We start from the raw sequence: 56,613 nt of genomic DNA on the forward strand, positions 1-56,613 counted from the left end.
TTCCAGCTTCCAGCTTCCAGCTTCCAGCTTCCAGCTTCCAGCTTCCAGCTTCCAGCTTCCAGCTTCCAGCTTCCAGCCTATGCTCATCGACGCCCATTGCCATCTGGATTTCCCCGATTTCGACGCCGATCGCGAGGCGGTGCTGTCGCGTGCGCGGACGTCGGGCGTCGGGCATGTCGTGGTGCCGGGCACCCAGCGTCGATACTGGGGTAGGGTGCTGGCGCTGAGCGAGCGAGGCGACCTCAGTGTCTGCCTGGGGCTGCATCCCTACTTCATGGACGATCACCAGGAAAGCGACGTCGAGGCTTTGGCGGCGGCGCTGGATCGACATTCCGGGGTGGTGGCGCTGGGCGAGTGCGGCATTGATGCGCGCTTCGCCGATACCCTCGAGGCGCAATGGCGGCTGTTCGATGCCCAGGTACGCCTGGCTCGACAGCGGCACCTGCCTCTGGTCATTCACTGCGTCCGTGCCAATGACCAGGTGGCCAAGCGTCTACGCCAGCTGGCGCCGCCGACCGGCGGGCTGATCCATGCCTTCGCCGGTTCTCCCGAGCAGGCCTCGGCCTTTCGCCGGTTGGGATTCGTGGTAGGCCTGGGCGGCGCCGTGACGCATGAGCGCGCCGGGCGGCTGCGTCGTGCCGTGGCGGCGTTGCCCGATGATGGCTATGTGCTGGAGACCGACAGCCCCGACATGCCGCTTGCCGGCCATCGGGGCGAACGCAACGAGCCGGCGCGAGTGGCCGAGGTGTGCCGGGTCGTGGCCGAGCTTCGTGGCCAGCCCTTCGAGCGGGTGGCGGCGGACAGCTCGGCGACGGCGAACCGGCTATTCGGTCTGGACCGAGGGGGGCCGTTCAGTGCTTCTCCGCCAGTTGCTCCGGGTCGAGGCGCTCGAGGGGGTAGGGAAGCTTGAGCAGCTTGAGCTTCTGGCCGGCGACGCTCAAGGGTTCGTTGGGCTCCCGGGTGCTCATCACCGCCAGGATCTCGGCTTGGCCATAGGCATCCAGTTCGGCGCTGAGTACTTCACCGAGGCGCTTGTCGGCGGCGTCCATGATGGCGCTGCCCGGTTCGGGCAGGTGCTCCCCGTCGAGCTGGGCGCGCATCAGGCGCTTCTTGACCTGGCCGCGGAAGTGCGCCCGTGCGACGACTTCCTGGCCGGTGTAGCAGCCCTTCTTGAAGCTGATGCCGCCAAGGGCTTCCCAGTTGATCATCTGCGGCAGGTAGCTGTCGCGCTGGCTGGCATCCAGCCAGACCAGCCCGGCCTGAATGTCGTGCAGGCGCCAGGCGGCGCTGTCGACCGGCGTGACCTGGGCGGCCAGTCGCGACCAGGTCGCTTCGACGCCTGACGTCGGCAGGCAGATCAGCAGGCGAGGAACCGGACCGGGATGTCCCACTACCTGGTACTCATCCCGATCGGCCTGACGCCAGGCACCAGGCGGCGTCACATCCAGCAGGGCTTCGGCGACGGCGGGCGCTTCGTGACCGAACAGCCCGATCAGGGCGAGATCGTCGCGGGTCGTCAGCTCGACTTGATAGAAGGGCGCGAACTTGGCGAGATGCTCGGCGAGGGAAGCGACCAGTTCGTGGTGCGTCAACAGGCGATAGTGGCCCGGGGCCACGTGCCACAGTTGCACGTTGGCCAGGACTCGCCCCTTGGGCGTGCAGAAGCACCCCAGCGGCGCGAACTCGCCGTCGACCAGCGAGAGCTGGGCGCTGGTCTGGCCCTGCAGGAAACGTTCGGCGCCGTCGCCCACGACATCGAGGATGCCGAGATGGATGAGGGGTGTCATTACCGGGCCATCCAGTGCCCGGCGAGCCGGCTTGGGGGTGTCGAAGACGACGCGCGCGCCGTCTTCGAGGCGACCGCCGGTTCGAGCGATCCAGTCGTTCATGTCGGGATCCTTGTCATCAGCCATGCGCGGGATTCGAGATAGAGATGCGGGCGAGACGGCGGGAATGCAAGTGTCGCGGGCCAGTCGAACGGGCGTCATGCTAGACTCGAAGGCCAATGTTCGAAGGTCAATGGAGCCGGATACATGGCGCAGCTGTCCCTGGGGTTCAAGGGCGTCGAGAACGCCGATCAGGTCAATCGCATCACCACCGCCCTGATGATGCTGGATGGGGTCGAGAGTGTCGAGGTGGGGCGCCATGGTGCCGACGTGGATGGCAATGTGCGTCGCCAGGCACTGATCGAGGCGATCCAGGCGCTCGGTCTGGGCATCGAGGTATCCTGAATGAGCATACGACTACGCAGCGAGCGAGACGGCCAATTGCGCGAGCGGGCCACCATCGACGGCTTCGAGGACCTGCTCGTCGATGTGCCCGAGGCATATGGCGGCGATGGCCTGGCGCCGGATCCCCATGACTATTTCGATCTCTCCCTGGGGGCCTGCAAGGCGATCACTGCCCGAATGTATGCACGACGCAAGGGCTGGCCCCTGGAGAGCGTCGAGGTGACGGTCAGCCGCGATGAACGTGACGAGGCCAGGGGGGTCTATCGCCTCGAGGTCATCATGAGCTTTCATGGTGACCTGGACGAGACGCAGCGAGAGCGGCTCGAGGAAATCAGCGACAAATGCCCGATCCATCGTCTGATGACGACGTCCGAGGTCGAGATCACGACGCGTCGCTCGTCATGACGGGATTCCTCGATCGTCATGGGGCCCGGTCATCATGGGGCGAAACGCCCGCCTGACCCGGGGTATTCGACATAGCAGGGAGAACCGATGAGCAAGCCGTTTCGTCTGGAATCGAAGTTCAAGCCCGCCGGGGACCAACCCGCGGCCATCGACGGCCTGGTCAATGGTCTCGAGGCCGGCCTGGCCCACCAGACGCTGCTGGGCGTGACCGGGTCGGGGAAGACCTTCACCATGGCCAACGTCGTCGAGCGCCTGCAGCGACCGACCATCGTCATGGCGCCGAACAAGACGCTGGCCGCCCAGCTCTACGGCGAGTTCAAATCGTTCTTTCCCGAAAACGCCGTCGAATACTTCGTTTCCTACTACGACTATTATCAGCCCGAGGCCTATGTGCCTTCCTCGGACACCTTCATCGAGAAGGATGCCTCGATCAACGACCATATCGAGCAGATGCGGCTGTCCGCCACCAAGGCGCTGCTCGAGCGTCGTGATGCGCTGATCGTGGTCTCGGTGTCGGCGATCTATGGCCTCGGTGATCCGGACCTCTATCTGAAGATGCGCCTGCACTTCAATCGTGGCGAACTGATCGACCAGCGTGCCTTCCTGCGGCGCCTGGCCGAACTCCAGTACACCCGCAACGATATGGACTTCAAGCGAGGGACCTATCGGGTACGCGGTGATGTCATCGATATCTTCCCGGCGGATGCCGAAGACGAGGCGGTGCGGGTCGAGCTGTTCGACGACGAGATCGACCAGATCAGCCTGTTCGATCCGTTGACCGGCGAAGTGCGGGGCAAGGTGCCGCGCATGACCATCTATCCCAAGACGCACTACGTGACCCCGCGGGAAACCATCATGGGGGCCATCGATTCGATCAAGGAGGAACTGGCCGAGCGCCTGGCCTGGATGCGGCAGCACGACAAGCTGGTCGAGGCTCAGCGACTCGAGCAGCGCTCGCTCTACGACATCGAGATGATGCTGGAGCTCGGTTACTGCAATGGCATCGAGAACTACTCCCGCTATCTGTCGGGGCGGGCGCCCGGCGAGCCGCCGCCCACTTTCTTCGATTACCTGCCGGCGGATGCCCTGCTGTTCATCGACGAGTCCCACGTCAGCGTCCCCCAGGTCGGGGGCATGTACAAAGGCGACCGCTCGCGCAAGGAAACGCTGGTGGAATATGGTTTCCGGCTGCCCTCGGCGCTGGACAACCGGCCCATGACCTTCCAGGAATGGGAGCGCATCTGTCCTCAGGCGGTCTTCGTCTCGGCCACGCCCGGCCCCTACGAGGCTGAACATGCCGGGCAGGTGGTGGAACAGGTGGTGCGTCCCACCGGGCTGCTCGATCCCGAGATCGAGGTGCGTCCGGCCTCGACCCAGGTCGACGACCTGCTGTCGGAGGTGCGAGCGCGCAGTGCGGTGGAAGAGCGCGTCCTGGTCACCACCCTGACCAAGCGCATGGCCGAGGACCTCACCGAATACCTGGATGAGCACGATGTCAGGGTGCGATACCTGCACTCGGACATCGATACCGTGGAGCGCGTGGAGATCATCCGCGACCTCAGGCTCGGCAAGTTCGATGTCCTGGTGGGGATCAACCTGTTGCGCGAGGGCCTGGACATTCCCGAGGTGTCGCTGGTGGCGATACTCGATGCCGACAAGGAAGGGTTCCTGCGCAACGAGCGTTCGCTGATTCAGACCATCGGCCGGGCAGCGCGCAATGCCCATGGCAAGGCAGTGCTCTACGGCGACCGGGTCACCGATTCCATGCGTCGTGCCATCGACGAGACCGAGCGTCGACGTACCAAGCAGCTTGCCCACAACGAGGAACATGGCATCACGCCCGAGACGGTGTCCCGTTCGGTGGCGGATATCCTCGAGTCGGCCGAGGCCCCGGGACGCAAGGGCAAGGGCCGCAAGAGCGAGCGCAAGGTGGCTGAGGGCTCGGCGATCTACGATCCCGATTCACTGTCGCCGGCGGAGATGCAGAAGGAACTGACACGCCTGGAAGACGCCATGGTCGAGGCGGCGCAGAACCTCGAGTTCGAGCAGGCGGCGCGGTTGCGGGATCGCCTGCATGAGCTCAAGGAACGCCAACTGGCAGTGGGTTGAGTCCGAGGCTGACGCGTTCTCTATGTTTTATACCGTTATCTTCGAGGCTCCAACCTGGGACGGCTGAGCCTCGAGAACACATTCAGCACCATGCCTCGGGCGCGAGCGGGGCGGAGCGTCCGGCCTCCCGGCTGGAGCCGATGATTCCGCCGGTGTCAAGCTGCCGGAAAGAAAGCGGTTGCGGTATGATGGGCGTTCCTTGAAGCCCGCCGCCGGCGTTTCGGGTCGGTAAAGAAGCGGGCGCGTCGACCCACAAAGGAGCGACTTGCTCATGACCGTGATTCGCCAGGACGACCTCATTCAGAGTGTCGCCGACGCCCTGCAGTATATCTCCTACTACCATCCCAAGGATTTCATCGACGCCATGGCGGAGGCCTACGAGCGGGAAGAGAATCCCGCAGCCCGGGATGCCATCGCCCAGATCCTGATCAATTCCCGGATGTGCGCCACCGGGCATCGCCCGATCTGTCAGGACACCGGCATCGTCACCGTCTTCGTCCATGTCGGCATGAACGTGCGCTTCGAGACGGACATGAGCCTCGACGACATGATCAACGAGGGCGTGCGCCGGGCCTACCTGCTGCCGGATAACATTCTGCGCGCCTCGGTGCTGGCCGATCCCGACGGCAAGCGTCAGAACACCCGTGACAACACCCCGGCTGTGATCCATCACAAGCTGGTGCCCGGCGACACTGTGGAAGTGCATGTGGCGGCCAAGGGCGGCGGGAGCGAGGCCAAGTCCAAGTTCGCCATGCTCAACCCCTCCGACAACGTGGTCGACTGGGTGCTCGAGCAGTTGCCGAAGATGGGCGCCGGCTGGTGCCCGCCGGGGATGCTGGGCATCGGCATCGGCGGAACCGCCGAGAAGGCCATGGAGCTGGCCAAGGAGTCGTTGCTGGATCCCATCGATATCCAGGATCTTCAGGCGCGCGGGGCATCGAACCGCGCCGAGGAGTTGCGTCTCGAGCTCTACGACAAGGTCAACCGGTCCGGTATCGGCGCCCAGGGACTGGGTGGCTTGACCACGGTGCTGGACATCAAGGTCAAGGACTATCCGACCCACGCCGCCAACAAGCCGGTGGCGATCATTCCCAACTGTGCGGCGACGCGTCACGCCCACTTCACCCTGGATGGCTCCGGTGCGGCGGCGCTGCCGGCGCCCAGGCTGGAAGATTGGCCGGAGATCGCCCGCGAGGCCGGCGACAACGTCAAGCGCGTTGACCTCGACGCGATTACCGCCGAAGAGATCCGCTCCTGGCAGCCCGGGGATACTCTGCTGCTCAACGGCAAGCTGCTGACCGGTCGCGATGCCGCGCACAAGCGCATGGTCGACATGATCGCCAAGGGCGAATCGCTGCCCGTGGACCTGAAGGGGCGCTTCATCTACTACGTGGGACCGGTGGATCCGATCGGCGATGAGGTCGTCGGCCCGGCGGGACCGACCACCGCGACCCGGATGGACAAGTTCACGCGGACCATGCTGGAGCAGACCGGCCTGCTGGGCATGGTCGGCAAGGCCGAGCGCGGCGAGGCGGCCATCGAGGCGATTCGCGATAACCAGGCCGTCTATCTGATGGCGGTCGGAGGGTCTGCCTACCTGGTGGCCCAGGCGATCAAGCAGGCACGTATCGTCGGCTTCGAGGACCTCGGCATGGAAGCGATCTATGAATTCGAGGTCGAGGACATGCCGGTCACCGTGGCAGTGGACAGTGCGGGGACGTCGGTACACCAGACCGGGCCGGCGAAGTGGAAGGAAATCATCGCCGAGCGTGCTTGATGCCATGGCCTGTGGTGACCATCGCCCCTGGTGATGGTCCAGGGCTATCTCCGTCAAGCGTTGTCGCTCGGGCTGATCCGTCGACCGGCCTGCGAGGGGGCGCTGTGCCCCCTTCCAGAGCGCTGCCGATGCCATGAATGGCATCGGACCCTCTCTTCGGCCTGTCCACGGCGCCCCTCGCCAGATCCAACTGCGGTAGCCTTGGGTGACGGCCCCGCCTGCTGGCGGGGTCGGCGTCGTGACGCGTATGCTATGGCCCGTCGATCTTCGACGACGCGCGTCTTATCCCACCGAGAAGGCAGTGATCCTATGGCCTCCTGGCTGTTCGGCATGTTGATTCTGGCGACCCATGTGCTCGGTATCCTCTCGGCGGTGCAGGCCTTGATGTCCAGTCGCACTTCACAGGGGGCCATCGCCTGGATCATTTCGCTGGTCACTGTGCCCTATCTGGCGGTGCCGGCCTACTGGGTATTCGGCAGGCCGAGGTTCTATGGTTATGTATCGGCGCGTGGGGAGCGGGATTCCGTATTGCGTCGGGTGCTGGCGCGTTATCGCGATCTGATGGAGCCCTACCTGGCCGGGGCCAAGGAAGCCGACGTGCTGGCCGTGGAAAAGCTGGCGATGATGCCGCTGACCAGCGGCAATCGCACCGAGCTGCTGGTGGATGGCGAGGCGACCTTCGAGAGCCTGTTTGCGGGAATCGACAGGGCCGAGTGCTATATCCTCGTGCAGTTCTTCATCGTGCGCGACGATGCCCTGGGGCTCAAGTTCAAGCATCGCCTGCAAGAGGCTGCCGAAAGGGATGTGCGCGTCTATTTTCTCTATGACGAGATCGGGTGCCACAAGCTGCCGGAGCGCTATCTGCGCGATCTGCACGAAGCCGGGGTGGCGGTCAGTGCCTTCCACTCGTCCCGGGGACTGCGCCATCGTTTTCAACTGAACTTCCGCAATCACCGCAAGATCCTGGTGGTCGACGGTCGCGAAGGTTGGGTCGGGGGATTCAACGTCGGTGTCGAGTACCTGGGTCAGCATCCGCGGCACGGCCATTGGCGCGATACCCATCTGCGCCTGGTGGGGCCCAGTGTGCTGGGGCTTCAGGAAGCCTTCTGGGAGGACTGGCACTGGGCGACGGGGGAAGTGATCGGCCTGGCCTGGACGCCGCAGGTCACCTGCGAGGAGAGTCAGAACGTGGTGATCGTGCCCTCGGGGCCGGCGGATCCGCAGGAAACCGCCAGCCTGCTGGTGCAGCATGCCATCCACAGCGCCCATGAGCGGCTCTGGGTGACGAGCCCCTATTTCGTGCCGGACCACAGCGTCCAGGATGCCCTGCGACTGGCCGCCATGCGCGGGGTGGATGTGCGTATCATGATACCGGAACGACCGGATCATCTACTGGTCTTCCTCTCGGCGTTCTCCTTCCTGCCGGACATGCTGCGTGCCGGGGTCAAGGTGTATCGCTACCAGCCGGGTTTCCTGCACCAGAAGGTCATCCTGATCGACGATGTCGCGGCCAGCGTCGGTACCGTGAATCTCGACAATCGCTCCTTCCGGCTCAATTTCGAGATCACCGCGGTGGTGCCGGATCGGCAATTCGCTGCCGAGGTGCACGACATGCTGGTACGCGACTTCGCTGTCTGTCGAGACGTCACGCTCGAGGAGATCGAGTCCCGGGCATTGTGGCGCAAGTTGCTGTCTCGGGCCGCTTATCTTCTCGCTCCCGTGCAGTGATTCGCTTGGGATGAGCGGGTAGCTGCGGTAAATTACGCTCACGCCGAACGTATCGATCGACTCCGGGAGTGAGTCGTCCATGCATCAATGACCAGGAGTCGTGGTGAACCTCGAGACCAAGTGGCTGGAAGACTTCGTTGCCCTGGCCAACACGCGAAGCTTTTCCGCCTCGGCGCGACAGCGTCATGTCACTCAGCCGGCCTTCAGTCGGCGCATTCGTTCCCTGGAACAGGCGGTGGGCGTCACCCTGGTCGATCGGTCCACCACGCCGGTGGATCTCACGCCGGAAGGACAGCTGTTCCTGGTCACGGCACGCAACATGGTCGAGCAGCTCAGCGAGAGTCTCGGGCATCTGCGGGGGCTTTCCATCGCCAACGAGGCATTGGATATCGTGGCCGCGCACTCCCTGGCGCTGAGCTTCTATCCGCAGTGGATCTCCCGGCTGCAGAAGGGCGTCGGCGAATTGCCGACCCGGCTGGTGGCCATGAACGTGGGCGATGCCATTCATGTGCTGCGCGAAGGCAACTGCGACCTGATGCTGGCGTATTATGACCCCTACGCCAGCATGCAACTCGATGCCGAGGTCTTTCCCTCCTTTTCCATCGGTCAGGTCAAGATGCTGCCGGTCTGTCTGCCGGACACCCGGGGACGTCCTCGCTTCTCGCTGGACAGCGGCGAGGCAATTCCCTACCTCTCCTATACCCAGGGCGCCTTTCTGGGGCGCAGCGTGCGCATGCTGTTGAAGAACGACCCCTTGCGCATGCGTCTGCGGACTGTCTACGAGACCGCCATGGCCGAAGGGCTCAAGGGGATGGTCATGCAGGGGGTCGGCATGGCCTGGATCCCGGACTTCTGTATTCGCCAGGAACTCAATGACGGGCGGCTGGTGCGGGCAGGCGACGAGAAGAACGACGTGCCCCTGGAAATCCGCCTGTATCGCTGCTCGCTGGTGCACAAGCCGGGGGTGGAGAAGCTCTGGCGGCAGATGATGAAGTTGCCGAGGGACTTCCTCCAGGCCTGAAAAAGGTGTGATTTCCTGCTGCACTCGATAGCCAGGCTACACGCCTGTAACCGCGCTGCGGCGGTGACCGGACTCGGCATCCCCGCCTAGTCTTCGCTCGCTACGGAAATCCCGACCTTTTCGGGAGATCAAGCATTGCTCCTGGCGTCCTGGGCTCGACGGTTCCGGTCAGGGATGGCTGAAGTCGGCGGGCAGGCCGAGGAAGTTCTGGATGATGAAGAAATGGTCCTCGAACAGGCCGTCCGGCTCGAGATCGGCGAGCGGGACCCAGCGGGCATGGTCGCCGCCCTTGACCGGCTTCAGGCGGGGCAATTGCTGGTCGGGACGCAGGGCGAAGTAGAAGGCTTCGGCCAGGGTGCGACCACGCCAGCTGCGGTGAGGCTCGTCGAACAGTCGCTGGCCGCGTAGCGAACCCTTGAGCACGGGTTCCGGTACCTTGAGTCGCACCCGCTCGCGGAGTTCGCGCAGACAGGCATCCAGCAGGCGTTCCTGGGGATTGATGAAACCGCCGGGCAGGGCATGGAGCCCTTTGCCGGGCGCCGCAGTGCGCTTGACCAGCAGGATGTGGCCGGATTGCACGACCACCGCGCTGACGGTGACGAAGATCGGCGGGTAGGGCGCCTGTGCCCAGGCTCGTCGATATTGATCCAGCAGACCCTGCTCTTCGACCAGTTGCTCATAGGCCTCGGTCTCGAGGAAACGCTTGATACCGTCGATTACCCCGGGCGGTAGATCATGGGATGCCCCGGCGCTGGTGTAGTCGGCGGCGGCGATGGGCGAGCGGAACAGCCGCTCGCGGATCTGGCTGGCCGAAATTCCCTCGACCATCGGCACGCTGACCGATTCCCATTGGGGAAAGAGGGACAGGTAGTAGCTCGATTGACCGCGACTGGCGCCGATCAGGCCGATGCGCGGTAGTCGGGCATGGTTGGGCGACGCGATGTCGCGTACCTTGCGCTGGACGTCGCGTACCCAGACATCGTTGTTGTAGAGGGCATCGAGCAGCGGCACGATCTCGAGGCGCTCGTTGTCCTCGTCGTCGAAGGCGCTGCGCAGCATGCGACGACGCTCGTCGAAGCGCCAGGGGTTGCGCAACGAGCGGGCCTGCCAGGCGGAGCCGATCAAGACGATGACCTGGCGGGCGCGCTTGAGGGCCTGGTGGATGACCGCCAGATGGCCGAGATGGGTGGGTTGAAAGCGGCCGATGAAGACCAGACAGTCGAAATCGCGATCGGGGTGTTCGGCGTCTGGCAGCGCGGTCATGGCATCGCTCCGGGCGGGGAAAACCCCATTATGGTGACCCGTCTCCGGGCACGCAATTATTCGCCCCGCCAGTGTCTCGCCCCTGCACCTCGTTGGCAGGCTTCGGTATGCTGTCACATCAGCAAGGGAATGTGAGGAACTGCCGTGATCAAGCAAAGCGTGATGGCCGTCTGGACGCCGATTTGTGATGTCGTTCGATTCTGGTGGACCGTGGTGCGTAACGCGGTGAAGCTCTGGCTGGAGCGCAATGCCTTCAGCTATGCCGGTTCGCTGGCGTTCTATACGCTGTTCTCGCTGGCGCCGACGGTCATCATCGCGGTCACCGTGATCGGCCTGGTGCTGGGGGAAGAGGCGGCCCAGGGACAGATCGTCGCCCAGCTCGAGGGCACCATGGGGGCGAGCGCCGCCGAACTCGTGCAGAATGCCGTCTCCCAGTCGCGTATCCAGGAGTCCGGCATCCTGCCGACCCTGCTCGGCGTCGGCGCCCTGGTGGTCGGGGCGACCACAGTATTCGGTCAGATGCAGTTCTCGCTGAACACGCTGTGGGGTGTCGCCGCGCGCCCCAGCACCAACAGCCTGTGGATCTTCATCAAGAATCGGATGCTGTCGCTGACCGTGGTGTTGTCGATCGGCTTCATCCTGCTGGTATCGCTGGCCCTTGGCGTGCTGGTCAAGGCGATGCTGAAGGCAGCCGATGGATTGCTGCCCTTCGTCGGTTTTCTGACCAACGGTGCGGAATTCCTGGTGTCGCTGGCCCTGGTATCGGCGCTGTTCGCGACCATCTTCAAGGTACTGCCCGATGTGGTGCTGCGCTGGCGCGACGTCCTCGTGGGCGCGGTCGTCACCGCCGTGTTGTTCGCGGTCGGGCGCACGGCCATCGCCGTCTATCTGGCCTACACGGCCACGGCGTCCGCCTACGGCGCGGCAGGCTCGGTGGTGGTGGTGTTGCTGTGGGTCTACTACTCCTCGTTGATTCTGCTGTTCGGTGCGGCCTTTACCAAATGCCATCTGGTGGCCAAGGGGCAAGCGGTGGTGCCGCGCAACAGTGCCGTTCTGGTCAAGCATGAATTGCTCGACGAGGCGCGTGAGCGGCCAGGCAAGCGCCTGAAGATGCCTGCCTGGCCGCTAGCCCGCAACAAGCGGGCGAAGAATTCTGACGCCGCTGACGACGGCAATGCTCCCGAGGGCGACACTTCGCCCGGGTCGACGACCGGAGAATCCCGCTGACGCCCGTTAATCAGGCGAGCTTTCGACCGGGCTGGCGCACCAGCGCCGCGCACATTCGCCAGGAGCGAACTTGAACCGTCTTCAGACGGGCCCGCAGGGTAGCCGCCAGGGATGGCGGCTATAGCACAGCGATTTGCACGCGCAGGCATTGAAACAGTATTGGCTTCAGTAGCGGAAGCGTTCCCGGGCCAGAGCGTCCGCCACGCTGGTGGGATCTGCCTGTTCCCGGTGGGCACGGTCGAATATTTCATCCAGGGTGGTTTCGATACCGGCGATGTGCGACATGACGTCGTCACGCCGGTAATCGTGGCGTCGCTGCCAGGCGATCTCGATGACGCCACCGGCATTGGCGACATAATCCGGGGTATAGAGGATGCCGCGCGCCTTCAGCAGGCCGGCGACCTCCGGGCTGGCCAGCTGGTTGTTGGCCGCGCCGCATACCACTCGGGCCTTGAGCCGCTCGACCACCGGTCCCGACAGGGCAGCCCCCATGGCGCAGGGTGCGAAGACGTCGACATCGGCATCGACGATGTCGTCGGGCGTGGTGACTTCCGCATCCAGAGACTCGGCGATTCGTCCCAGGGCATCACGGTCGACATCGGTCATGACGAGTCGGGCCCCGGCCTCATGAAGTTGTCGCGCCAGATGGGCGCCGACATGGCCGACCCCCTGGATGGCTACGCGCAGGCCATCGACATCATCCCGTCCCAGACCGTGACGCACGGCGCTGCGCATGGCGCAGAAGACGCCCCTGGCAGTGAAGGGCGAGGGATCGCCGGAGACGCCGTCCTGACCGAGGCCTCCGACGTGTTCGGTGGTTTCCGCAATGACCCGCATGTCGGCTTCGCTCGACCCTGAATCCTCGGCGGTGATGTAGTCGCCGTTCAACGAATCCACCAGGCGCCCCATGGCGCGCAGCAACGCCGGTGTCTTGTCGCGGCGGGGATCGGCGATGATCACCGCCTTGCCGCCGCCCAGTGGCAGATCGGCCAGCGCCGACTTGTAGGTCATGCCACGCGATAGGCGCAATACATCGGTCAGTGCCTCATCGTCACTGGTGTAGGGGAAGATGCGCAGGCCACCCAGGGCGGGACCGCGCCGGGTATCGTGAATGGCGATGATGGCTCTCAGGCCGCTCTCGGCATCGCTGCCGAAAACGATACGCTGGTGATGGTCGAACTCGGGGTGAGAGAAGACCGACATGATGCAGACTCCCTTTTGAGGATGGTTGTTGTGCTGGCGTCGTCCGGGTAGGAACGAGCCTGGCGTCGCGATGGCTTTTGGCCGGGCGATCACCTTGTGTCATCTTAAAGGGTAGTCTTTCGAAGCAGAAGCGGTTCATCGCCATGGGCGACGATGACGATGCGTGAGGAGGCCGACATGGAGAGACGCTGCGTGCGAGCCCTGGTGACCGGCAAGGTGCAGGGTGTGTGGTATCGACGGGCGACCCAGGAAAAGGCGATGCAGGCCGGAGTGACCGGCCATGCGCGCAACCTGCCCGATGGACGTGTCGAGGTGTTGATGTGCGGTCGTGCCGAGGCGGTGCGGGAACTCGGCGAGTGGCTCTGGTCGGGGCCACCCGATGCCCGGGTGACCCATGTCGAACTGGAAGGTGTGGCGGCGCATGAGCCGGATTCCTTCACGACCGGCTGAATGGTCTCAGGCGAGCGTCTCGGTGATCCACTCCACGACGGCGTCGCCGTCGACGCCAAGACAGACATCGGCCAACGGGGACCGCGACCAGCGCGGTTCGATGAAGGCACGGTTTTCCGGCGCGAAGATCGTCTGACCCTCGGCATCGCCCTCGGTGGCCACGTTGAGATGGCCGCGCTGGCTGGTGAAAAGCTCAGGCCGTACCAGCCAGGCCAGGGCACAGCTGTCATGGGGGCAGCAGCCGTCGATGCCGAGCATCTCCTGATAGAAGTCGCGATAGAACGCATAGCTGCCGGCCAGCACGTCGCCCAGCTTGCCCTGTCCGGCTTCGATGCGCGCCATGTGGGACGGCGAGAGAACGCAACGGTGGGTCACGTCGAGGCCCACCATGACCAGTGGCCAGCCGGCGGTCAGTACCCGGGCGGCGGCGTGGGGATCGTTGAAGATATTGGCCTCGGCCACGGGCGTGACATTGCCGCCTTCCTTGATTGAACCGCCCATCACCACCACCTGCTTGACCTTGTCGATCAAGGCGGGATCGAGTTGCAGGGCAGCCGCCAGGTTGCCGAGCGGGCCGACGGCGATCAGCGAGACTTCGCCGGGGCGTGCGTTGACGGTGTCGACGATGAACTGGGCGGCGCTGCGCGGTTCGGCTTGTCCTCGTACGCCCGGCAGGTCGATGTCTCCCAGGCCATTGGCACCATGGATGTGGGCCGGAGCCGGGTGACGGGGCTTGACCATCGGGGCGGCGGCTCCCTGGGCCACAGGGATCGCCTGGTCGGCCAGTTCGGCCAGCAGCAGGGCATTGTGGGTCGCGGTGGTGACATCCACATTGCCGTAGGTCGTGGTCATGCCCAGCAGCTCGATGTCCGGGTGCGCCAGGGCGATGGCGATCGCCTGGGCATCGTCCACGCCCGGATCGGTATCGAAGATGATTGGGTGAGCCATGAAATCTCCTTGTCTAGGGTTAGGTGTCCTGGCCAAGCCTGGCTTCCACCTCGTCGAGCTCGGGGATGCTCTCGGTGGCGCCGAGACGCTGGACGCCGATGGCGGCGGCGGTGGCGGCGCGTTCGAGACAGGTTGCGGCCGGCATCCCGTCCTGTCGGGCGGCGAGATAGTAGCCGATGAAGGTGTCGCCGGCGGCCGTGGTGTCACGTGGGGTAACCGGCAGGGGCGGCTGGAATAGCCGAGTCTCGCCATGTTGATACCAGGCGCCGTCGCCCCCCAGGGTCAACACCGTTTCCGTGGCGGGCAGTCGGGCGGAAAGGGCCTCTAGCAGCTCGTCTGCCGTGGCGCCTTCGGCGAGCCCTGTCAGCGCCTCGGCTTCGCCACGGTTGACGAACAGCAGTTGACAGAGCTCCAGGGGCAGGGCCGCCACGTCCTCGGTCATCGGTGCCGGGTTGAAGGCGATATGCAGGCCTCTGGCATGTGCTCGCTCCAGCACCGTCGCCAGGGCGTTGCATTCGTTCTGGGCGAGTAGCCAGTCGTCTGGATCGGCGGCCTCGATCAGTTCGTCGAGCGTCGCTTCGTCGAAACCATGGTTGGCACCGGGAAAGAGGAGGATGGCGTTCTCGCCCTGGTCGTCGACCTGGATGATGGCATGGCCGCCGGGTTCATCGACCAGCGCGATGGTGCCGGTGTCCACGCCCGCTTGTTCCAGCAGCTCCTTGGCCCAGGCGTCATGCCGGCCGAGGCGCCCCCAGTGCCGGACGCGACCGCCGGCGCGGGCCATGGCCAGCGACTGATTGGCTCCCTTGCCACCGAGTCCGACGCGATAGTCATGCCCGGCAAGGGTCTCGCCGGGGCGAACCAGATGGGGAACGCGATAGAAGTGGTCGAGGTTGATCGAACCGAAATTATGCAGCATGCCGACGTCCGAATTTGGTATCAGGAATTGAGTAGGGCATTCATGGGACATGAGTATCCAAGCCCGAAAGAAGGTGCGCAAGTTGTACACGATGATCGTATCGATTTTATACCGTTATCTTTTTTCGTCAGGATTCAATCGAGCTCCGATATAAGCTGACAGTCAGACAGAAGCAAGGCGGGGGCGGGCTTTCTGCCTCATGAACCCCCGGAGACCCTGGGGTTCAACGTACAAGGTTTTCCGCCGTGAGTTCGACGATGCGTTGGCGGGCCTCGGGAGTGATCCAGGCATTATGCGGCGTCACGATCAGGTTCAGCGATTCCGCGAGGGCATCCAGCAGGGGATGGCCGTCCCTCGGTGGTTCCTCGGGCAATACATCGACGCCCAGGCCGCCCAGGCGATCCTCGCGCAATGCGGCCAGTGCAGTGGTTTCATCGATGATGCCGCCCCGGGCGCAGTTGATCAGTAGTGCTTCAGGCTTGAAGCGAGCGAGCATCGCGGCGTCGATCAGGTGATGGGTGGCCGCGGTAAGCGGGCAGTGGAGGCTGACGACATCGGCCGTCGGGACCAGCTCGGCGAGGGAGGAACGATGATCGTCACCTTCCCGGGCACCTGGTCGAGCGGCGAAGCTCACTCTCATGCCGATGGCCTCGGCCAGTTTCCCCACTCGGGTGCCGAGTTCTCCCTGGCCGACGACCACCAGATGCTTGCCTTCAAGCTGGAGTGTCCGATGCTCCAGCAGGCAGAAGAAGGGACTCGCGTGCCAGCGGCCCTGGGCAACATCGTTCTGATAGCGTGGCAATCGAGCGGCGAGGGCCAGCATCATCATCAGACTGTGCTGGGCCACGCTGGCAGTGCCGTAGGCGGTCACGTTGCGCACGGGAATGCCCAGTCGCTCGGCGGCCGCCATGTCGATATTGTTGGTGCCGGTGGCCAATACGCAGATCAGGCGTAGTCGGGGCAGGGCTGCCAGAGTCTCGGCGCCCAGCTTCACCTTGTTGACGATGGCGACATCGGCCTCGGCCAGTCGGTCGACGGCCTCGTCGGCGGTCGTGAAGTCGTACCGCGTGAGTCGCGTGACCCGATGCTCGATCGGCGCGAGGTCGACATCCGGGCCGAGACTGGCGGCATCGAGAATGACGGCATGCATGGCAAGATCCTTGTGTCGACGGTGATCCCCGGGGCTGGGCCTCGAGGTGTCCAACGGGCTATAATGTCCGGCCTTTGCGTCAGGCTTGGATTATCCGCAGGCCGACCCTATATCGCATGACGATCATCGCGACCGTGCCGCGTTGCACCGTCGCGTCGCCAGTGGGACATCGTTACCGGGAGAATCATGACCATGCCCATCTACGAATATGAGTGCAAGGCCTGCGGCCATCGCCTGGAAAAGTTGCAGAAGCTCAGTGCCGCCCCGCTGACCGACTGCCCGGCCTGCGAGCGTGCCGAGCTTGGACGCCTGGTGTCCGCCGCGGGTTTCCGTCTGGCCGGCGGAGGCTGGTACGAGACCGATTTCAAGACCGGCAGCAAGAAGAATCTGGCCGGTGGCAACGAGAGCGGCAAGACCGCCGAGACATCGAGCAAGGACGGCACGGCGGCCTGAGCCGTACCGTCCTTGCCGTTTCACATTTTCACGGAACACGAAAAACGGGATACGACATGCGCAGCCATTATTGCGGCCAGTTGAACGAGACCATGGTGGACCAGACGGTCACCCTGTGCGGTTGGGTGCATCGCCGCCGTGACCACGGTGGGGTAATCTTCCTCGACATGCGCGATCGCGACGGTATCGCTCAGGTCGTGGTCGATCCCGATACCGCCGAGGCCTTTGCCAACGCCGACCGTGCTCGCAACGAGTATGTGCTGCGCATCGTCGGCCGTATCCGCCTGCGTCCGGAAGGCACCCAGAATCCCAACATGCCGACGGGCATGATCGAAGTGCTGGCCAAGGACGTCGAGGTGCTCAATACCGCGGCGACGCCCCCCTTCCAGCTCGATGAGCACGGCAAGGTCGGCGAGGAAGTCCGCCTCAAGCATCGCTACATCGATCTGCGTCGTCCGGAAATGATCGACAAGCTGCGTCTGCGCTCACGGATCTCGCACACCGTGCGGGCCTATCTCGAGAACCAGGGCTTCCTGGATATCGAGACGCCGATCCTGACGCGAGCGACGCCGGAAGGGGCGCGGGATTACCTGGTGCCGAGCCGTACCCATGCGGGCAGCTTCTTCGCGTTGCCGCAATCACCGCAGTTGTTCAAGCAGTTGCTGATGGTGTCCGGCTTCGATCGCTACTACCAGATCGCCAAGTGTTTCCGGGACGAGGACCTGCGCGCCGATCGTCAGCCGGAATTCACCCAGATCGATATCGAGGCCTCCTTCGTCGAGGAAGACGACATCATGGCCATCACCGAGGGGATGATTCGCCAGCTGTTCCAGGAGGTGCTGGATGTCGAGTTGCCCGAGTTCCCGCGCATGCCCTATGCCGAGGCCATGCAGCGTTTCGGTTCCGACAAGCCGGACCTGCGCATTCCGCTGGAGCTCGTCGATGTCGATGACCTGATGAAGGATGTCGACTTCAAGGTCTTCTCCGGGCCGGCCAATGCCGATGACGGTCGTGTCGCGGCGCTCAAGGTCAAGGGCGGTGCCTCGCTGTCGCGCAAGGAAATCGACGAGTACACCAACTTCGTCGGCATCTATGGCGCCCGTGGCCTGGCCTGGATCAAGGTCAACGACCGGGCCAGCGGCATCGAGGGGCTGCAGTCGCCCATCGTCAAGTTCATGGATGGCGTGGTCGAACCGCTGCTGGACCGTGTCGGTGCTGAAGACGGCGATATCATCTTCTTCGGTGCCGACAAGGCGCGCATCGTCAACGAGGCGCTGGGGGCACTGCGCGTCCGCCTGGGCGAGGATCTGGATCTCTATACCGTCGAATGGTCACCGCTCTGGGTGGTCGACTTCCCGATGTTCGAAGAAGACGACAACGGTCGCCTCCAGGCGCTGCACCATCCGTTCACCGCACCGTCCTGCGATGTCGAGGCTCTCAAGCAGCAGCCCGCCGAGGCGCTGTCCCGCGCCTACGACATGGTGCTCAATGGCACCGAGCTCGGCGGTGGTTCCATCCGTATCCACGATCAGGCAATGCAGCAGACCGTGCTCGAGGCGCTGGGCATCGGCGAGGAAGAGGCCCGAGAGAAGTTCGGCTTCCTGCTTGATGCCTTGCAGTACGGCGCGCCGCCGCATGGCGGCCTGGCCTTCGGTCTCGATCGGCTGGTCATGCTGATGGGCGGGGCACGCACGATCCGTGAAGTGATCGCCTTCCCGAAGACCCAGAGTGCGGCCTGCCTGATGACCGATGCGCCGGGCGAGGTCAGCGGCCAGCAGCTCAAGGAGCTGAACATCCGCCTGCGGCAGAAGGCCAAGGCGGAGAACGCCGGCGACTGAGGCGCCGCGACGTTCACCGTCACCATGCGAACCGGCGCCCCAGAGGCGCCGGTGTCGTATGCAAGCGGCATGAATCCACCATCTCGAATGAGGGAGTTCCATGGCAGGTCATAGCAAGTGGGCCAATATCAAGCACCGCAAGGCCGCTCAGGATGCCAAGCGGGGCAAGATCTTCACCAAGCTGATTCGTGAGCTGACCGTGGCGGCGCGTCACGGCGGCGGTGAGCCGGCCGACAACCCCCGACTGCGTGCCGCCATCGACAAGGCCCTGGCCAACAACATGACCAAGGACACCATTCAACGCGCGGTGGATCGGGGTGCCGGCAATACCGATGGCGACGACATGGAAGAGGTCGTCTACGAAGGCTATGGTCCCGAAGGCGTCGCGATGATGGTCGAGGCGATGACCGATAACCGTAATCGGACCGTCTCCGAGGTGCGACATGCCTTCAGCAAGCAGGGCGGCAATCTCGGTACCTCCGGTTCCGTGGCCTTCATGTTCCATCGGCAGGGCCGTTTGACACTGCCGGAAGGTGCCACCGAAGAAGCCGCCATGGAGGCGACGCTGGAGGCCGAGCCCGAGGAAATCGAGACCCTCGAGGACGGTCGCCTGGAAGTGGTGACCACCCCGGACAGCTTCGGCGCGGTCAAGGATGCCCTGGTCGAGGCGGGTCTCGAACCGACGACCAGCGATGTCGGCCTGTATCCGGATAACGTCGCCAGGATCGAGGATGTCGAGCTGGGGCGTCGCATCATCAAGCTGGTGGATCGACTCGAGGACCTGGATGATGTGCAGAATGTTTTCACCAATGCGGATTTTGCCGATGAGATCATGGAGTCGTTGCACGACGATGCCTGACACCGAGGGAAGGGCGAGATGCTGATCCTGGGAATCGATCCGGGATCGCGGATCACCGGTTACGGCGTGCTGGATGTCACCACCTCCACGCCGCATTACGTGGCCAGCGGTTGCATCCGCACTCGGGGCGATGACCTGGCCCAGCGTCTGGCACAGGTCTACGCCGGGATCAGCGAGTTGATCGGTGTGCATGGACCCGGTGAATTCGCCATCGAGCAGGTGTTCATGGCCAAGAATGCCGATTCCGCTCTCAAGCTCGGCCAGGCCCGGGGGACTGCCATCGTCTGCGCCGCCAACCACGGCCTGCCGGTCAGTGAATACGGACCGCGCCAGATCAAGCAGGCGGTAACCGGCAGCGGCGGGGCGGACAAGCACCAGGTGCAGCATATGGTGACGGCCGTCCTGGGATTGGACGGTTCACCCCAGGCCGATGCCGCGGATGCGCTGGCCATCGCCTTGACCCATGCTCATGCACGATCAGGGTTGATCAATAAAGGGGGGTATGGAGGCCGCCGTCAACGTGGAAAGGGGACATCCTGGCGGGATTTTCGCCCCTCCTGATGTCGCTTTGCAGCGACGCCTGGAGGGGTTGTCGAACGCCGTTCAGGCGGGCTGGCAAGCCGGCGGGGGGACCAGTATAGTGGTCGCGGCGCGCATCGCCGCGACGGATTCATGACCAAGGATTGTGACACGCCATGATCGGACGCCTGCGAGGCACTCTACTGGAAAAACAGCCGCCCTGGTTGGTGGTGGACGTGGCGGGGATAGGCTATGAACTCGAAGCCTCGATGACGACTCTGCTGGCACTGCCCGGCTGCGGGGAAGAGGTGTCGCTGTACACCCATCTCAGCGTTCGTGACGACGCCCACCTGTTGTACGGCTTCGCCCGGGAGCAGGAACGTTCGCTGTTCCGCGCCCTGATCAAGGTCAATGGCATCGGCCCCAAACTGGCCCTGGCGATACTGTCCGGCATGGATGAGGATGCCTTCATTCGCTGTGTGATGGATGACGACATCAAGGCCCTGACGCGATTGCCCGGCGTCGGCAAGAAGACCGCCGAACGTCTGGTCATCGAAATGCGGGATCGCTTTCCGCATTGGCAGGGCGGCGCCGACGTCTCCGCCGACGACGCCGGGCTGGGAGCTTCGGCACCAGCTCCCAAGGATCCGCTGGCCGATGCCGAGGCCGCGTTGGTCAGCCTGGGCTACAAGCCTTCGGAGGCCACACGCATGCTGTCCGGCCTCGAGAAGGAGGGCAGCACGGAAGCCATGATCAAGGCGGCGCTCGTGCGTCGCATGGCAGGCTGACCCATGGTCTGCTCCATTCGCCAGGACCATGACGCCAAGGAAGCACTGCATCAATCGCCGAGTTGCGCGCACCGCCACCATGGCGGCGCGGCGGCATTCAGGCCGTGCTCTCCCAAGGGAGGATTCGCATGCTGGAAACCGATCGACTGATCGGCGCCGAGACCCGTGAGGGGGAAGGGCGGCTCGATCACGCCATCCGTCCTCGGCATCTGAGCGACTATATCGGCCAGACACGGGTGCGCGAGCAGCTCGATATCTTTATCAGCGCCGCCCGAGGGCGAGGCGAGAGCCTGGATCACACCCTGGTGTTCGGGCCTCCCGGCCTCGGCAAGACGACGCTTGCCAACATCATTGCCACCGAGATGGACGTGGGGCTCAAGGCGACGTCCGGGCCGGTCCTGGAGAAGGCCGGTGATCTGGCGGCGATGCTGACCAACCTCCAGCCTGGCGATGTACTCTTCATCGACGAGATTCATCGGCTTTCCGCGGTGGTGGAAGAGGTCCTGTATCCGGCCATGGAAGATTTCCAGCTGGACATCGTCATCGGTGAAGGACCGGCGGCCCGGTCGATCAAGCTCGATCTCCCGCCCTTCACCCTGGTCGGGGCCACCACCCGGGCGGGGCTTCTGACCTCACCGCTGCGTGATCGCTTCGGGATCGTCCAGCGCCTGGAGTTCTATTCCGTCGAGGAACTCACCGAGATCGTCACCCGTTCGGCGGGCCTGCTGGGCGTGCACACCGATGCCGACGGCGCCACGGAAGTGGCGCGACGCGCACGCGGCACGCCGCGAATCGCCAACCGCTTGCTGCGACGGGTGCGAGATTTTGCCGAGGTACGCGGTGGCGGCCATATCGATGCCGAGATCGCCGATCAGGCATTGAACATGCTGCATGTGGACCATCATGGCCTTGACCACATGGACCGTCGCCTGCTGCTGGCGATGATCGAGAAGTTCGATGGCGGGCCGGTGGGCGTCGACTCGCTGGCCGCGGCCATCGGTGAGGAACGCGACACCATCGAAGATGTCATTGAACCTTACCTGATCCAACAGGGACTGATGATGCGTACCGCGCGTGGACGTGTGGTGACCCGACAGGCCTGGCAGCACTTCGGCCTGGCTCCGGATGACCAGGCACCACGCCACGACTGATCAGCCAAGACCGACGAGGATTCCCGTGAACGACGCCATGTCCATTCCCCACCTGATCATGAACGCCAGCGGCGTGGTCCAGGCCGTGATGCTGTTACTGCTGATCGGCTCGCTGCTGTCCTGGGTGGTGATCTTCCAGCGTAGCTTCGTGATGCGCCGTGCGCGCAAGGCCCATCGTGAATTCGAGGACCGTTTCTGGTCCGGAGTCGACCTCAACGAGCTGTATCGGGAGACGCCGGCGGAGCAGGACACCCTGGGCACCGAGCATATCTTCCGGGCCGGTTTTCGCGAGTTCAACCGCTTGTTGCCCAAGACCCGGAGCCCCCAGGCCATTCTCGATGGCGTCCAGCGCAGCATGCGCGTTGCCTGGTCGCGGGAGGAAGACCGCCTCAATCTGCACCTGGTGTTTCTGGCCACCGTGGCGTCCTCAAGCCCCTATATCGGCCTGTTCGGTACCGTCTGGGGCATCATGGGCTCCTTCCAGTCGCTCTCCATGGCTCAGCAGGCCACGCTGGCCACGGTCGCGCCCTGGATCGCCGAGGCACTGATCGCCACGGCGATGGGGCTGTTCGCGGCCATCCCGGCGGTGATCTTCTACAATCGCCTGTCCGCCGAATCGTCTCGCCTGCTGGGCAAGTACGAGGATTTCGCCGAGGAGTTCCATTCCATCCTGCACCGCAACCTGCAGGGTCGCGGCGAAACCACCGAAGGCTGAGGGAGAGGCGTCATGCACGGACCCTTCAATCGCATGGGTCGGCGCAAGCCGATGAACGAGATCAATGTGGTGCCGTTCATCGACGTCATGCTGGTGTTGCTGGTGATCTTCATGATCACCGCACCGATGCTGACCCAGGGCGTCGAGGTAGAGCTCCCACAGACCGCTTCGGAACCGATCGAGGACACGGAGGATCGTGATCCGATCATCGTCTCGGTAGACCGCCAGGGACAGTATTTCGTCAGTCTCGGAGGAGACGAAACCCAGGTGAGCCTCGACGAGCTCAGCGAGCGAGTGGTCATTCTGCTGGAGCGCAACCCGGGGACTCAGGTGCTGGTCCGTGGTGATCGCAATGTATCCTACGGGCAGGTGGTGACGTTGATGAGCACCCTGCAGACCTCGGGTGTGGCCGATGTCGGATTGATTTCCGAGCCACCACCCGGGGAGTCCTGAGGAACGATCATGGCCAGACAGCATCGACGCGTGGGCTACGGCCTGCCGACCCTGCTCGCCATCGCCCTGCACCTGGGTATCCTGGTGGTCAGCGTGATTCGCTTCCCGTCATCCGACACCGAGCCGCCGAGCCAGTCCGTCGTGCAGGCTACCCTGGTCAGTGCCGAGACGGCCACCGATCAGGCCCAGCGTGCCGATGAACCACCGGCATCGGCGAAGGAGGACGAGTCGTCGGAAGACGAAGCGACGCGCCGGGCCGAGGAAGAGGAGGCGCGTCGCCAGCAAGAAGCCGAGGAGCAACGTCAACGCGAAGCGGAAGCCGAGCGTCAACGTCAAGCCGAACAGGAACGCGCCGAGGCGCTGGAAGCGGCCCGGGCTGCCGCCGAGGAAGCCGAGCGCCGGGCGGAGGAAGCCAGGGCTCAGGCCGAGCGGCGCGAACAGCAGGAAGCCGAACGCGAGCGTCAGGCCGAGGAAGAGGCCCGTCGCCAGCGCGAAGCCGAGGAGCAGCGCCAACGCGAGGCAGAAGCCGAACGTCAGCGTCAGGCCGAGGAGGAGGCGCGTCGTCAGCGCGAGGCCGAGGAACAGCGTCAACGCGAAGCGGAAGCCGAACGCCAGCGTCAGGCGGAAGAAGAGGCACGCCGCCAGCAAGAGGCCGAGGAACAGCGTCAACGCGAAGCGGAAGCCGAACGTCAGCGTCAGGCCGAGGAGGAGGCGCGTCGTCAGCGCGAGGCCGAGGAACAGCGTCAACGCGAACAAGCAGCGCAGCGCGCGGCAGAGGCCGCCCAGAACAGCCTCGATCGCGCCATTGCCGGCGAGGCCGAAGCGGCGGCCAACGCCGAACAGGCCCAGGAAGCGGCCAATGGCTTCATCAACCTCGTCCGACAGGCCGTGGAACAAGCCTGGGTAATACCGCCCAACGTGGGTGACAATGCCAATGCGCTGGTCGCGATTCGTCTGGGGCCTTCCGGTGAAGTCTTTTCGGCCAGCATCGCGCGCAGCAGCGGCAACAGTGCCTTCGATCGCGCGGCGATCCAGGCGGTGGAGTCGGCCGCACCATTTTCCGAATTGCGCGAATTGCCCGCATCGGTACAGCGGGACTATCGTGAGTTCAACCTCAACTTCCGTCCGGGGGACATTCGCTGATGAGAGCCTTGATGACCACCTGGCTGGCGGCGCTGCTGCTGTTCTGCACGCCGCTCGCCCAGGCCGAACTGACCATCGATATCACCCGAGGTAACGAGCAGGCCACGCCCATTGCCGTGGTCCCCTTTGCCAGCGACGATGCCAGCTTGCCGGTGGACCTGGCCCAGGTCGTTGCCGACGATCTGAAACGCAGCGGCTATTTCGAACCTCTCGAGCGCGAGGCCATGTTCGAACAACCCGCCAGCAGCGACGAGGTTCGCTTCGGCGACTGGCAGGCCCTGGATACACGCTACATGGTGGTCGGCCGTGTTTCCCGCGAGGGAGAAAACGTGCGCGTGCGTTACGAGTTGATGGATGTCAGCGGCGAATCGCGCATGCTGGGCGAGACCGTGACGGCCAGTCCCGACCAGCTTCGAGCCGCCGCACATCGCATCAGCGACCAGGTCTTCGAGGCGATCACCGATATTCGCGGCGCCTTTTCCACGCGTATCGCCTATGTCACGTCCGAAGGTGTCGGCGACGACATGTCGTTCAAGCTGTTTGTCGCCGATGCCGATGGCCACAACAGCCAGCAGGCACTGACCTCGGACGAGCCGATCATGTCACCGGCCTGGTCGCCGGATGGCCGCAAGCTGGCCTATGTCTCGTTCGAGGGTGAACGGCCGGCGATCTACGTGCAGGAAGTCAGCAGCGGTCGTCGCGTCAAGCTGACGTCCTTCGAGGGCCTGAACAGTGCGCCGAGCTGGTCGCCGGATGGCCGCAAGCTGGCCATGGCACTGTCCCGAGATGGACAGCCGGAAATCTATACCATCGATATCGGCTCGCGCGATCTGCAGCGGATCACCCATAGTCCTAGCATCGAGACCGAGCCTTCCTGGTCGCCGGATGGCCGCAGCCTGATCTATACCTCGGATCGCAGCGGTGGACCGCAGATCTATCGCAAAGCGCTCGGCGGCGGTGAGCCTGAGCGATTGACCTATACCGGCAGCTACAATGCCCGGGCGCGCTTCGCGCCGGACGGCGAGGCGATCTTCCTGATCCACAAGGGCAGCAATGGCTATCAGGTGGCCCGTCAGGACCTGGATAACGGGCGACTGGTCGAAATCAGCGATGCCCGGCAAGCCGAGTCGCCCAGTGTCGCGCCGAATGGCACCATGGTAATCTTCGCCACCCAGCAGGGAAGTCGCGGTGTGCTGGGGGCTGTATCCGCGGACGGGCGGGCGTCCTTCCGTCTTCCCGCAGCCCAAGGTGATGTACGCGAACCGGCGTGGTCACCGTTTCTGAACTGATTGATCCAGTAGCGCAAGGAGTCCTACGATGCAACTCAAGCCCTATGCCCGGTCCCTGGCCGTCGCGTTTTCCCTGGCTTTCGTGGCCGGTTGCTCCAGCACCGGTGGCACCCAGGACGGTTCCATGTCCGGAAGTGGCAGCGGCAGTGGCGCGGGAGCCGGTACCAGCGGCACCGGTACCGGCCAGGTCAGCGGCAGTGGCCTGGGGGATGGTTCCGGCCAGATGGCCGATTCCCGCATTCCCGAGGTGCGCACCATCTATTTCGCCTTCGACAGCGATGCCATCCGCTCCGAGTTCCAGTCGGTACTGAATGCGCATGCCAGCTTCCTGCGCAACAACCCCGACGCCAACGTGGTCCTGCAGGGGCATACCGACGAGCGCGGAACCCGCGAGTACAACCTCGCCCTCGGCGAGCGTCGTGCCGGTGCCGTTGAAGAGTTCCTCAGCGTGCAGGGCGTGTCGCCGTCACAGGTGGAAGTCGTGAGCTACGGCGAAGAACGCCCTGCCGCGCGCGGCAGCAACGAGGAAGCCTACGCACAGAACCGTCGGGTCGTCTTCGCCTACTGAGCCGACACCGAGGAGACGCGGAGTGAAGCGCGCAAGCGCTTCCCCGCGCGGGCGCCGATTAGGGAAATACTGAATAAATCGCCGAGCATAGTGAAGCGCAAGGCGCACGGAGCACAGAAAGCGAGACATAACGAGGGGTTAGGCGAGCTTTCGAGCACCGCGCAACGAAGCGATTTGCATGCGCAGGCATTTAAGCAGTGTTTCCTTAGGCGACGACATCCGCGACGAGGGAATACGCGATGAAACAGAGCCTCAAACGACTGTGCACCCTGGGGGTTCTCGGACTCCCGTTGGTCGTGACATGGCCGGCCATGGCCCAGCAACCGGTGGTCAGGGATCTGTCCGCCGGTGACAGCACCTTCTACGACCAGACCGCGACTCGCGAGGAAGCGGGTGGCAGCCTGGTGCTGTTCAACCGGGTGCAACGCAACCAGGAAGAACTGCGCCGTCTGCGTGGCCAGGTCGAGGAGCTGCGTTATCAGCTGGAGCAGCTGCGCGAGCAGACCCGTCAGCAGTACATGGATATCGAGAATCGCCTGGCGAGTACCGGCGGCAACGCTCCATCCTCCACGGACGATGGGACACCGTCCAGCGCGCCGGACGAGGTAGATAATACGGCAGCCGCATCATCGTCGTCGGGTCAAAGCGGTTCGGGAAGTAATGCCGCTGGACGCGAGGCCTATCAGGCCGCCTTCGCCAAGGTACAGGCCCGGGACTTCGGTGCCGCCAGGCAAGCCTTCGAGGCTTTCGTCGATGAGTACCCGCAGAGCGGCCTGACCGCCAATGCCCATTATTGGCTCGGCGAACTGCACTCCGCGGAATCCGAGCTGGACGCGGCGGCCGCCGCCTTCAATCGAGTCATCGAAGAATTCCCCGACAGCAACAAGGTGCCGGATGCGCTCTACAAGCTGGGGCTGCTCAAGGCGCGTCAAGGCGATCCCGAGGACAGCCGCGCTCTGCTCGACCAGGTGCGGGAAGAGTATCCCGACAGCAGTGCCGCCAGTCTCGCCGAGGACTTTCTGAGGCAATCGGGCAACTGATGCCCCATGCGAGGTGCGCCATGATGCCCTGCAAGATCGATTATGAGCCCGCCGGCGACCTGCTCGCCGGCCGTATCATCCTCGTGACCGGCGCCGGTGATGGCATCGGGCGAGCCGCTGCCCTGAGTTATGCCCGTCATGGGGCTACCGTCGTCCTGCTCGGGCGCACCATCGCCAAGCTGGAGAAGGTCTACGACGAGATCGAGGCGGCGGGCTGGCCCCAGCCGGCGATCTTCCCGCTCAACTTCGAGGGGGCGACGCTCAAGGATTTCCACGACATGGCCGAAACGCTCGACGGGGAGTTCGGACGCCTGGACGGCATCCTGCATAATGCGGGCCTGCTGGGGCGCATCACGCCCTTCGAGCAGTACGATCCAGCCCTCTGGGAGCAGGTCATGCAGGTCAACGTCAACGGACCTCTGTGGATGACTCAGGCCTTGCTGCCTCTGTTGCGAGCCTCTCGGGATGCCTCGGTGATCTTTACCTCATCGAGCGTAGGGCGGCGAGGGCGTGCCTACTGGGGAGCCTATTCGGTCTCGAAGTTCGCCACCGAGGGCTTCGTGGAAGTGCTGGCAGAGGAAGTCGAGCATCTTGGCAGCCTGCGCATCAACAGCCTCAACCCGGGGGCGACTCGTACCGCCATGCGCAAGTCCGCCTATCCGGGCGAGGACCCCATGACCCTGCGGTCGCCCGACGACATCATGCCCACCTACCTGTGGCTGATGGGGCCGGACAGCCGTGGCCACAACGGCGAGAAGTTCGACGCTCAGCCGCCGAAGGCGTGAGGGGGGCCCGGCTGCGCCTCATTACTCACCATTCGCAAGCGCGAAGCGCGCTGGCAAGTCGAGTGGTGAGGGCCTCAGCGGTATCGAACCACAGGTCCGCCGGCCACTGGCGGTAGTCGTCTTCCTCGGCAATATAGCCGTAGCCCACGGCCACCGCCGACATGCAGGCCGCTCGGGCCGCCTGCATGTCACGCAGGTGGTCGCCGACATACCAGCAACGCTCGGGCGCCACACCAAGGCGGCGTGCCGCTTCGTGCAGTGGCGCCGGATCGGGTTTCTTCACGGGCAGGTCGTCGGCGCACAACAGCACGCCGGGGCACAGTCCGAGCTCGGCCACCAGGGGGGCGGCGTAGGCCCGCGGCTTGTTGGTGACGATGCCCCAGGGGCGTTCTGCTTCCATCCAGGTGTCGAGCAGTCGATCCAGAGGCGGGAAAATGATGCTGTCGATGGCCACCGCCTCGCCATAGCGGGCCAGCAGAAAGTTCCGTGCCGCCTCATGATCGGGATGCCCCTTGTCGAGGCCGAGCGCCAGCGTCACCAGGGCGTTGCCGCCATTGGATACCTGGGTACGGATCGTCGCATAGGGCAGGGCGGGCATTCCGTGATGCGCTCGCAGGGCGTTGGTCGCACGGGCGAGGTCCGGTGCGGTGTCCACCAGGGTACCATCCAGATCGAAGAGCAATGCCTCGGGTACCGACAGATCGGGCATCACGACGCCTCCCGTCGGCAATGCATGAGGTAATTGACCGAGACATCGTTGGACGACAGCCGATACCGACGCGTCAATGGCTGGTAGGTGAGTCCTTTCTGTTCGCGAATCTCGAGGCCGGCGTCTCGAGACCAGGCTGCGAGCTCCGACGGGCGGATGAACCTGGCATAGTCGTGGGTCCCCCTGGGGAGCATGCGCAGCAGGTATTCGGCACCGATCACCGCCAGTGCATAGGCCTTGGGATGGCGGTTGATGGTCGAGAAGACGAGCTGCCCGCCGGGCTTGGCCAGTCGGGCACAGGCCCGCACGACGGAGGCCGGGTCGGGAACGTGCTCGAGCATTTCCAGGCAGGTGACGACATCGAATTCCCCGGGGTGCTGCTCGGCCATTTCCTCGACACTGATGCGTCGATAGTCGACATCGACCCCCGATTGCTCGGCGTGACGCCTGGCCACGGCCAGTGGGGCCTCGCCAAGATCGATGCCGGTGACCCAGGCACCTCGATGTGCCATGGCTTCGGCCAGGATACCGCCGCCGCAGCCCACGTCGATCACCCGTCGCTCGGCCAGCCCCGCCCGAGCATCGATGAAATCGAGGCGCAGCGGGTTGATGTCATGCAGTGGCTTGAACTCGCCGGTGGGATCCCACCAGCGGTCGGCCAGGGCTTCGAACTTGGCGATTTCCGCCTCGTCGACGTTACCCGTATGGGACTGGCTTGCCGTCATTGTCCTCTCCGTCGGGGGTTGGCCGGTTCACCCTGGTGGCGAACTCGGGCTCGTTCGGTATCATGGTGCATGATACCCGTTCCGGGGAGCCCATTCCCATGCCGCTCCTCGATTTCATTCGTCAGTGACATGACAGGGACCGCTTCATGATCCGCAAGGCCGTTCTGCCCGTTGCCGGTTTCGGCACCCGTTGCCTGCCCGCCTCCAAGGCGATTCCCAAGGAAATGATCACCATCGTCGATCGCCCGGTGATCCAGTATGTGGTCCAGGAAGCGGTAGATGCGGGCATCCGCGATATCGTGCTGGTCACTCACGGCAGCAAGAGCGCCATCGAGAATCACTTCGACAAGCACTTCGAGCTCGAGGCAAGCCTCGAGGCAAAGGAGAAGTGGGAACTGCTGGAAGAGTTGCGCGCCATCGTGCCATCCGACGTCAATATCATCAGCGTGCGTCAGTCCGAGCCCCTCGGGCTCGGCCACGCGGTACTCTGTGCCCGTCCGGTGGTAGATGATGACGAGCCCTTCGCCGTCTTGCTGCCGGATGTCCTGGTCGATGACAACGAGTTGAATGGCGTCAATGACCTGGCCGGCATGGTGGCGTCCTTCGAGCGTAGCGGCCGCAGCCAGTTGATGGTCGAGGAAGTGCCGCATGACATGGTCCACAAGTACGGTATCGTGGCCCCCGAAGGGCAGGCTCCGGAAGCCGGAGAGGCTTCCCCGCTGGCTGGCGTCGTCGAGAAGCCATCACAGGAAGACGCGCCTTCTGATCTGGCCGTGATCGGACGTTATATCCTGCCGGGCCGTATCTTCCCGCTGCTGGCCGAGACACCGCCGGGTGCCGGCGACGAAATCCAGCTTACCGATGCCATCGAGACGCTGCGTCGGGAAGAAGGCGTAGATGCCTGGCGGATGCGCGGTCGCACCTATGATTGTGGCCACCAGCTCGGCTACCTGGAGGCCATCCTGGCGTACGGACGTCGCCATCCGAGTTACGGGAAAGGCTTCCGCGACCTGCTCGCTCGTTACACGGGCGAGGAGTAGAAGATGCGTGTCGTCGTCATCGGCAGTGAACTGGCCGCCGCCACGGCGTCGGCCGCGCTTTCCTGGGTGGGGCATGACGTGGTCTGGTGCCCTCATGCCTCCTCGGACTGGGAGACGCTTGCCGACAGCGCCTGGCTGGCCAGCGAGCCCCATCTGCTGACGCATCTGCAGGAGGGGCGCCGGCACGGCAAGCTCCGTATTCTGCTCTCCGAGGACGCGGTTCCGGACACAGGACCCCATGAAGTGCTGTGGCTGGCACTCTCTCCGGAGCAACGCGGCGATGCCGGAGACCTGGTCTCGTCTATCGCGCCCTGCCTGTCGGCGTCGGCGGTACTGATCAACAATTCGACCTTCCCGGTCGGCGAGACGGAAGCGCTCGAGGCACGGCTCGGCGATGCGCGCCGTACTGCCGTGGCACTGGCCGACCTGCTCGAGGAAGGGCGTGCCTGGGACGCGTTCACGCGTCCCTCACGGTGGTTGTTTGGCTGCGATGATGATCGTGCCGAGCATCAGGTACGCGAGCTGCTGCGCGCTTTCAATCGACGGCGCGACGTCTTCCAGCGCATGCCACGACGGGCCGCCGAGTTGAGCAAGCTCGCCATCAACGGGATGCTGGCCACGCGCATCAGTTACATGAATGAAATCGCCGGCCTGTCCGACACCCTGGGTGTCGATGTGGAGTATGTACGTCAGGGCATGGGAGCCGATACGCGTATCGGCTATGAGTATCTCTATCCCGGATGCGGTTTCGGCGGCCCCAGCTTCTCCCGTGACCTGATGCGTCTGGCCGACGTGCAATCGGCCAGCGGTCGACATTCGGCATTGCTCGATCAGGTGCTCGATATCAACGAACACAAGAAGGAGACGCTCTTCCGCAAGCTGTGGGCCCATTACCACGGTCGTCTCGAAGGCAGGACGGTGGCACTATGGGGGGCGGCCTTCAAGCCGGGCACGGCGCGTATCGACCACGCGCCGGTCTTGACGCTGCTGCGTGCGCTCTGGGCACAGGGCGTGCATGTGCGACTACACGATCCGGCGGCCATCATGGCGCTGCGCGAAAGGCTCGGTGAACATCCGCTGTTGACCTGTTTCGACGGGGATCCCTGCGAGGCTACCGAAGGCGCCGATGCCTTGATGCTGGTCACCGAGTGGAAGGCCTACTGGAATCCGGATTGGCAACGCCTCGCATCCCAGCTTGCCGGACGCCTGTTGCTGGATGGCCGCAATATCTATGATCCCCGCTATGTGGCGTCCATGGGACTCCATTATCGGGGAATCGGTCGCCGTGCCGATCCTGGACGTCACCTCGATTGAGTGTTGCGCTCGACGACCTGCAAAGGAAACGGGAAGTGCGCAGGTTTGTCGGGCACGCACTGACGCAGGGAGCGCGAAACGGCCCTGCCGGAAGGCGGGCCGTGGGCCTCAGGACACCCTCTCAAGCGAAGTTCTGGGCGACGAAGTCCCAGTTCACGATCTTCCAGATATTTTCCAGGTGCTTGCGGCGCGCATCGCGATAGTCGATACAGTCGGCATGTTCCCGGACATCGACGGTCAGCAGGGGGGTGAGGCCATGGGCGATGGGGCAGTCGGCATCGTCGCTGTTGGTGATCGCCAAGCCGTCCTCGTCGGTCTTGATCAGCCACGTCCAACCGGAACCGACATTGTCCACGGCCATGTCGTTGAAGGCCTGCTTGAATGACTCGAAGCCACCGTACTCGGCCTCGATGGCTTCGGCCAGTGCTCCCCCCGGCGTGCCTCCTCCCTTGGGAGACAGGCAGTGCCAGTAGAAGGTATGGTTCCAGACCTGAGCCGCCTGGTCGAACAGCCGACCGGAGGATGACGTGATGATCGCCTCCAGCGACTTGTCGGCGTCCGCCGTTTCCTCGACCAGTTGATTGAGTCGGATGACACAGGCCCGATGGTGCTTGTCGTAGTGGTATTCGAGGGTTTCGGCGGAGATATACGGTTCCAGCGCGTTTTTTTCGTACGGCAGTGCAGGCAACTCGAATGCCATTCGACTGTCTCCTCGTCGTCACGATGTTCGGGGGAAGGTCTCGGCGGGGCCGACGAGAAGACGGCATATCATCGCTCGTTGATATTTCCCCGTGCGCTCCGCCGACAAAAAACTTTACACTATTCAGTGTGCTGTGCCTGTCCGGTCGGCGGCATCATATCACTCGCCCCCCGGGGGCCCAATGCCGGCTGCTGGATACGGTGCCTCGGTACGCCCCGCCACAGCCGCACTCATCCGTCACATCGCTCAAGGAGATCGTCATGGCAGAGCGCCCGGAAGATAGCCGGTTCAACCGACCGATCGTTCCGGACCCGGATGCCAGTCTGGTCGGCCATCGTTCGCATCCCGCCCCGAGGGTTCGGTTATGGCCGCTATGGTGCCTGATCCTGTTGTTGCTCCTCATGCTGGCCGGCCTGGCCACCGCCGGCTGGCTGTTCCATCAGAATGTCCAGCAGCGACTGACTCGTCTCGGCGGGGAGCTGTCCAATGTTCATGCCCGCTTCGATGCCGAGGAGGGACGTGGCGAGGCCCTGTCATCCCTGCAGGACCGCCTGGAGACGCTCGAGTCTCGCCAGGAAGACATCGACCCGCGTATCGAAGAACGACTGACACAGTGGGAGGATGAAACCCTGACGCCCACCCGGGAACGCCTGACCGAACTCGCCGATCGACTGACGAGCCTGATGGAAGAGGCCGAAGTGCGTGACGAGACCCTGTCGGCCGTACGGAATTCCCTCGACGCCCTGGAGCGTGCCGGCGATGAGGGGCGCGGTACGCTCCAGGAACACCTCGACACCCTGGAGGATGCACTGGAAGCGGACGAATCACGCCTTGCCGAGGCGACAGAGCAGACCGACGAACGCCTCTCGACCCTGAATGCCGATCTGGAAACGCTGAATGAGCGGGTGTCGGGCCTGGAGGGCGACATTGAAGCCCTCTCCGGTTCGCGAGAAGATGACCGTAGCCAGGTGGCGACGCTGTCGTCACGCCTGGAGGAAATGCAGACGGAGCTGCGTGATCTGCGTCAGACGCAACTGGCGTTGAGTGCTCAGCTGGAAGCCCTGCAGTAGTCACGAGACGTCAGCCAGGAAGCCTTCGATATTATGGACAATCGCGTGTTCACACGCCTCGGGGCCGGAGCGCTGTGCTTTGGCGTGGCGTCGCCGACCCTGGCGCTCGACGCCTCGATAGAAGGCGTCGAGGACAAGCTGGCCGCAAACATCGAGATCTACCTCGACGGCCTGGAAACGTCCCAGTACCAGGCCGAGCGACTGGAGGACGAGGTACGTCGTCTCGCGTCCGAAGCGTTGCGCCCCTTCGGCTATTACGATCCGACCCTGACGGTACGTTTCGATGATCCCGAGGCCCCTTCCAGGGTCGATCTGGATGTCGACAAGGGCGAGCCGGTGCGCATCGAACGCCTGAATTTCGCGGTAGAAGGCGCCGCGGCCGAGGATCCGCCCTTCAGCGAGGCCATCGAGGCCTATCCCCAGAAGGAGGGGGACGTGTTGCGTCATGCGCCTTTCGACTCCTTGCGCAGCCGGCTCTCCGGACTGGCCCTGCAGCGCGGCTATTTCGATTGGCGTTTCACCCAGCGTCGTCTGGAAGTGCGTCCCTGGGATCACAGCGCGCGCCTGTCACTGGGGCTGGAGAGCGGTCAGCGCTATCGTTTCGGAAAGGTTTACTTCCAGGGCGAGCATATCGAGCCCGCTCGGCTCCAGAATCTGGTGCCCTTCGAGGAGGGCGCCCCTTATCTCGCCGGTGAGGTGGCCCGTTTCAATCAGAACCTCGGGCAGACCGAATGGTTCGGCTCGGTCAGCGTGCGTCCACGCCTCGACCAGGGCGCGACAAGCCTGGCCCTCCCGGCCCGGGAGGCCGGCTGGTGGTACTCGCTGGACGTGGCCGGCATTCCCCAGGCGCCGCCGGCTCCACCGCGCATCGGTTCGCCGGCCCTGGAGGCGACCGACGAGCTGCAGGCGCCCGAGACGCCCCATGTGCCCATCGATGTGTTGGTCACGCCGGCCGATCGTCATCAGTTCGAGACCGGTATCGGCTATGCCACCGATGTCGGCCCCCGGGCCCGGCTCACCTGGAACCAGCCCTGGGTCAACCGTTACGGCCACAGCTGGGATCACGATCTCTACGTGTCCGGTCCCGAGCAGAAGTTCAGTGGCACCTACACCATGCCCCTCGAGGATCCGCTGCGCGACAACTACGAACTGCAGTACGGCCTTCGCAACAAGAACAGCGACGACACCGAGTCCCTCGAGGCCAGCGTCGAGTTCGGCCGCCGCTGGAAGTTCGACAATGGCTGGGAGCAGTATCTTTACCTGCGTGGTACCTATGAAGACTTTACCCAGGCGGGAGAGTCCAATCAGGTACTGCTGCTGTATCCTGGGGTGCGCTGGTCCCGGACCCGCACGCGCAACCCGACGTTCCCGACCTGGGGTGATCGCCAGCAGCTCACCGTCCAGTATTCCAACGAGGCCTGGGGGTCGGATGCCGAATTCTTTCGGGTCAACGGCGATACTCAGTGGATCCGCATGCTCGGTGACGACAATCGCTTCGTCGGCCGGCTCGGTATCGGCAGCATCGGCACCGACGACTTCGGCAACATTCCGCCATCGCTGCGCTTCTTCACCGGCGGTGACAACAGTGTGCGAGGCTATGCCTATGAAAGCCTTTCCCCGGAAGACGATGAAGGCCGGCTGATCGGCGGTGAACAACGCTTCGTGGCGAGTCTCGAAGCGCAACGCCGGGTTGCCGAGAAGTGGTGGCTGGCCTCCTTCGTGGATACTGGCGACGCCTTCACCGACTGGTGGCCGGAGGAGCTCAAGACCGGCGCCGGGCTGGGCGTTCGGTGGATCTCGCCGGTAGGGCCGATCCGCTTCGATGTTGCTCACCCCTTCGATGACGAGGATGCCTTTCGCATCCACTTTTCCATCGGACCGGAATTCTGAGAGGCCGCCACGTGAGAGTTCGTCGCCTGACCTGGGCCCTGGCCCGTCTATTGATCCTGCTGCCGTTCTGGTTCATCGGTCTGCTGCTGCTGATACTGGGCATCGCCCTGTCTCCCTGGGGCACTGGCCTGTTGCTAGATCAGGGCAAGCGCATGGGGCTCTACGACTTTTCCAATGCCGAAGGCGCCCCTCTGGATACCCTGATACTCGAAGACTTTCGTCTCGATGCCGGTCCGGCCAGCGTGGCCATCCAGCGCCTGGAACTGGCCTGGGCCGACGACTGCCTGCTCGATGGCCGGCTTTGCCTGGATCGTCTCGATGTGCAGGGTACCCGGGTGCGACTCGCTTCGAGCGAGACTCCGCCCCCGACGGAGGAAGAGCAGGGCGAGGGGGCAGGGTTGCCCGGACCGATCGAACTGCCGTTCCCCATCGAACTGCGCGAACTGACCCTGAGCGACGTCGAGGTTCGGCTCGCCGATGGCACCCGGCTGCGCTGGGAGGCTTTCACCACCGGGGCAGTGGCCGAGGCGAGCACCCTGCGACTGCTGCCGACCCGGCTGGCAGGCGCGCGCCTGACCCTGCCGCTCTCGTCAGGCAACCAACTGGCACTCAGCGAAAGCGAGCATGAAGGGCCGATCCTGACGGCGTCGGCCATCGACGCTTCCATTGCCACCCACTCTCCGTTGCCTGCCGGCGCTGCCCCGGAAGCCGCGGGCATGGCCAGTCAGTCGTTGGACGATAAACCGCGCATCGAACTGCCGGACATCCATCTGCCGTTAGCCGTCGAGGTGCCCGAACTGACGATTACGGATGCGGCAGTGGAGGGAGGCGTTGCATATCGCCTCGAGGAACTGGCGTTGAGCGTCATGGCACGCGACCAGGAGATCACCATCTCGCCACTATCGATCGCCAGCCCGGAAGCCGACGCCAGGCTCCAGGCACGAGTGACGCTGAGCGGCGACTACCCGCTGGACGCGCAGCTGGACGCGGATCTCTATCTGCCCGAGCGCATGCCGGCCCTGGCAGGCGAGCGCATCGAACTCGGGTTGAGCGGGAACCTGGCTGATCTCCAGGTCGATCTGGCCACGACCGGGCCTGTCGAGACACGCCTTGCCGCCCGCCTCGATGCCCTGGCCCCGACATTGCCCTTCACCGCCAGCTTTCAGAGTCCCGCCCTGCAGTGGCCGCTGCCCGGCGCCGAGAACGATACTGACAAGGTGGCCACATCGGACGATGCTCAGGATAGCGAAGAGGGCGGCGACACACCGCCTGCCCCCTGGCGAGCCGAGAATCTGTCGCTCGAGGCCGAGGGCGAGCTGACCGATTATCGTGCCCGGCTCACCCTGGCCGCTCAGGGACCGACACTGCCACGTACCGAACTCGACCTGACCGGACGCGGCGACCTGGCCCATTTCATCTGGGAACCTCTGTCGCTCGAGATGGACGAGGCCAGCGTGACCACCGAAGGCCGCGTCGACTGGGCCGACGGGCTGGCCGTCGACGCGACCCTCGCCCTGAACGACGTGAACCCCGAACCCTTCGTCGAGGGGCTCGTCGGCCAGCTCGACGGCGATGCCGAGGTCTCCTTCACCCAGGATGCCGATGGCTGGCGGGTCGAGGTACCGTCCTTGAGCGTGGATGGCACCCTGGCCGATTATCCGCTGAATCTCGACGCGGCGATTGCCGGCGACAGCCGCATGCACTGGGACATCCAGGCCCTCGAATTCCGCCAGGGGGACAATCGCCTCAGCGCCAACGGCCAGGTGACGCCCGAGCAACTCGGGGTGAACGTCGACCTGGACATGCCGGCCCTGCAGAGCCTGTACCCGGAACTCGCCGGCGCCCTCTCGGGAGGTATCGACGCGACGGGCAGCCTCGAGGCGCCCCAGCTGGACCTGGACCTGAGCGGCAATGGCCTGGCCTTCGCCGAAAACCGTGTGGATGCCCTTGACCTGACGGGCGAAGTCGCCGGTCTCGAGGATCCGAGCCTTGATGTGGCACTGAACGCCGAGGGGATCGCGGCCGCCGGTCAGGCCTTCGATGCCATTGACCTGAACCTCGATGGGCGCCTCTCCGAGCACCGTCTGACGCTGGATGTCCAGGGGCCGGCGGATGGCCTGCTGTCGTCGTTGAACCTGGCCCTGGATGGCGCCATGGACCGCGATCGTCAAGGCTACAGCGGTCGCCTGACGCCGCTCGAGGCCGGAACCGAATATGGGCGCCTCGCCCTGGACGATGCCCTGATCTTCGACGCCGATCTCGCCTCGAGCGCGGTGGAGGTACAGCCATTCTGCCTGCGTCGCGACGAGGGGGGCGGCCTGTGCCTCGAGGAACCACTCTCGGCGTCGCCCGATGCCGGCCGGACGGTACTGGCCATCCGCGAGCTGCCCATGGATCTGATCAACGATGCCATGCCGCCCGGGTGGCGTGTCGACGGCACCACCGAGGGCGGTCTGGTGGCCGAGTGGTCTCGGGGCGGGTCGGCCTGGCAGGCCGAGGCCGACCTCGACAGCGAGGTCGAGGTCGCCGGGCAGGATGCTTACGGCAACCCCTGGACGGTGCCCGGCACGGGACTCAGCGTCGATCTACAGGCCGCCCCGTCCCGTGCCGATATCGACCTGGCGCTGACCCTGGGCGACAGCGGGGCGGTGCGCCTCGACCTGGGAGTCGACGATCCCATGGGGGCAGGAGGTCTGGATGGTGAACTCAGCGTCGATGACCTGCGCCTGAGCCCCTATCGTCCTCTGGTCACCGACGTGAAGACGCTGGAAGGCGGACTCGGGGGCAATATCCAGATCGGCGGCAATCGGGACCAGCCACGGCTGGACGGCAGCCTCGAGCTCGCCGGCCTGCAGGCCGTTGGACTGGGGCTGCCTCTGTCGGTGACGGATGGTCGCCTGACGGTGAACCTGAATGGCGATCGGGCCGATCTCGATGGTTTTGTGGCGAGCGAACGAGGACGGCTGGAGATCGACGGTGATGCCAGCTGGCCCTCCGCGGATGCCTGGCGGGTGGCCCTGAACCTGCAGGGCAACGACGATCCGCTGCAGGCGTCATTGTCGGGCTTCGGGCGTTTACGCCTGGCGCCGGATCTGCGTATCCAGGCCGATCCCGAGCGTCTGCGAGTGCGTGGCGAGGTCCGCATTCCCTGGGCACGCCTGGAGGTCGGCCAGGTACCGGCCTCGGCCGTATCCGCGAGTCCCGATGAAGTGATCGTCACCCGAGAGGAAGCCGAGGCCCGGGAAGCCGCCCAGGCGACGGGCGAGTCCACCGCCGAGGCCATGTCCGAGGCCGGCATGGCCATGGATGTGCGTGTCACCCTGGCACTAGGCCCCGACATGCGCCTGTCGGCCTATGGCCTGCAGACGGGCCTGGCCGGCAACCTGGAAGTCCGCCAGGCGGGCGGGCCGGTACAGATCTTCGGTGACGTCAATCTCGAGGATGGGCGTTTCCGGGCCTTCGCCCAGGACCTGGTCATCCGCGAGGGGATTCTCTATTTCAGCGGCCCGCCCGGCGAACCCTTGCTGGATTTCGAGGCCATCCGCAATCCCGACAGCACCGAAGACGATGTCATCGCCGGCATTCAGGTGTCCGGCCCGGCCTCGAGCCCGAGCCTCGAGATCTTCTCCGAACCGGCCATGGATGAGTCCCGCGCGCTGTCCTACGTGCTGCGCGGTCGCGCACCGGATGCCAGTGGCGGTGCCGACGGCGCACTGACGTCGGCACTGATCGGCCTGAGCCTGGGGCAGGCCGGCGGCACCGTGGGCGCGCTGGGCGAGGCCTTCGGCATCCAGGATCTGCGACTGGACTCCGCCGGCAGCGGGGAAGACAGTCAGGTAGTGGTGACGGGCAACCTGACCGACCGTTTGAGTGTCGGATACGGTGTGGGCGTCTTCTCGCCCATCGCCGAGCTGACCCTGCGCTACAAGCTGTGGCGCAATCTCTACGTGGAGGCCGTCTCCGGCGCCTCCCAGGCAGTGGACCTGATCTACACCTTCAGCCTGCCGGGGGACCCACCGTCACTCGAGTAAGCACCAGGTCACGAACGAGGAAACGACATATGAGCGCACAAGCGGCAGATGCCCCGGTGGGGCGTGACACGCCCATGGAGATTTCCGCCCTGCACAGGGTCAACGGACGTCGCATGACACCGCCCTGGCCCGAAGGCATGCAAGAGATCGTGCTGGGACTGGGATGCTTCTGGGGCGCCGAACGGCTGTTCTGGCAATTGGCCGGCGTGCATGTCACGGCCGTGGGCTATGCCGGTGGCATCACGCCGAATCCGACCTACCAGGAAACCTGCACCGGCCGTACCGGTCATGCCGAAGTGGTCAGGGTGGTCTTCGATCCAGCAGAGATCGATCTCGATACCCTGTTGCGTCACTTCTGGGAGGCACACGACCCGACCCAGGGAAATCGGCAGGGTAATGACATCGGTCCTCAGTACCGCTCGATCATCCTGACCGTCGACGATGAGCAGCGCGCCTTGGCCGAGCGTAGCCGTGACGCCTATGGCAAGGCCCTGGCGGCGCAGGGCCGGGGCCCGATCACCACCGAGATCATGCCGCTCGAGGCCTTCTACTATGCCGAGGAATATCACCAGCAGTATCTGGACAAGAATCCCGGCGGCTACTGTGGCCTCAAGGGTACCGGTGTCAGTTGTCCGATAAGCTGAAGGCAGGTGACGAGCCCGGGGCAGGAACTGCCCAGGCATCGAGTTGGCGGGCGACCCGACGAGCGAGCCAGCTGGCGGGTCGGCCGTCTAGCCATTCCACATAGCCGACATGTCCACCATGACGGGCGATTTCCAGGCGAATGCCGGCGCCGAGCGTCATGTCGTCATAAAGCCCCGGCGGCATGAAAGGATCGTCGTCGGCATGCAGGATCAGCGTCGGCAAAGTGATATCGCCGAGTAGCGGGCCGGCCGCGGCGCGATGATAGTAGTCTGCCGCATCCCTGAAACCGTGCAACGGGGCGGTTATCGCATCGTCGTAGGCCCTCAGCGTGGTGCAGTGCGTCAGGTCATCGTGGGTCAACGCCAGCGGTAGTTCACGACGTGCCAGGCGTGGCGACACCTTGGCCTTGAGGGCCTCGAGCAGGTGCCGCTGATAGAGCCGGGCCACACCACGTTCCAGGGTATCGGCGCAGGCTGCCAGTGCCACCGGAGGGGCGACGGCGATGGCGCCGGTCAATCCCAGCGTGTTGCCGGCATCCTCGGCCACCAGCTTGAGCAGCATGTTGGCGCCCAGCGAAACGCCCAGTGCGACCCTCGGCGCCGTCGGATAGCGTCGGGCGAGGTTCTCCAGCAGCCAGCGAGCATCGGCCGTGTCCCCGCTGTGATAAGCCCGCGGGCATCGGTTGGGCCTTGTTCCGCACCCGCGGAAGTGCATCAGGATCGCCCGCCAGCCTCGCCGCTCGGCGGCATGCAGCAGGTGTCGTGCATAAGGTGAATCCACCGAGCCTTCCAGGCCATGGAACAGCACCAGCAAGGGCGCGTCGACCGGCAGGGCGGGCGATTCGACCCAGGCGAGCTCGACGAAATCGCCATCGGGCAGCTCGAAGATCTCCTCGCCGAGGGGCGGTGCCGGCCGGGGCAGGGTTCGAGGCAGCAGGGTCTGCAGGTGACGGTTGGCGAACCCGGGCAGGGGGCGAAAGTCGGCAAGGTGCCGTCCGGCGATCATGATCGGTCTCCCCGATCATTCTCCAGGGCCTGCCAGAGCGAGTCCACGGCCTTGTGCGCCACATGACGACGCCGATACAGGCGAATCTCCAGTGGCACTTCCCAACGCTTGCCCCCCGCGGGTACCAGCTGCCCGGCGGTCAGTGCCGGTGCGACACTGCGATGCGGAAGCCAGCCGAGTCCGTACCCCAGGCCGACCAGCTCGCGGATATTGCCGCTCTGGATGCTCTCGTTGAGCACACTGAACGCCGGCGTATCGGGTTGCGTCTCGAGGTGGCAACGAATGGCCGTGTCGATCAAGCCTCGAGGATGATAGGCGATCAAGGGGAGCGAGCGGCGTCCGATACCCGCCAGGTCGAAACGCGGCCGTCCATCGGGCTCCGGCAACGAAACGGGAATCAGATACTCGTGGCCGAGCCGTCGGAACTCGAACGCCTCGGTCTCGAGTTCCAGGGGGCAGTCGCCGACCGGCCAGTAGCACAATACCAGGTCACACTCGTCGCGCCCCAGCGCCTGGAAATAGTCGTTCACCAGCCAGGCGGTGGCACGCAGGTAGGGCTTGACCGGCGGCGGAGCCGTCCAGCCGTCGAGCCACTCCGGCAGGAAGTTGGCCAGCAGACTCTGCGGTGCGGCCAGACGAATCTGGCCCGCCTGGCTCTCGGCGAGATGCCCCAGTCGTTGCCGGGTATTGGCCACACGGCGCGTCACGTCCTGGCACAGCGTCAGGAATTCCTCTCCCTCGGGTGTCAATGACAGCGGCAGTGTCTGCCGGTTGATCAGGGTCGCTCCCATCTCCTCCTCGAGGAGCTTGATGCGCCGCGAAAAGGTCGGCTGGGTAACATTCTGTGCTTCGGCCGCCCGGGAGAAGTGCCGGGTACGCGCCAGGGCGATGAAATCTTCCAACCAGCGTATTTCCATATCAGCCCTCATGCCGACGACCGGTCGACGGGATCGCCATCGACCGGTCACGGCGTCACGACGTTTCGGATAGCGTCTTGAAAAAACCGGGGGAGCCCGGATCGACGGGCTCTCACCTGGATTAGAGCGCCCGTATTATGCCAGAAACGCCGAGGGTCAGCCGATTCGCCCCTCTTCCACGGCATGGCAGGCCACCTGACCGCCGTCATCGGTGGCGATCAGTGTGGGCACTTCCTCGCGACAACGGCGTTCGGCATGGGGGCACCGGCCATGAAAGACGCATCCCGAAGGCAGATGAACCGGCGTCGGCACTTCGCCCTCCAGCCGGATATGCTGCGGACGGTCGTCCTCGAGTCGCGGAATGGCCGACATCAAGGCCTGGGTGTAAGGATGTCGGGGACGCGCGAAGAGGGTCGCGGTAGGCGCCACCTCACAGACCCGCCCCAGGTACATCACCGCCACCCGTGTGCCGAAATGCTCGACCACGGCCAGATCGTGGGTAATGAACAGATAGGTGAGGTTGTGGCGCTGCTGGGCCTCCATCAGCAGGTTGAGCACCTGGGCCTGAATCGAGACATCCAGCGCCGAGATCGGCTCGTCGGCGACGATGAACTCGGGGTCGACTGCCAACGCGCGCGCAATGGCGATGCGTTGGCGTTGGCCGCCCGAGAATTCATGGCCGTAGCGCGCGCCCCAGTCCGGATCGATGCCCACCGACTGCATGACGTCGCCGACCTTGTCCTTGATGCGTTGAGCCGTCCAGTCGGGGTGATGCAGCCGGATCGGCTCCTCCAGCGTCTGCTGGATCGTCATGCGCGGATTCAACGAGGCATACGGATTCTGGAAGATCATCTGCATGCGCCGACGATAGGGCAGCAACTGCCTGGTGGAGAGGTCGTCGATACGCTGGCCGGCATAGTGGACCTCGCCGGCGGACGGCGTGATCAGGCCCATCACGGTCCGCGCCACGGTGGACTTGCCGCAGCCCGATTCGCCCACTACGCACAACGCTTCGCCGCGCTGGATGTCCAGGTCGACACCGTTGATGGCGTGCACGTGTTCCTGGTGGCGAACCAGCTTGCCGCCCTTGAATTGCAGCTGCTCGAGGAAATCACCGGAAAGCGAGAAACGCTTTTCCAGGCCGCGTAGTGCCAACAAGGGTTGCGTGGCATCCGGGGCAGGGGATGTGGCGGTCGAATTCATCAGTCTTGCTCCTCGGCCGGAATGCGTTCGCTTTCGATCATTTCGGCGACCATGTGACAGGCGGCCTGGCAATTGCCGGACGTCACGAACTCGGGGACCTGATCATGGCAGGCCTGACGGCGACTGCCATCGGCGCGCTCGACGAAGGTACAGCGCGGATGGAAGGCGCAGCCGCTCGGCAGGTTGGAGAGCGATGGCATGCTGCCGGGGATCTGGTTGAGCCGCGACCCGGGCGTGGCCATCTGCGGCAGGGCATTGATCAGGCCCTGGGTATAGGGATGCTGCGGGTCATTGATGATCTCGCGAGTCGGGCCTTGCTCGATGACGCGACCGGCGTACATGACGAGCATGCGCTGGGTGACCTGGCTGACCACGCCGAGATCGTGGGTGATCAGGATCAGGCCGACATTGTGCTTCTCGCACAGCTCCAGCAACAGCGCCATGATCTCGGCCTGGATAGTCACATCCAGTGCCGTGGTCGGCTCGTCGGCGATGATGATGTCGGGATCGAGCAGCAGTGCAATGGCGATGATCACGCGCTGCCGCATGCCGCCCGACAGCTCGTGGGGATACTGATCGAGCCGGGCCTCGGGAGAGGGGATCTGGACCTGCTGCAACTTGTTCAGCGAGATGCTGCGGGCTTCCCGCGAGCTGATGCGGCGGTGCGCCTTGAGGCACTCGAGCATCTGCTCACCGATGGTCAGCACCGGGTTGAGCGTCATCATCGGGTCCTGGAAGATCATCGACATGCGATGGCCACGCACCTTGCGCAGCTTGCGATCGCTCAGGCCGATCAGTTCCTGGTCGTCGAAGCGGATGCTGCCTCCGGCGATGTAGCCCGGCTTGGCGATCAGGTTGAGCAGGCTGAAAGCGGCCACCGACTTGCCGGCGCCGGACTCGCCCACGATGCCCAGGCGCTCGCCGCGATCCAGGCTGAAACAGACGTCGCGCAGGGCCCGGACATCGCCGCCACGCAGCGCGAAGCGCACGTCAAGGTGGTTAACGTCGAGTAGAGACATGAGATTCAGCCCTTGTAGAGTCGCGGGTTTAGCACGTCACGCAGCCAGTCACCGAGCAGGTTGATCACCAGCACCAGTATCACCAGCACCAGGCCGGGGATCAGGGTGATCCACCAGGAACCGGACTGGAGGTAGTCGAAACCGGACTTGATCAGCGAGCCCAGCGACGGCTGGGTCTCGGGCATGCCGAGGCCGAGGAAGGACAGTGCCGCCTCGGAGATGATGGCGTTGGCCACCTGCACGGTGGAGATGACGAAGATCGGCGACAGGGTGTTGGGCAGGATATGCCGGAACATGATGCGGCGGCTGGGCAGGCCCATCACCCGGGCGGCGTCGACATACTCCTTGCCTTTCTCGGCGAGCACCGAGGCACGCACGGTCCGCGCATACTGCGGCCATTCGGCCAGGCCGATGATCAACACCAGCAGGGGGACGGCGTAGTCGCTGAAGGTGCCGCCACCGAAGATCGCCTTGAACAGGGCGCCGACGACGATGGCCACCATCAGGGTGGAAAAGGACAGCTGGATATCGGCCAGACGCATCAGGAAGGCATCGACACGGCCCCCCAGGTAGCCGGCCAACAGGCCGAAGCACACCCCCAGGGCGGCCTGCATGGCCACGGCGCCGAAGCCGATGATCAACGATACCCGCGCGCCGTAGAGGATGGTCGACAGCAGGTCGCGTCCCTGGGCATCGGTCCCCATGAGGTAGGTCGGGTCGCTGCCGTCCACCCAGAAGGGCGGCAATTCCGAGGCGAGAATGTCGATCTGCGTCAGGTCGTAAGGGTCCATCGGCGCCAGCCAGGGCGCCAGCACGGCGGCGGCGACCAGGACGATGAACACCAGCAGGCTGACCTGGGCGATCAGATCGCGCTTGAAACTGTAGAGCAGGTAGGAGTCGCGAAAGCGCTCCCAACGACTCGTGGGTCGGTTCGTCAGCGTGGTCATGCGGGTTTCCCTGTCAGCTTGACGGTGGGGTTGATCAGGCCATAGATCAGATCGACCAGGGTGTTGGTGATCACGAAGATCAGCCCCACGATCATCAGGTAGGTGACGATCAACGGTATGTCGGAGCGTTCGATGGCATCGAGAAACATCAGTCCCATGCCCGGCCACTGAAACACCGTCTCGGTGAGAATGGTGTAGGCCACCAGGGTGCCGATCTGTACGCCCCCCACGGTGATCACCGGCAGCATGGTGTTCTTCAGCGCATGCAGGAAATAGATGCGCCGCGGCGAGATGCCCTTGGCACGGGCGAACTTCACGTAGTCGGACTGCAGTACCTCGAGCATCTCGGCACGGATCAGACGGATGAACAGCGGCAACATGATCGAGGCCAGCGAAATGGCCGGCAGCACCAGGTAGGTCAGGCCCTCGAGCGAGGCGAAGTTGGTTTCCCAGGTGCCGAAGACAGGCACCGGATCCCCTCGACCATAGGCCGGCATGCCGCCCTCGGTGGTGATCAGGTCATTGAGCCAGGCCCCCCAGCCGGTACCGGCGGGGAAGGGCGTCCAACTGACACCGATGGCGAACAACTGGATCAACACGATGGCGGTAAGAAACACCGGAATCGAGATGCCGATGATCGAGACGCCCATGAAGAAGCGCGACAACCAGGCGCGTGGCTTGATGGCACTATAGACGCCGATGGGTACCGACAGCACGATGATCAGAAAGGTCGTCGCGGCGACCAGCTCCAGGGTCGCCGGCAGGTGGCGCATGATCACCTGAGTGGTCGGCTCGTTGAAGATGTAGGAATAGCCGAAGTCGAAATGCGCGGCATTGCCGGCGAAGCGCAGGTACTGGACCACGAAGGGGTCATTGAGACCGAGCTCTTCACGCAGGACTTCGCGCTCGCTCTCCGGCACGGACTGGCCGACCATCTGTTGGATGGGGTCACCCAGGTTGTCCTGGATGGAGAAGGCGATCACGCTGATGACGAACATCACCAGCAGCGCATGAAAGAGGCGCTTGATCAGAAAAGCGATCATGAGTGGCGTTCCATTATCGAGAAAGGCCCGGGCACGCGGTGACACGCCCCCGCCGGGGGCGTGTCACGGAGCGGGATGTCGAATCGCCGTCCTCTCGCCCACGGTCAGACGAGAGGCGGCGGGAAGGTATTACTCTTCTTCTTCGACGACGAGATCCCCGAGGTAGGGGAAGTTCATCACGTTGACGATCGGCTCGAGGTCGACGTTGGTATCCGCGGCCCAGGCCAGATCCTGCCAATGCAGCGGGATGAAGGCGGCCTCGTCGTACAGCGTCTGTTCCATCTGCTGCAGCATTTCGGAACGCTTCGCCTGGTCGAGCTCGAGGTTGGCCTCGGAGACCAGCTTGTCGACTTCGGGATTGCAGTAATTGCCGGCGTTGTACTGGCCGGCGCCGGAGTCGGCATCCGGGCAGGCGGTAAGATACTCGTGGAAGTTGGCCGAGTCCTCGGTGTCGGCATGCCAGCCGATCATCATCATGTCGGCAACCCGGTCATCGTACTCACCCCAGTACTGGGCCTTGGGCAGCGTCTTGAGATCTACCGTCACGTTGATGCGCGCGAGCATGGCCGCAACCGCCTGGGCGATCTTGGCATCGTTCACGTAACGGTTGTTGGGTGCCATCATGCTGATCTCGAAGCCGTCTTCATAACCGGCCTCGGCCATCAACTGCTTGGCCTTCTCCAGGTCATGGCGGGGCTCCAGCTCCGCATTATGACCCGCGTAGCCCTCGGGCGAGAGTTGGGCGGCGGGTGTGGCAAAGCCCTTCATCAGACGATCGGCGATGCCCTCCTGGTTGATGGCATAGGCGAAGGCCTGACGAACACGAGGGTCCTGGAAGGCCTCGACCCGTTCCTGATTCATGTGGAAAAGAATGATCCGCGTACCGGACATGGTGACCAGTTGGGCGTTGTCATCTTCGCGGACACGCTCCAGGTCGTTGGGCGGTACCGGTGCGATGAAGTCGACATCGCCGGAGAGCAGGGCGGCCACTCGCGTCGCGTTCTCGCCGATCGGCTTCAGCACGATCTTGTCGACATTGCCCGGCGACGCCTCATCCCAGTAGTCGTCGTGGCGTTCGAAGGCGACGCGTACGCCTTGCTGACGTTCGGTCACCTCGAAGGGACCGGTTCCGGACATATTGCGCGAAGCGTAGGAGTTGCCGTTCTTGACGATCTCGTCCTTGGGGTCGCCGTCGCTGTCCTCCCCGGAGTAGAACTGGCTGTCCATGGGGAAGATATAGGTCGCCAGGTTGAGCAGCAGTGGATAGGGCTTCTCGGTCTTGATCTCGACGGTATGCTCGTCGACCGCCGTGGCACTCGCGATGGGGGCGAAGATCGCCTTGAAATCCGGGCTGCGCTTGAGCCGGTCGATGGTCCAGACCACGTCCTCGGCGGTGAAGGCATTGCCGCTGTGGAACTCGACGCCATCGCGCAACGTCATGCGCAATGTGGTGTCGTCGACCCGTTCCCAGTCGGTCGCCAGGCGCGGCTCGATCTCGAGATCCTGGGTCCAGCGCACCAGCGGGTCGAAGGACATGTGCGATAGTTGCAGGATACCCCCGGACAGTTGCTCATGGATGTCCAGTGACACCGGGTCGGCGTCGTAGGCCATGCGCAACGTGGTGTCGGCCTGGGCGGCCGGGGCGAGGGCAGCGGATGTCATGGCGGCGCCGATGACGCTAGCCAGCAGAGTCTTCTTGATTGTCATGTGTCGTTCCATGCCGGATGGATTGTTATCGGTATCACGACCGGCGGTCGTGATGACCATTATGGTCCATTCACCAACATAGAGAGGTAGAGGGGAAGCGCACAATCGAAATTGTGACACACCTCATGCGCCCGGCGAATAACGACGCCGGGCGCGAGGAGGGCGCTCAGTCTTCGCTGGCGGGTGTGACGCGGTCGATCCGATACAGTTGAGCGACCTGATCGAGCCCGTGGACACTGCATTCCAGGTCGGTAACGCGCCCGTCGCTCAGGCCATAGACCCAGCCATGCACGGAGAGCTCCTGGCCACGCTGCCAGGCGCGTTGAATGATCTTGGTGCGACACAGGTTCTTGACCTGGGCCTCGACGTTGAGTTCACACATGCGGTCGACCTGCTCGTCCTGCGACAGCGAAGACAGCGAGGCGCGATGCTGGCTGTAGAGGTCGCGCACCGAGTGCAGCCAGTAATCGACGATGCCGCACTCGCCGCCGGTGACCGCCGCACGAATGCCGCCGCAACCGTAGTGGCCGACGATCATGATGTGCTTGACCTTGAGCACGTCCACCGCGAACTGCACCACCGAAAGGGCGTTCATGTCGTTGTGGTGCAACAGGTTGGCGACATTGCGATGAACGAACACTTCTCCGGGGGGCAGGTCGATGATCTGGTTGGCCGGCACGCGGCTGTCGGAACAGCCGATCCACAGGTATTCCGGGGTCTGCTGACGCGCCAGACGAGCGAAGAAGTCGGGATCATCGCGACACATCTGCTCCGCCCAGGCGCGGTTGTTTTCCAGCAAGGTGTCGATGTCGTTGCTCATGGTCGGGCTCCGGCAGGATGGGACGAAAGACGAAGGAGCCTTCTTTTACCGCCAGCGGGGATATGGGTCAACCGCTCTCCCGAGGCGTCACCTTGGCTGGTATGATCGCGCCATTGCCCAATGGGCCTGGTTGGGGCCCGATCGTTCACAGGAGAATCACGTGTCAGAGTTCGACTATGACCTGTTCGTCATCGGGGCGGGGTCCGGCGGAGTGCGCGCCGCTCGCACCGCCGCCGCCACAGGGGCTCGGGTCGCCGTGGCCGAGGACCGTTATCTCGGCGGCACCTGCGTCAATGTCGGTTGCGTGCCGAAGAAGCTGTATTCCTATGCGGCCCATTTCCACGAGGCCTTCGAGGACTCCGGCGGCTTCGGCTGGCAATTGAGCGCCGAGCCGTCGTTCGACTGGGCGACCCTGCGCGATAACAAGATCGGCGAGATCAAGCGTCTCAACGGCATCTATGGCCGCCTGCTGGACAACGCCGACGTGCGCCTGATCAATGGCCGTGCCAACGTGGTCGACGCGCACCACGTCGAGGTCGGCGGCGAGACGATCAGTGCCGAGAAGATCCTGGTGGCCGTGGGCGGCTGGCCCTGGGTGCCGGATTTTCCGGGCAATGAGCTGACCCTGAACTCCAACCAGGTCTTCGATCTCGATGAGTTCCCGCAACGTTTCCTGGTACTCGGCGGGGGTTACATCGCCGTGGAGTTCGCCAGCATCTTCAATGGCCTGGGCAGCGAGTCCCATCTCGTCTATCGCGGCGAGTTGTTCCTGCGCGGGTTCGACAACGAGGTGCGCGAATTCACCCGCGACGAGATGGCCAAGAAGGGCGTCAACCTGCACTTCAACACCAACATCGAAGCCATCGAGAAGGTAGCGACCGGGCTCAAGGTCACGCTGACGGACGGGCGCACGCTCGAAGTGGACGCGGTGCTCGCCGCCACCGGGCGTCGGCCCCACCTGGCCGGGCTCGGCCTCGACCGGCTCGATGTCGCCACCAACGACGATGGGTCCCTCGAGGTCAACGAGCGTTTCGAGACCTCGGTGCCCTCGATCCTGGCGCTCGGCGATGTCACGGGGGCCCCCGAGTTGACGCCGGTGGCGCTGGAAGAGGCCATGAAGCTGGTCGAGCATCACTTCGCCGACACCGTGCCCGAGCCGCTGGATTACGAGCGCGTGGCCACCGCCGTGTTCTGTCATCCGAACATCGGTACCGTCGGCCTGTCGGAAGAGGCGGCCCGCGAGCGCTTCGAGGCGATTCGCGTCTACAGTGCCGATTTCCGCCCCATGAAGCATACGCTTTCCGGCAGCAGCGAACGCAGCTTGATGAAGCTGATCGTCGATGACGCCACGGACGTGGTGGTCGGCGCCCACATGGTGGGGGAAGAGGCTGGCGAGATCATCCAGGGCATTGCCATCGCCGTGCGGGCCGGGCTGACCAAGGCCCAGTTCGACCAGACGGTGGGCATCCATCCCACCGGCGCCGAGGAATTCGTGACCATGCGGACTCCGACGCGTCGTTGAGCCTCGAACTGTCACGACAGCGTCATTCGAGCGGGCCACCCTGAGGTGGCCCGCTGCGTTACGGGAACACTGAAGAGAGGGCCCGCGTGTCGCTATCGCCGTCATCCCCGGCGCTCGACACCAAGGATCTAGGCTAAACTCGAAGGAGGTACGATAGAACGCTGACACCTTCATGATGTGCCGATATCTTCTCAGGGAAGAAACCGCCACAGACGCGGCCTGGGCACTAGACCATAATTTTGTATTATGGATTGAAGCAAGCAAGATAACCTGGCTTTTGAAATGATCATAAGCGGCTGTTATGATGCCGAGCAAATTCGCTACAGCGAACCACGACAATGAACGCAACCTCAGAGCCCTTTACGACCTCCGCCGACTTGGCCAAGCCCAGCGTGGCCGATGCCGTGGTCGGCCACGAGGCCTCGCCGCTTTTCATCCGCAAACCCAGCCCCGATGACGGCTGGGGCATCTACGAGCTGGTCAAGTCCTGCCCCCCTCTCGACGTCAACTCCGCCTACGCCTACCTGTTGCTGGCCACCCAGTTCCGCGATAGCTGCGCCGTGGCGACCAACGAGGAGGGCGAGATCGTCGGTTTTGTCTCCGGTTACGTGAAGAGCAACGCGCCCGATACCTACTTCCTCTGGCAGGTTGCCGTGGGCGAAAAGGCGCGCGGTACCGGCCTGGCTCGCCGCCTGGTGGAGGCCGTGATGACACGCCAGGAAATGGCCGAGGTGCATCATCTCGAGACCACGATCACCCCCGACAACCAGGCCTCCTGGGGCCTGTTCCGCCGCCTCGCCGATCGCTGGCAGGCGCCGTTGAACAGCCGCGAATACTTTTCCACCGATCAACTCGGCGGTGAGCATGACCCGGAAAACCTCGTTCGCATCGGCCCGTTCCAGACCGACCAGATCTGAGCCGGAACGCCGCCTAGCCGGCCCGGTACGGGCCGGTTCCCCGTCTTCTCGATTCATCACTTTCATCCCACAGGAGGTCGCAATGCAGACCCAGACCCTCGAACGCATGGAGTCCGACGTTCGGACCTATTCCCGCTCCTTCCCGGTGGTCTTCACCAAGGCGAACAACGCCCGCCTGACCGATGAGGAAGGGCGCGAGTACATCGACTTCCTGGCCGGTGCCGGCACCCTGAACTATGGCCACAACAATCCGCACCTCAAGCAGGCGTTGCTCGACTACATCGACAGCGACGGGATCGTTCACGGCCTGGATTTCTGGACCGCGGCCAAGCGCGACTACCTGGAGACGCTCGACGAGGTGATCCTCAAGCCGCGCGGGCTCGAGTACAAGGTGCACCTGCCTGGACCGACAGGCACCAATGCCGTCGAGGCGGCCATCCGTCTGGCCAGGGTGGCTAAGGGACGTCACAACATCGTCTCCTTCACCAACGGCTTCCACGGCGTCACCATGGGCGCGCTGGCGACCACCGGAAACCGCAAGTTCCGCGAGGCCACCGGCGGCGTGCCGACCCAGGCAGCTTCCTTCATGCCGTTCGACGGCTATCTCGGCAGCAGCACCGACACCCTCGACTATTTCGAGAAACTGCTCGGCGACAAGTCCGGTGGCCTGGATGTGCCCGCTGCGGTGATCGTCGAGACGGTGCAGGGCGAGGGCGGCATCAACGTCGCCGGCCTGGAGTGGCTCAAGCGTCTCGAGAGCATCTGCCATGCCCATGATATCCTGCTGATCATCGACGATATCCAGGCGGGCTGCGGCCGGACCGGCAAGTTCTTCAGCTTCGAGCATGCGGGTATCACGCCGGATATCGTGACCAACTCCAAGTCACTGTCCGGCTATGGCCTGCCGTTCGCCCACGTACTGATGCGTCCCGAGCTCGACAAGTGGAAGCCCGGCCAGTACAACGGCACCTTCCGCGGCTTCAACCTGGCCTTTGCCACCTCCGCCGCCGCCATGCGCAAGTACTGGAGCGACGACACTTTCGAGCGTGACGTGCAGCGCAAGGCCCGCATCGTCGAGGAGCGTTTCGGCAAGATCGCCGCCTGGCTGAGCGAGAACGGCATCGAAGCCTCGGAGCGCGGTCGCGGCCTGATGCGCGGGATCGACGTCGGTTCCGGCGATATCGCCGACAAGATTACCCATCAGGCCTTCGAGAACGGGCTGATCATCGAGACCAGCGGTCAGGACGGTGAAGTGGTCAAGTGCCTGTGTCCGCTGACCATTCCCGACGAAGACCTGATCGAGGGGCTGGACATTCTCGAAGCCAGCACCAAGCAGGCCTTCAGCTGATCGCCTGATGTTCGCCACCGGGCCAGCCCGTGGCATCCTGTATCGGCCGGCCGCCAGGCGGCCGGCCCGTCATTGATTCACCGGAGAGTCGACATGATCGTTCGCAATCTCGAGGAAGCGCGCCAGACCGACCGCATGGTCACCGCCGAGAACGGCAACTGGGACAGCACCCGTCTGTCGCTGGCCGAGGATGGCGGTAACTGTTCCTTCCACATCACCCGCATCTTCGAGGGTACCGAGACCCATATCCACTACAAGCATCACTTCGAGGCCGTCTACTGCATCGAGGGTGAGGGTGAAGTGGAAACCCTGGCCGATGGCAAGATCTGGCCCATCAAGCCGGGCGATATCTATATCCTCGACCAGCACGACGAACACCTGCTGCGGGCCAGCAAGACCATGCACCTGGCCTGCGTGTTCACCCCGGGTCTGACCGGCAACGAAGTGCACCGCGAAGACGGCTCTTACGCGCCCGCCGACGAGGCCGACGACCAGAAGCCGCTGTAATCTGGCGTTGAGCCGCTGCGTGCAGGAACGAGCCCCCGGTCACCGATCGGGGGCTCGTTCTTTATGCGCGTGGCGCGATCTCGTGGTGACGTCCCGACGGCTGGACATGTCGGATTTTTCATGCCTATGATCGCGCCATGCTTGATTCATCGTCCAGCCATCGGCGACCCGACAGTGGTCGGAGCATGCCCAACGACCTGGTCAGCGAGCTCCTGTGCGGCATGCGTCTGAGCGGCATCCAGTACCGCCGCATTCAAGCGGCTCCTCCCTTCGGCATCGAAGGCTTCGGCACCATCGCCGGGTGGGCTCACTTCCACTTCATCGCCCGAGGGCCAGTGTATCTGCGTAGCCCCGGCGGTGCCGTGCACCGGCTCGAAGCCGGTGATGCGGTGCTACTGCCACGCGGTGGCCCTCATGAGCTGCTGTCATCGCCGGACCAATCCGCCAGTCGTGATATCGCCAGCTTCGAGGCTGCCCCCCTCTGCAAGGCCGTCAGCGCGGTGCGTGACGGTCCCCCGGAAGACTGCCAGGAGGGCGGGGCCGTCATTTTCAGCGGCTGCATGGAGTTCGATCTCGGCGGCATGCATCCGCTCGTCGGCTTGATGCCCGAGGTGATGCGTGTCGATACGCTCCTGGATCGGCATCCCGAGATACTGCCGATCCTGCAGGCCATGGAGCGCGAAGCGCAGGCCGAGCGGGCGGGTTTCGCGAGCATTCTGTCGCGGCTTGCCGATGTCGTCTCTGCCTTCATCGTGCGGGGTTGGGTCGAGTGCGGCTGTGGTGACGCCTCCGGTTGGGTCGAGGCCCTGCGCGACCCCAGGCTGGGGCGCGTTATCGCGGCCATGCATCGCGAGCCCGGACGTCAATGGACGGTTGCCGAACTGGCGAACCAGATGGGCAGCTCTCGGTCGGTCTTCGCCGAACGCTTCCTGACCGTCACCGGGCTGACCCCTCATCGTTACATGACCGAATTGCGCATGCGTCTGGCCACCCAGTGGATCAGTCGGGACGCACAGCCCATCGACGTCGTTGCCCAGCGCCTCGGCTATGGCTCCCAGGCCGCCTTCAGCCGTGCCTACAAGCGGGTGACGGGGCGACCGCCCGGAGCGGTCCGCGCAGAGGGGAAACGCGACAGGCTGCGAGCGTGAGCCTCGAGATACCATCCAGGCAACTCAAACCAGCATGCCCAGCATCACGCAAGCGTGCCTGTGCCGTCATGGCGTTGCCACGCCTCGCCGCCGGGGAGCCCGTCACCCGTATTGCCCTGGATCTCGGGTACGAAAGCCCCGGTGCCTTTGCCACCATGTTTCGACGACAGCTCGGCGAACAGTGCGAGAACGTCGAGCTGATAGACTACCTGCATCGTTGGCCGGATCCGCAGTTGATCCTGCATCTCATGGTCGGCGACATGCAGAGAATCATGGTTTATCCAGAACGCGGTTTCCAGTGTCGACAGAACGTACCGGAGGACGTGCGCGTTGCCCATGAAGCCTTGATCGCGCTGGGCTTCGACAAGCACTTGCCATGATGCCGCGGGGGCGTGAACAATCAGGCCGTCCCTGAACATCCGATTGCCAAGGACCGACGATGACCGCACGACAACGCCTCACCCTGAGCCTTGCCGATGCCCGACGCCTGCTGGTCCGCCATCATGGTCGATCGGCACCGCTGGCGGCGGCGATCCAGCGTCTGGGTACCATTCAGTTCGATCCGCTGGCACCGCTCGGCACCAACCCCGACCTGGTGCTGCAATCGCGAGTGCCGGGCTACCGGCAGGGCGATTGGCAGGAGGCGGCCTATCGTCGTCGACTGCTGGTCGATGGGTGGGACAAGCAGGCCAGCCTGATACCGCCCGAACAGTGGTGGGCCCAGATGCCTTTCCATCATTGGTTCGCCCGGCGCTGGGAGCAGCGTGGTGTCGATATCGGTTCGCCCGAGGCCCGGGAGATCCTCGATCAGGTCGAGCAGCGGGGGCCCTCGACGAGCCTCGAGCTGGGAGACCAGAGCTCCGATCCGGCCCTGCGCGGCAGCTGGTATGGCCCCAAGCGCTCACGCCACCTGCTCAAGGCTCTGTGGGACTCCGGACGCTTGATGACCCATCATCGCGTCAATGGTCGCCATGCCTATGATCTGCCCGCACGCGTATTGCCGGATGGGGCATGTACCGCGAACGTCGATGAGGATGATGCGCTGGAACACTTGATCGTGCGTCGCGTACAGGCCGTCGGCCTCCTGCGTCCGACGGCCGATGCCGCCGTCTGGTTTCTGCCTTGTCGGCGCGCCGAGCGCGACCGCATCGCCTCTCGAGCCCTCGACAAGGGGACCCTGATCGAGCTAGACGTGGAAGGTGAACGCTACTGGGCCACTCCCGAGAGCATGGCATGCCTGGATGATGTCGCGTCATCATGTGCCACGGATCGAACCATGCGGTTTTGTGCGCCCCTCGATCCGCTGATGTGGGACCGCCGCGGAATTTCTCGTGTCTTCGGTTTCGATTATGTGTGGGAAGTCTACAAGCCCCGCGAACAGCGCCGCTGGGGTTATTACGTGCTGCCGGTATTATGGGGGGATCGCTTCGTCGCGCGCTTCGACGCTCAGTGTCGAAAGGGCGTCCTGGCCATTCACGCCTGGCACTGGGAAGGCGACATCCTCCCATCCCGTCTGCCCGAAGGGCTGCCCGAGGCACTGCAACGGGCGGCCGGAGATTTCCTCGACTACCTGGATGCCGAACGGGTCGTGTTGCCCAGGGGCCTGGGTCGCGAGGCTCGACGGGCATGGCAAAGGGCCGCCAAATGACATACCGTCGCTCCCCACATGACCTTTTTCAGACACCACGACAGGCTGCATGACCATGAAACGATCCCTTCGCGACAGCATTTCGGTGATCTTGCTTGTCATACCGGTTGCCTTCAGCCAGCAGGCGGTCGCAGACGAGACGATGGACAGGCTCTGCCAGGCCAAGGCCGAGGAGATCCAGACGCAGCTGCGCATTGCCGAAGAGCACGGCAATGAACATCGCGTGCGCGGATTGAAAAAGGCCATGGAGGGTGTGCAGCGCCATTGCACCAATGAAGGCGTCCTCGAGGACGCTGAAGAGGACGTCAGCGAGAGCATGGCTGAAGTGCAGGAGCGTCAGGAAGCATTGTCCGAAGCGCAGCGTGAAGGCGACGCGGACGATATTCGCCAGCACAGCGAGGAACTCGAAGAAGCCGTGATGGAGCTTCGAGAGAGCCAGGACGAGCTGGAATCGCTCCAGGGCGAGCAGTAGCGTAGCCAACCGTCGAATCGGGCAGGTGGCCGTGGTGGAGAATGGTGGAGAAACCAGACCGTTTTCCATGTGCCACATGGAGGTATTCACACATCATTTAACATAATATACATTCTGCGAAATAATGGGAGACATCAATCCCGGAGTCATCGCTTCGGCGACTGCCGGATCATCAATCAAATATTCGAGACTCTCTGGCATATACCGTCCGAAAATGGCGCTCTATCCTCCTGA

At 64.2% G+C, this 56,613-nt stretch carries 53 protein-coding genes; 36 read left to right on the forward strand and 17 right to left on the reverse strand.

What is annotated here, in order from left to right; genetic code table 11:
• Positions 1–79: 79 nt before the first annotated feature.
• Positions 80–910, forward strand: a complete 831-nt coding sequence (locus LU493_RS09720; RefSeq protein ID WP_275287723.1) for a TatD family hydrolase — start codon at positions 80–82, stop codon at positions 908–910.
• Here the strand turns inward: LU493_RS09720 and LU493_RS09725 are convergent.
• On the reverse strand, positions 852–1,913 hold the full coding sequence (locus LU493_RS09725) for a YgfZ/GcvT domain-containing protein (protein ID WP_275287600.1): 1,062 nt from the start codon (positions 1,911–1,913) through the stop codon (positions 852–854). The genes LU493_RS09720 and LU493_RS09725 overlap by 59 nt on opposite strands.
• 120 nt (positions 1,914–2,033) lie before the next feature.
• Here LU493_RS09725 and LU493_RS09730 point away from each other — a divergent pair, with 120 nt between their 5' ends.
• The 6 genes from LU493_RS09730 (at position 2,034) to LU493_RS09755 (ending at position 9,271) form a co-directional block, all read left to right on the forward strand.
• Positions 2,034–2,231 (forward strand): hypothetical protein, encoded by a 198-nt coding sequence (locus LU493_RS09730; protein WP_275287601.1) that lies wholly within the window; start codon positions 2,034–2,036, stop codon positions 2,229–2,231.
• Positions 2,232–2,636 (forward strand): OsmC family protein, encoded by a 405-nt coding sequence (locus tag LU493_RS09735; RefSeq protein WP_275287602.1) that lies wholly within the window; start codon positions 2,232–2,234, stop codon positions 2,634–2,636.
• Positions 2,637–2,723: 87 nt separating this feature from the next.
• Positions 2,724–4,745 (forward strand): excinuclease ABC subunit UvrB, encoded by a 2,022-nt coding sequence (uvrB, locus tag LU493_RS09740; protein ID WP_275287603.1) that lies wholly within the window; start codon positions 2,724–2,726, stop codon positions 4,743–4,745.
• Between the two features lie 271 nt (positions 4,746–5,016).
• The gene (locus LU493_RS09745) at positions 5,017–6,522 is read left to right on the forward strand and encodes a fumarate hydratase (RefSeq protein WP_275287604.1); all 1,506 of its coding nucleotides are present in this window, start codon (positions 5,017–5,019) and stop codon (positions 6,520–6,522) included.
• A gap of 309 nt (positions 6,523–6,831) precedes the next feature.
• Complete coding sequence (gene cls, locus LU493_RS09750) at positions 6,832–8,250, forward strand: cardiolipin synthase (protein ID WP_275287605.1); 1,419 nt, start codon at positions 6,832–6,834, stop codon at positions 8,248–8,250.
• A gap of 103 nt (positions 8,251–8,353) precedes the next feature.
• On the forward strand, positions 8,354–9,271 hold the full coding sequence (locus LU493_RS09755) for a LysR substrate-binding domain-containing protein (RefSeq protein ID WP_275287606.1): 918 nt from the start codon (positions 8,354–8,356) through the stop codon (positions 9,269–9,271).
• Positions 9,272–9,439: 168 nt separating this feature from the next.
• Here LU493_RS09755 and LU493_RS09760 read toward each other — a convergent pair whose 3' ends face one another.
• Positions 9,440–10,534, reverse strand: coding sequence for a bifunctional nicotinamide-nucleotide adenylyltransferase/Nudix hydroxylase (locus tag LU493_RS09760; RefSeq protein ID WP_275287607.1), 1,095 nt, complete (start codon positions 10,532–10,534; stop codon positions 9,440–9,442).
• A 144-nt stretch (positions 10,535–10,678) separates the two neighbouring features.
• On the opposite strand from LU493_RS09760, the gene LU493_RS09765 reads away from it, so the two are divergent.
• The gene (locus tag LU493_RS09765; protein WP_343076089.1) at positions 10,679–11,761 is read left to right on the forward strand and encodes a YihY/virulence factor BrkB family protein; all 1,083 of its coding nucleotides are present in this window, start codon (positions 10,679–10,681) and stop codon (positions 11,759–11,761) included.
• Between the two features lie 165 nt (positions 11,762–11,926).
• Here the strand turns inward: LU493_RS09765 and LU493_RS09770 are convergent, their stop codons facing one another.
• Complete coding sequence (locus tag LU493_RS09770; RefSeq protein WP_275287608.1) at positions 11,927–12,964, reverse strand: Glu/Leu/Phe/Val family dehydrogenase; 1,038 nt, start codon at positions 12,962–12,964, stop codon at positions 11,927–11,929.
• A gap of 177 nt (positions 12,965–13,141) precedes the next feature.
• On the opposite strand from LU493_RS09770, the gene LU493_RS09775 reads away from it, so the two are divergent.
• Positions 13,142–13,414 carry an acylphosphatase gene (locus LU493_RS09775; protein ID WP_275287609.1) on the forward strand — a complete coding sequence of 91 codons (273 nt, stop codon included), beginning with the start codon at positions 13,142–13,144 and terminating at the stop codon, positions 13,412–13,414.
• Positions 13,415–13,420: 6 nt separating this feature from the next.
• On the opposite strand, the gene LU493_RS09780 is transcribed toward LU493_RS09775, so the two are convergent.
• The 3 genes from LU493_RS09780 to LU493_RS09790 all read right to left on the reverse strand — a co-directional run bounded on the left by LU493_RS09780 (position 13,421) and on the right by LU493_RS09790 (position 16,431).
• Entirely contained in the window at positions 13,421–14,362 is a 942-nt protein-coding gene (locus LU493_RS09780) for a nucleoside hydrolase (protein ID WP_275287610.1), read from the reverse strand.
• A 19-nt stretch (positions 14,363–14,381) separates the two neighbouring features.
• Positions 14,382–15,281: a ribokinase gene (locus LU493_RS09785; RefSeq protein ID WP_275287611.1), complete on the reverse strand. Its 900-nt coding sequence runs from the start codon at positions 15,279–15,281 to the stop codon at positions 14,382–14,384.
• Positions 15,282–15,504: 223 nt separating this feature from the next.
• Entirely contained in the window at positions 15,505–16,431 is a 927-nt protein-coding gene (locus tag LU493_RS09790; protein ID WP_275287612.1) for a D-2-hydroxyacid dehydrogenase, read from the reverse strand.
• A gap of 192 nt (positions 16,432–16,623) precedes the next feature.
• Here LU493_RS09790 and LU493_RS09795 point away from each other — a divergent pair, with 192 nt between their 5' ends.
• The 13 genes from LU493_RS09795 to LU493_RS09855 all read left to right on the forward strand — a co-directional run bounded on the left by LU493_RS09795 (position 16,624) and on the right by LU493_RS09855 (position 28,032).
• On the forward strand, positions 16,624–16,884 hold the full coding sequence (locus tag LU493_RS09795; RefSeq protein WP_041602489.1) for an FmdB family zinc ribbon protein: 261 nt from the start codon (positions 16,624–16,626) through the stop codon (positions 16,882–16,884).
• 56 nt (positions 16,885–16,940) lie between these two features.
• Positions 16,941–18,722, forward strand: a complete 1,782-nt coding sequence (aspS, locus tag LU493_RS09800; protein WP_275287613.1) for an aspartate--tRNA ligase — start codon at positions 16,941–16,943, stop codon at positions 18,720–18,722.
• Positions 18,723–18,822: 100 nt separating this feature from the next.
• Positions 18,823–19,581, forward strand: coding sequence for a YebC/PmpR family DNA-binding transcriptional regulator (locus LU493_RS09805; RefSeq protein ID WP_275287614.1), 759 nt, complete (start codon positions 18,823–18,825; stop codon positions 19,579–19,581).
• Positions 19,582–19,599: 18 nt separating this feature from the next.
• On the forward strand, positions 19,600–20,142 hold the full coding sequence (gene ruvC, locus LU493_RS09810; protein ID WP_275287615.1) for a crossover junction endodeoxyribonuclease RuvC: 543 nt from the start codon (positions 19,600–19,602) through the stop codon (positions 20,140–20,142).
• Between the two features lie 134 nt (positions 20,143–20,276).
• Positions 20,277–20,888, forward strand: a complete 612-nt coding sequence (ruvA, locus tag LU493_RS09815; RefSeq protein ID WP_275287616.1) for a Holliday junction branch migration protein RuvA — start codon at positions 20,277–20,279, stop codon at positions 20,886–20,888.
• 128 nt (positions 20,889–21,016) lie between these two features.
• Positions 21,017–22,039 carry a Holliday junction branch migration DNA helicase RuvB gene (ruvB, locus tag LU493_RS09820; protein ID WP_275287617.1) on the forward strand — a complete coding sequence of 341 codons (1,023 nt, stop codon included), beginning with the start codon at positions 21,017–21,019 and terminating at the stop codon, positions 22,037–22,039.
• A 25-nt stretch (positions 22,040–22,064) separates the two neighbouring features.
• On the forward strand, positions 22,065–22,754 hold the full coding sequence (tolQ, locus tag LU493_RS09825) for a protein TolQ (protein WP_275287618.1): 690 nt from the start codon (positions 22,065–22,067) through the stop codon (positions 22,752–22,754).
• A 12-nt stretch (positions 22,755–22,766) separates the two neighbouring features.
• A complete protein-coding gene (gene tolR / locus LU493_RS09830) occupies positions 22,767–23,207 on the forward strand; it encodes a protein TolR (RefSeq protein WP_275287619.1) in 441 nt (146 codons plus the stop codon).
• 9 nt (positions 23,208–23,216) lie between these two features.
• Positions 23,217–24,350: a cell envelope integrity protein TolA gene (gene tolA / locus LU493_RS09835; protein ID WP_275287620.1), complete on the forward strand. Its 1,134-nt coding sequence runs from the start codon at positions 23,217–23,219 to the stop codon at positions 24,348–24,350.
• Positions 24,350–25,639, forward strand: coding sequence for a Tol-Pal system beta propeller repeat protein TolB (gene tolB / locus LU493_RS09840; RefSeq protein ID WP_275287621.1), 1,290 nt, complete (start codon positions 24,350–24,352; stop codon positions 25,637–25,639). The genes tolA and tolB overlap by 1 nt, the downstream gene beginning before the upstream one ends.
• Before the next feature lie 28 nt (positions 25,640–25,667).
• A complete protein-coding gene (gene pal / locus LU493_RS09845; RefSeq protein ID WP_275287622.1) occupies positions 25,668–26,207 on the forward strand; it encodes a peptidoglycan-associated lipoprotein Pal in 540 nt (179 codons plus the stop codon).
• A gap of 239 nt (positions 26,208–26,446) precedes the next feature.
• Entirely contained in the window at positions 26,447–27,247 is an 801-nt protein-coding gene (gene ybgF / locus LU493_RS09850; RefSeq protein WP_275287623.1) for a tol-pal system protein YbgF, read from the forward strand.
• Positions 27,248–27,270: 23 nt separating this feature from the next.
• A complete protein-coding gene (locus LU493_RS09855) occupies positions 27,271–28,032 on the forward strand; it encodes a YciK family oxidoreductase (RefSeq protein ID WP_275287724.1) in 762 nt (253 codons plus the stop codon).
• Positions 28,033–28,057: 25 nt separating this feature from the next.
• On the opposite strand, the gene LU493_RS09860 is transcribed toward LU493_RS09855, so the two are convergent.
• Both LU493_RS09860 and ubiG read right to left on the reverse strand, forming a co-directional pair.
• Positions 28,058–28,741: an HAD-IA family hydrolase gene (locus LU493_RS09860; RefSeq protein WP_275287725.1), complete on the reverse strand. Its 684-nt coding sequence runs from the start codon at positions 28,739–28,741 to the stop codon at positions 28,058–28,060.
• Positions 28,741–29,466 (reverse strand): bifunctional 2-polyprenyl-6-hydroxyphenol methylase/3-demethylubiquinol 3-O-methyltransferase UbiG, encoded by a 726-nt coding sequence (ubiG, locus tag LU493_RS09865; protein ID WP_275287624.1) that lies wholly within the window; start codon positions 29,464–29,466, stop codon positions 28,741–28,743. Before ubiG ends, LU493_RS09860 begins: the two co-directional genes overlap by 1 nt.
• A gap of 146 nt (positions 29,467–29,612) precedes the next feature.
• Between ubiG and galU the strand changes: the two genes are divergently transcribed.
• Together galU and LU493_RS09875 are read left to right on the forward strand one after the other, a co-directional pair.
• Positions 29,613–30,506 carry a UTP--glucose-1-phosphate uridylyltransferase GalU gene (gene galU / locus LU493_RS09870; protein WP_275287625.1) on the forward strand — a complete coding sequence of 298 codons (894 nt, stop codon included), beginning with the start codon at positions 29,613–29,615 and terminating at the stop codon, positions 30,504–30,506.
• 3 nt (positions 30,507–30,509) lie between these two features.
• Positions 30,510–31,820 (forward strand): UDP binding domain-containing protein, encoded by a 1,311-nt coding sequence (locus LU493_RS09875; protein ID WP_275287626.1) that lies wholly within the window; start codon positions 30,510–30,512, stop codon positions 31,818–31,820.
• Positions 31,821–31,941: 121 nt separating this feature from the next.
• On the opposite strand, the gene LU493_RS09880 is transcribed toward LU493_RS09875, so the two are convergent.
• The gene (locus LU493_RS09880) at positions 31,942–32,520 is read right to left on the reverse strand and encodes a Fe-Mn family superoxide dismutase (RefSeq protein WP_275287627.1); all 579 of its coding nucleotides are present in this window, start codon (positions 32,518–32,520) and stop codon (positions 31,942–31,944) included.
• Between the two features lie 260 nt (positions 32,521–32,780).
• Between LU493_RS09880 and LU493_RS09885 the strand changes: the two genes are divergently transcribed.
• The 4 genes from LU493_RS09885 to msrA are packed head-to-tail and all read left to right on the forward strand — an operon-like array spanning position 32,781 to position 40,155.
• The gene (locus LU493_RS09885; RefSeq protein WP_275287628.1) at positions 32,781–33,590 is read left to right on the forward strand and encodes a hypothetical protein; all 810 of its coding nucleotides are present in this window, start codon (positions 32,781–32,783) and stop codon (positions 33,588–33,590) included.
• A gap of 33 nt (positions 33,591–33,623) precedes the next feature.
• Positions 33,624–35,480 carry an autotransporter assembly complex protein TamA gene (gene tamA / locus LU493_RS09890; protein ID WP_275287629.1) on the forward strand — a complete coding sequence of 619 codons (1,857 nt, stop codon included), beginning with the start codon at positions 33,624–33,626 and terminating at the stop codon, positions 35,478–35,480.
• A gap of 11 nt (positions 35,481–35,491) precedes the next feature.
• Entirely contained in the window at positions 35,492–39,511 is a 4,020-nt protein-coding gene (gene tamB / locus LU493_RS09895; RefSeq protein WP_275287630.1) for an autotransporter assembly complex protein TamB, read from the forward strand.
• A 29-nt stretch (positions 39,512–39,540) separates the two neighbouring features.
• Positions 39,541–40,155, forward strand: a complete 615-nt coding sequence (msrA, locus tag LU493_RS09900; protein ID WP_275287631.1) for a peptide-methionine (S)-S-oxide reductase MsrA — start codon at positions 39,541–39,543, stop codon at positions 40,153–40,155.
• Here msrA and LU493_RS09905 read toward each other — a convergent pair.
• The 8 genes from LU493_RS09905 to can form a co-directional block, all read right to left on the reverse strand.
• The gene (locus LU493_RS09905; protein ID WP_275287632.1) at positions 40,136–41,161 is read right to left on the reverse strand and encodes a hydrolase; all 1,026 of its coding nucleotides are present in this window, start codon (positions 41,159–41,161) and stop codon (positions 40,136–40,138) included. The genes msrA and LU493_RS09905 overlap by 20 nt on opposite strands.
• Entirely contained in the window at positions 41,158–42,078 is a 921-nt protein-coding gene (locus LU493_RS09910; RefSeq protein ID WP_275287633.1) for a LysR family transcriptional regulator, read from the reverse strand. The genes LU493_RS09905 and LU493_RS09910 overlap by 4 nt, the downstream gene beginning before the upstream one ends.
• Before the next feature lie 156 nt (positions 42,079–42,234).
• Complete coding sequence (locus LU493_RS09915) at positions 42,235–43,281, reverse strand: ABC transporter ATP-binding protein (protein WP_275287634.1); 1,047 nt, start codon at positions 43,279–43,281, stop codon at positions 42,235–42,237.
• Positions 43,281–44,300 carry an ABC transporter ATP-binding protein gene (locus LU493_RS09920; RefSeq protein WP_275287635.1) on the reverse strand — a complete coding sequence of 340 codons (1,020 nt, stop codon included), beginning with the start codon at positions 44,298–44,300 and terminating at the stop codon, positions 43,281–43,283. The genes LU493_RS09915 and LU493_RS09920 overlap by 1 nt, the downstream gene beginning before the upstream one ends.
• A gap of 5 nt (positions 44,301–44,305) precedes the next feature.
• On the reverse strand, positions 44,306–45,247 hold the full coding sequence (locus LU493_RS09925; protein WP_275287636.1) for an ABC transporter permease: 942 nt from the start codon (positions 45,245–45,247) through the stop codon (positions 44,306–44,308).
• Entirely contained in the window at positions 45,244–46,290 is a 1,047-nt protein-coding gene (locus LU493_RS09930) for an ABC transporter permease (RefSeq protein ID WP_275287637.1), read from the reverse strand. Before LU493_RS09930 ends, LU493_RS09925 begins: the two co-directional genes overlap by 4 nt.
• A 129-nt stretch (positions 46,291–46,419) precedes the next feature.
• Positions 46,420–47,997 carry an ABC transporter substrate-binding protein gene (locus tag LU493_RS09935; RefSeq protein WP_275287638.1) on the reverse strand — a complete coding sequence of 526 codons (1,578 nt, stop codon included), beginning with the start codon at positions 47,995–47,997 and terminating at the stop codon, positions 46,420–46,422.
• Between the two features lie 166 nt (positions 47,998–48,163).
• Positions 48,164–48,817 carry a carbonate dehydratase gene (can, locus tag LU493_RS09940; protein WP_064698455.1) on the reverse strand — a complete coding sequence of 218 codons (654 nt, stop codon included), beginning with the start codon at positions 48,815–48,817 and terminating at the stop codon, positions 48,164–48,166.
• 160 nt (positions 48,818–48,977) lie between these two features.
• Between can and gorA the strand changes: the two genes are divergently transcribed.
• The 8 genes from gorA (at position 48,978) to LU493_RS09980 (ending at position 56,379) form a co-directional block, all read left to right on the forward strand.
• Positions 48,978–50,339: a glutathione-disulfide reductase gene (gene gorA, locus LU493_RS09945; protein ID WP_275287639.1), complete on the forward strand. Its 1,362-nt coding sequence runs from the start codon at positions 48,978–48,980 to the stop codon at positions 50,337–50,339.
• Between the two features lie 338 nt (positions 50,340–50,677).
• Positions 50,678–51,256, forward strand: coding sequence for a diaminobutyrate acetyltransferase (gene ectA / locus LU493_RS09950; RefSeq protein WP_275287640.1), 579 nt, complete (start codon positions 50,678–50,680; stop codon positions 51,254–51,256).
• A gap of 82 nt (positions 51,257–51,338) precedes the next feature.
• Positions 51,339–52,604 carry a diaminobutyrate--2-oxoglutarate transaminase gene (gene ectB / locus LU493_RS09955; protein ID WP_275287641.1) on the forward strand — a complete coding sequence of 422 codons (1,266 nt, stop codon included), beginning with the start codon at positions 51,339–51,341 and terminating at the stop codon, positions 52,602–52,604.
• A gap of 93 nt (positions 52,605–52,697) precedes the next feature.
• Positions 52,698–53,111 carry an ectoine synthase gene (locus LU493_RS09960; protein ID WP_275287642.1) on the forward strand — a complete coding sequence of 138 codons (414 nt, stop codon included), beginning with the start codon at positions 52,698–52,700 and terminating at the stop codon, positions 53,109–53,111.
• A gap of 137 nt (positions 53,112–53,248) precedes the next feature.
• Positions 53,249–54,259 carry an AraC family transcriptional regulator gene (locus tag LU493_RS09965; RefSeq protein WP_275287643.1) on the forward strand — a complete coding sequence of 337 codons (1,011 nt, stop codon included), beginning with the start codon at positions 53,249–53,251 and terminating at the stop codon, positions 54,257–54,259.
• Positions 54,260–54,327: 68 nt separating this feature from the next.
• Complete coding sequence (locus tag LU493_RS09970) at positions 54,328–54,639, forward strand: helix-turn-helix domain-containing protein (RefSeq protein WP_275287644.1); 312 nt, start codon at positions 54,328–54,330, stop codon at positions 54,637–54,639.
• A gap of 59 nt (positions 54,640–54,698) precedes the next feature.
• The gene (locus tag LU493_RS09975; RefSeq protein ID WP_275287645.1) at positions 54,699–55,907 is read left to right on the forward strand and encodes a DNA glycosylase AlkZ-like family protein; all 1,209 of its coding nucleotides are present in this window, start codon (positions 54,699–54,701) and stop codon (positions 55,905–55,907) included.
• A gap of 49 nt (positions 55,908–55,956) precedes the next feature.
• Positions 55,957–56,379, forward strand: coding sequence for a DUF1090 domain-containing protein (locus LU493_RS09980; RefSeq protein WP_275287646.1), 423 nt, complete (start codon positions 55,957–55,959; stop codon positions 56,377–56,379).
• The last annotated feature ends 234 nt before the right edge of the window (positions 56,380–56,613 follow it).

The organism is Halomonas elongata (assembly GCF_029081005.1).
Taxonomy (GTDB): Bacteria; Pseudomonadota; Gammaproteobacteria; order Pseudomonadales; family Halomonadaceae; genus Halomonas; species Halomonas elongata_B.

What these genes read in the sequence shown, in the direction of transcription:
- LU493_RS09720 (WP_275287723.1), top strand. Translation starts at nt 80, where the DNA reads ATGCTCATCGACGCCCATTGCCATCTGGATTTCCCCGATTTCGACGCC.
- LU493_RS09725 (WP_275287600.1), bottom strand. Translation starts at nt 1,913, where the DNA reads ATGGCTGATGACAAGGATCCCGACATGAACGACTGGATCGCTCGAACC.
- LU493_RS09730 (WP_275287601.1), top strand. Translation starts at nt 2,034, where the DNA reads ATGGCGCAGCTGTCCCTGGGGTTCAAGGGCGTCGAGAACGCCGATCAG.
- LU493_RS09735 (WP_275287602.1), top strand. Translation starts at nt 2,232, where the DNA reads ATGAGCATACGACTACGCAGCGAGCGAGACGGCCAATTGCGCGAGCGG.
- uvrB (WP_275287603.1), top strand. Translation starts at nt 2,724, where the DNA reads ATGAGCAAGCCGTTTCGTCTGGAATCGAAGTTCAAGCCCGCCGGGGAC.
- LU493_RS09745 (WP_275287604.1), top strand. Translation starts at nt 5,017, where the DNA reads ATGACCGTGATTCGCCAGGACGACCTCATTCAGAGTGTCGCCGACGCC.
- cls (WP_275287605.1), top strand. Translation starts at nt 6,832, where the DNA reads ATGGCCTCCTGGCTGTTCGGCATGTTGATTCTGGCGACCCATGTGCTC.
- LU493_RS09760 (WP_275287607.1), bottom strand. Translation starts at nt 10,534, where the DNA reads ATGACCGCGCTGCCAGACGCCGAACACCCCGATCGCGATTTCGACTGT.
- LU493_RS09770 (WP_275287608.1), bottom strand. Translation starts at nt 12,964, where the DNA reads ATGTCGGTCTTCTCTCACCCCGAGTTCGACCATCACCAGCGTATCGTT.
- LU493_RS09775 (WP_275287609.1), top strand. Translation starts at nt 13,142, where the DNA reads ATGGAGAGACGCTGCGTGCGAGCCCTGGTGACCGGCAAGGTGCAGGGT.
- LU493_RS09780 (WP_275287610.1), bottom strand. Translation starts at nt 14,362, where the DNA reads ATGGCTCACCCAATCATCTTCGATACCGATCCGGGCGTGGACGATGCC.
- LU493_RS09785 (WP_275287611.1), bottom strand. Translation starts at nt 15,281, where the DNA reads ATGCTGCATAATTTCGGTTCGATCAACCTCGACCACTTCTATCGCGTT.
- LU493_RS09790 (WP_275287612.1), bottom strand. Translation starts at nt 16,431, where the DNA reads ATGCATGCCGTCATTCTCGATGCCGCCAGTCTCGGCCCGGATGTCGAC.
- LU493_RS09795 (WP_041602489.1), top strand. Translation starts at nt 16,624, where the DNA reads ATGCCCATCTACGAATATGAGTGCAAGGCCTGCGGCCATCGCCTGGAA.
- aspS (WP_275287613.1), top strand. Translation starts at nt 16,941, where the DNA reads ATGCGCAGCCATTATTGCGGCCAGTTGAACGAGACCATGGTGGACCAG.
- LU493_RS09805 (WP_275287614.1), top strand. Translation starts at nt 18,823, where the DNA reads ATGGCAGGTCATAGCAAGTGGGCCAATATCAAGCACCGCAAGGCCGCT.
- ruvC (WP_275287615.1), top strand. Translation starts at nt 19,600, where the DNA reads ATGCTGATCCTGGGAATCGATCCGGGATCGCGGATCACCGGTTACGGC.
- ruvA (WP_275287616.1), top strand. Translation starts at nt 20,277, where the DNA reads ATGATCGGACGCCTGCGAGGCACTCTACTGGAAAAACAGCCGCCCTGG.
- ruvB (WP_275287617.1), top strand. Translation starts at nt 21,017, where the DNA reads ATGCTGGAAACCGATCGACTGATCGGCGCCGAGACCCGTGAGGGGGAA.
- tolR (WP_275287619.1), top strand. Translation starts at nt 22,767, where the DNA reads ATGCACGGACCCTTCAATCGCATGGGTCGGCGCAAGCCGATGAACGAG.
- tolA (WP_275287620.1), top strand. Translation starts at nt 23,217, where the DNA reads ATGGCCAGACAGCATCGACGCGTGGGCTACGGCCTGCCGACCCTGCTC.
- tolB (WP_275287621.1), top strand. Translation starts at nt 24,350, where the DNA reads ATGAGAGCCTTGATGACCACCTGGCTGGCGGCGCTGCTGCTGTTCTGC.
- pal (WP_275287622.1), top strand. Translation starts at nt 25,668, where the DNA reads ATGCAACTCAAGCCCTATGCCCGGTCCCTGGCCGTCGCGTTTTCCCTG.
- ybgF (WP_275287623.1), top strand. Translation starts at nt 26,447, where the DNA reads ATGAAACAGAGCCTCAAACGACTGTGCACCCTGGGGGTTCTCGGACTC.
- LU493_RS09855 (WP_275287724.1), top strand. Translation starts at nt 27,271, where the DNA reads ATGCCCTGCAAGATCGATTATGAGCCCGCCGGCGACCTGCTCGCCGGC.
- LU493_RS09860 (WP_275287725.1), bottom strand. Translation starts at nt 28,741, where the DNA reads ATGCCCGATCTGTCGGTACCCGAGGCATTGCTCTTCGATCTGGATGGT.
- ubiG (WP_275287624.1), bottom strand. Translation starts at nt 29,466, where the DNA reads ATGACGGCAAGCCAGTCCCATACGGGTAACGTCGACGAGGCGGAAATC.
- galU (WP_275287625.1), top strand. Translation starts at nt 29,613, where the DNA reads ATGATCCGCAAGGCCGTTCTGCCCGTTGCCGGTTTCGGCACCCGTTGC.
- LU493_RS09875 (WP_275287626.1), top strand. Translation starts at nt 30,510, where the DNA reads ATGCGTGTCGTCGTCATCGGCAGTGAACTGGCCGCCGCCACGGCGTCG.
- LU493_RS09880 (WP_275287627.1), bottom strand. Translation starts at nt 32,520, where the DNA reads ATGGCATTCGAGTTGCCTGCACTGCCGTACGAAAAAAACGCGCTGGAA.
- LU493_RS09885 (WP_275287628.1), top strand. Translation starts at nt 32,781, where the DNA reads ATGGCAGAGCGCCCGGAAGATAGCCGGTTCAACCGACCGATCGTTCCG.
- tamA (WP_275287629.1), top strand. Translation starts at nt 33,624, where the DNA reads ATGGACAATCGCGTGTTCACACGCCTCGGGGCCGGAGCGCTGTGCTTT.
- msrA (WP_275287631.1), top strand. Translation starts at nt 39,541, where the DNA reads ATGAGCGCACAAGCGGCAGATGCCCCGGTGGGGCGTGACACGCCCATG.
- LU493_RS09905 (WP_275287632.1), bottom strand. Translation starts at nt 41,161, where the DNA reads ATGATCGCCGGACGGCACCTTGCCGACTTTCGCCCCCTGCCCGGGTTC.
- LU493_RS09910 (WP_275287633.1), bottom strand. Translation starts at nt 42,078, where the DNA reads ATGGAAATACGCTGGTTGGAAGATTTCATCGCCCTGGCGCGTACCCGG.
- LU493_RS09915 (WP_275287634.1), bottom strand. Translation starts at nt 43,281, where the DNA reads ATGAATTCGACCGCCACATCCCCTGCCCCGGATGCCACGCAACCCTTG.
- LU493_RS09920 (WP_275287635.1), bottom strand. Translation starts at nt 44,300, where the DNA reads ATGTCTCTACTCGACGTTAACCACCTTGACGTGCGCTTCGCGCTGCGT.
- LU493_RS09925 (WP_275287636.1), bottom strand. Translation starts at nt 45,247, where the DNA reads ATGACCACGCTGACGAACCGACCCACGAGTCGTTGGGAGCGCTTTCGC.
- LU493_RS09930 (WP_275287637.1), bottom strand. Translation starts at nt 46,290, where the DNA reads ATGATCGCTTTTCTGATCAAGCGCCTCTTTCATGCGCTGCTGGTGATG.
- LU493_RS09935 (WP_275287638.1), bottom strand. Translation starts at nt 47,997, where the DNA reads ATGACAATCAAGAAGACTCTGCTGGCTAGCGTCATCGGCGCCGCCATG.
- can (WP_064698455.1), bottom strand. Translation starts at nt 48,817, where the DNA reads ATGAGCAACGACATCGACACCTTGCTGGAAAACAACCGCGCCTGGGCG.
- ectA (WP_275287640.1), top strand. Translation starts at nt 50,678, where the DNA reads ATGAACGCAACCTCAGAGCCCTTTACGACCTCCGCCGACTTGGCCAAG.
- ectB (WP_275287641.1), top strand. Translation starts at nt 51,339, where the DNA reads ATGCAGACCCAGACCCTCGAACGCATGGAGTCCGACGTTCGGACCTAT.
- LU493_RS09960 (WP_275287642.1), top strand. Translation starts at nt 52,698, where the DNA reads ATGATCGTTCGCAATCTCGAGGAAGCGCGCCAGACCGACCGCATGGTC.
- LU493_RS09965 (WP_275287643.1), top strand. Translation starts at nt 53,249, where the DNA reads ATGCTTGATTCATCGTCCAGCCATCGGCGACCCGACAGTGGTCGGAGC.
- LU493_RS09970 (WP_275287644.1), top strand. Translation starts at nt 54,328, where the DNA reads ATGGCGTTGCCACGCCTCGCCGCCGGGGAGCCCGTCACCCGTATTGCC.
- LU493_RS09975 (WP_275287645.1), top strand. Translation starts at nt 54,699, where the DNA reads ATGACCGCACGACAACGCCTCACCCTGAGCCTTGCCGATGCCCGACGC.
- LU493_RS09980 (WP_275287646.1), top strand. Translation starts at nt 55,957, where the DNA reads ATGACCATGAAACGATCCCTTCGCGACAGCATTTCGGTGATCTTGCTT.